The sequence below is a fragment of the Lutimonas halocynthiae genome (genome assembly GCF_030409835.1).
Classification (GTDB): Bacteria; Bacteroidota; Bacteroidia; order Flavobacteriales; family Flavobacteriaceae; genus Lutimonas; species Lutimonas halocynthiae.
Window position 1 is genome coordinate 115,343 of sequence record NZ_JAUFQO010000003.1, and the last position, 57,671, is coordinate 173,013.

Annotated in this window: 45 protein-coding genes (2 of these 45 running past the window's edge); 25 read left to right on the forward strand and 20 right to left on the reverse strand. The window is 36.5% G+C overall.

Annotated elements, in window-relative coordinates; genetic code table 11:
• On the forward strand, window positions 1-189 hold the 3' portion of the coding sequence (locus tag QWY87_RS05050; RefSeq protein ID WP_290289020.1) for a DUF937 domain-containing protein. 450 nt of this gene lie to the left of the window's left edge; the window shows 189 of its 639 coding nt (coding positions 451-639); the start codon falls outside the window, past its left edge; the stop codon is at window positions 187-189.
• Between the two features lie 139 nt (window positions 190-328).
• On the opposite strand, the gene QWY87_RS05055 is transcribed toward QWY87_RS05050, so the two are convergent.
• Window positions 329-3,685 carry a VCBS repeat-containing protein gene (locus tag QWY87_RS05055; protein ID WP_290289023.1) on the reverse strand — a complete coding sequence of 1,119 codons (3,357 nt, stop codon included), beginning with the start codon at window positions 3,683-3,685 and terminating at the stop codon, window positions 329-331.
• 334 nt (window positions 3,686-4,019) lie between these two features.
• Between QWY87_RS05055 and QWY87_RS05060 the strand changes: the two genes are divergently transcribed.
• The 11 genes from QWY87_RS05060 (at window position 4,020) to QWY87_RS05110 (ending at window position 21,138) form a co-directional block, all read left to right on the forward strand.
• Entirely contained in the window at window positions 4,020-5,726 is a 1,707-nt protein-coding gene (locus tag QWY87_RS05060) for a CRTAC1 family protein (protein WP_290289024.1), read from the forward strand.
• A gap of 11 nt (window positions 5,727-5,737) precedes the next feature.
• Complete coding sequence (locus QWY87_RS05065) at window positions 5,738-7,153, forward strand: HzsA-related protein (protein ID WP_290289027.1); 1,416 nt, start codon at window positions 5,738-5,740, stop codon at window positions 7,151-7,153.
• 5 nt (window positions 7,154-7,158) lie between these two features.
• Entirely contained in the window at window positions 7,159-9,192 is a 2,034-nt protein-coding gene (locus QWY87_RS05070) for a YVTN family beta-propeller repeat protein (RefSeq protein ID WP_290289028.1), read from the forward strand.
• A gap of 7 nt (window positions 9,193-9,199) precedes the next feature.
• Complete coding sequence (locus QWY87_RS05075) at window positions 9,200-10,417, forward strand: ligand-binding sensor domain-containing protein (RefSeq protein ID WP_290289030.1); 1,218 nt, start codon at window positions 9,200-9,202, stop codon at window positions 10,415-10,417.
• 38 nt (window positions 10,418-10,455) lie between these two features.
• Window positions 10,456-11,049 carry a Rid family hydrolase gene (locus tag QWY87_RS05080; RefSeq protein WP_290289032.1) on the forward strand — a complete coding sequence of 198 codons (594 nt, stop codon included), beginning with the start codon at window positions 10,456-10,458 and terminating at the stop codon, window positions 11,047-11,049.
• A gap of 12 nt (window positions 11,050-11,061) precedes the next feature.
• The gene (locus tag QWY87_RS05085; RefSeq protein WP_290289034.1) at window positions 11,062-12,372 is read left to right on the forward strand and encodes an ABC transporter substrate-binding protein; all 1,311 of its coding nucleotides are present in this window, start codon (window positions 11,062-11,064) and stop codon (window positions 12,370-12,372) included.
• A 37-nt stretch (window positions 12,373-12,409) separates the two neighbouring features.
• Window positions 12,410-13,468 carry an ABC transporter substrate-binding protein gene (locus QWY87_RS05090; RefSeq protein ID WP_290289038.1) on the forward strand — a complete coding sequence of 353 codons (1,059 nt, stop codon included), beginning with the start codon at window positions 12,410-12,412 and terminating at the stop codon, window positions 13,466-13,468.
• Window positions 13,469-13,549: 81 nt separating this feature from the next.
• Window positions 13,550-17,110: a CRTAC1 family protein gene (locus QWY87_RS05095; protein ID WP_290289040.1), complete on the forward strand. Its 3,561-nt coding sequence runs from the start codon at window positions 13,550-13,552 to the stop codon at window positions 17,108-17,110.
• Complete coding sequence (locus QWY87_RS05100) at window positions 17,100-18,755, forward strand: CRTAC1 family protein (RefSeq protein ID WP_290289041.1); 1,656 nt, start codon at window positions 17,100-17,102, stop codon at window positions 18,753-18,755. Before QWY87_RS05095 ends, QWY87_RS05100 begins: the two co-directional genes overlap by 11 nt.
• Window positions 18,756-18,844: 89 nt before the next feature.
• Complete coding sequence (locus tag QWY87_RS05105) at window positions 18,845-20,176, forward strand: asparagine synthase-related protein (RefSeq protein ID WP_290289043.1); 1,332 nt, start codon at window positions 18,845-18,847, stop codon at window positions 20,174-20,176.
• 5 nt (window positions 20,177-20,181) lie between these two features.
• Window positions 20,182-21,138 (forward strand): hypothetical protein, encoded by a 957-nt coding sequence (locus QWY87_RS05110; RefSeq protein WP_290289045.1) that lies wholly within the window; start codon window positions 20,182-20,184, stop codon window positions 21,136-21,138.
• 30 nt (window positions 21,139-21,168) lie between these two features.
• Here the strand turns inward: QWY87_RS05110 and QWY87_RS05115 are convergent, their stop codons facing one another.
• Window positions 21,169-21,555 (reverse strand): hypothetical protein, encoded by a 387-nt coding sequence (locus QWY87_RS05115; RefSeq protein ID WP_290289047.1) that lies wholly within the window; start codon window positions 21,553-21,555, stop codon window positions 21,169-21,171.
• A 107-nt stretch (window positions 21,556-21,662) separates the two neighbouring features.
• Window positions 21,663-22,700 (reverse strand): DUF481 domain-containing protein, encoded by a 1,038-nt coding sequence (locus QWY87_RS05120; RefSeq protein ID WP_290289049.1) that lies wholly within the window; start codon window positions 22,698-22,700, stop codon window positions 21,663-21,665.
• 193 nt (window positions 22,701-22,893) lie between these two features.
• Between QWY87_RS05120 and QWY87_RS05125 the strand changes: the two genes are divergently transcribed.
• Window positions 22,894-24,708, forward strand: coding sequence for a serine hydrolase (locus QWY87_RS05125; protein WP_290289051.1), 1,815 nt, complete (start codon window positions 22,894-22,896; stop codon window positions 24,706-24,708).
• A gap of 35 nt (window positions 24,709-24,743) precedes the next feature.
• On the opposite strand, the gene QWY87_RS05130 is transcribed toward QWY87_RS05125, so the two are convergent.
• The 3 genes from QWY87_RS05130 to QWY87_RS05140 form a co-directional block, all read right to left on the reverse strand.
• Window positions 24,744-25,502, reverse strand: coding sequence for a ThuA domain-containing protein (locus QWY87_RS05130; RefSeq protein WP_290289053.1), 759 nt, complete (start codon window positions 25,500-25,502; stop codon window positions 24,744-24,746).
• A 76-nt stretch (window positions 25,503-25,578) separates the two neighbouring features.
• The gene (locus tag QWY87_RS05135; protein WP_290289420.1) at window positions 25,579-28,077 is read right to left on the reverse strand and encodes an ABC transporter permease; all 2,499 of its coding nucleotides are present in this window, start codon (window positions 28,075-28,077) and stop codon (window positions 25,579-25,581) included.
• A gap of 50 nt (window positions 28,078-28,127) precedes the next feature.
• The gene (locus QWY87_RS05140; protein WP_290289054.1) at window positions 28,128-28,811 is read right to left on the reverse strand and encodes an ABC transporter ATP-binding protein; all 684 of its coding nucleotides are present in this window, start codon (window positions 28,809-28,811) and stop codon (window positions 28,128-28,130) included.
• A gap of 68 nt (window positions 28,812-28,879) precedes the next feature.
• On the opposite strand from QWY87_RS05140, the gene QWY87_RS05145 reads away from it, so the two are divergent.
• Window positions 28,880-29,563: an arylesterase gene (locus QWY87_RS05145; RefSeq protein WP_290289056.1), complete on the forward strand. Its 684-nt coding sequence runs from the start codon at window positions 28,880-28,882 to the stop codon at window positions 29,561-29,563.
• Between the two features lie 37 nt (window positions 29,564-29,600).
• Here QWY87_RS05145 and QWY87_RS05150 read toward each other — a convergent pair whose 3' ends face one another.
• Together QWY87_RS05150 and QWY87_RS05155 are read right to left on the reverse strand one after the other, a co-directional pair.
• Window positions 29,601-30,659, reverse strand: a complete 1,059-nt coding sequence (locus tag QWY87_RS05150) for a hypothetical protein (protein ID WP_290289059.1) — start codon at window positions 30,657-30,659, stop codon at window positions 29,601-29,603.
• 167 nt (window positions 30,660-30,826) lie between these two features.
• Window positions 30,827-31,585 (reverse strand): hypothetical protein, encoded by a 759-nt coding sequence (locus QWY87_RS05155; RefSeq protein WP_290289060.1) that lies wholly within the window; start codon window positions 31,583-31,585, stop codon window positions 30,827-30,829.
• Between the two features lie 231 nt (window positions 31,586-31,816).
• Between QWY87_RS05155 and QWY87_RS05160 the strand changes: the two genes are divergently transcribed.
• From QWY87_RS05160 to QWY87_RS05170, 3 genes are all read left to right on the forward strand, one after another.
• Entirely contained in the window at window positions 31,817-32,587 is a 771-nt protein-coding gene (locus QWY87_RS05160; RefSeq protein WP_290289062.1) for a hypothetical protein, read from the forward strand.
• 57 nt (window positions 32,588-32,644) lie between these two features.
• Window positions 32,645-33,631 (forward strand): NAD-dependent epimerase/dehydratase family protein, encoded by a 987-nt coding sequence (locus tag QWY87_RS05165; protein ID WP_290289064.1) that lies wholly within the window; start codon window positions 32,645-32,647, stop codon window positions 33,629-33,631.
• A 111-nt stretch (window positions 33,632-33,742) separates the two neighbouring features.
• On the forward strand, window positions 33,743-36,064 hold the full coding sequence (locus tag QWY87_RS05170) for a patatin-like phospholipase family protein (RefSeq protein ID WP_290289065.1): 2,322 nt from the start codon (window positions 33,743-33,745) through the stop codon (window positions 36,062-36,064).
• A gap of 119 nt (window positions 36,065-36,183) precedes the next feature.
• Here QWY87_RS05170 and QWY87_RS05175 read toward each other — a convergent pair whose 3' ends face one another.
• The gene (locus tag QWY87_RS05175; RefSeq protein WP_290289067.1) at window positions 36,184-36,702 is read right to left on the reverse strand and encodes a lipid-binding SYLF domain-containing protein; all 519 of its coding nucleotides are present in this window, start codon (window positions 36,700-36,702) and stop codon (window positions 36,184-36,186) included.
• Between the two features lie 292 nt (window positions 36,703-36,994).
• Between QWY87_RS05175 and QWY87_RS05180 the strand changes: the two genes are divergently transcribed.
• Together QWY87_RS05180 and QWY87_RS05185 are read left to right on the forward strand one after the other, a co-directional pair.
• Window positions 36,995-38,392: a hypothetical protein gene (locus tag QWY87_RS05180; protein ID WP_290289068.1), complete on the forward strand. Its 1,398-nt coding sequence runs from the start codon at window positions 36,995-36,997 to the stop codon at window positions 38,390-38,392.
• 113 nt (window positions 38,393-38,505) lie between these two features.
• The gene (locus tag QWY87_RS05185; RefSeq protein ID WP_290289071.1) at window positions 38,506-38,886 is read left to right on the forward strand and encodes a hypothetical protein; all 381 of its coding nucleotides are present in this window, start codon (window positions 38,506-38,508) and stop codon (window positions 38,884-38,886) included.
• A 148-nt stretch (window positions 38,887-39,034) separates the two neighbouring features.
• Here the strand turns inward: QWY87_RS05185 and QWY87_RS05190 are convergent, their stop codons facing one another.
• Together QWY87_RS05190 and QWY87_RS05195 are read right to left on the reverse strand one after the other, a co-directional pair.
• Entirely contained in the window at window positions 39,035-39,388 is a 354-nt protein-coding gene (locus QWY87_RS05190) for a hypothetical protein (RefSeq protein ID WP_290289075.1), read from the reverse strand.
• A gap of 13 nt (window positions 39,389-39,401) precedes the next feature.
• Window positions 39,402-39,821, reverse strand: a complete 420-nt coding sequence (locus QWY87_RS05195; protein ID WP_290289079.1) for a hypothetical protein — start codon at window positions 39,819-39,821, stop codon at window positions 39,402-39,404.
• Window positions 39,822-40,001: 180 nt separating this feature from the next.
• Between QWY87_RS05195 and QWY87_RS05200 the strand changes: the two genes are divergently transcribed.
• On the forward strand, window positions 40,002-40,976 hold the full coding sequence (locus tag QWY87_RS05200; RefSeq protein WP_290289082.1) for a hypothetical protein: 975 nt from the start codon (window positions 40,002-40,004) through the stop codon (window positions 40,974-40,976).
• A gap of 267 nt (window positions 40,977-41,243) precedes the next feature.
• On the opposite strand, the gene QWY87_RS05205 is transcribed toward QWY87_RS05200, so the two are convergent.
• The 3 genes from QWY87_RS05205 to QWY87_RS05215 form a co-directional block, all read right to left on the reverse strand.
• On the reverse strand, window positions 41,244-41,372 hold the full coding sequence (locus QWY87_RS05205) for a hypothetical protein (RefSeq protein WP_290289086.1): 129 nt from the start codon (window positions 41,370-41,372) through the stop codon (window positions 41,244-41,246).
• Window positions 41,373-41,494: 122 nt separating this feature from the next.
• The gene (locus tag QWY87_RS05210) at window positions 41,495-41,836 is read right to left on the reverse strand and encodes a hypothetical protein (protein WP_290289088.1); all 342 of its coding nucleotides are present in this window, start codon (window positions 41,834-41,836) and stop codon (window positions 41,495-41,497) included.
• A 169-nt stretch (window positions 41,837-42,005) separates the two neighbouring features.
• A complete protein-coding gene (locus tag QWY87_RS05215) occupies window positions 42,006-42,737 on the reverse strand; it encodes an energy transducer TonB (protein WP_290289092.1) in 732 nt (243 codons plus the stop codon).
• Window positions 42,738-43,130: 393 nt separating this feature from the next.
• Between QWY87_RS05215 and QWY87_RS05220 the strand changes: the two genes are divergently transcribed.
• Genes QWY87_RS05220 through QWY87_RS05230 form a run of 3 tightly spaced genes read left to right on the forward strand, consistent with a single transcriptional unit; the run spans window position 43,131 to window position 46,776 of the window.
• Window positions 43,131-44,381: an ABC transporter permease gene (locus QWY87_RS05220; RefSeq protein ID WP_290289096.1), complete on the forward strand. Its 1,251-nt coding sequence runs from the start codon at window positions 43,131-43,133 to the stop codon at window positions 44,379-44,381.
• An 11-nt stretch (window positions 44,382-44,392) separates the two neighbouring features.
• On the forward strand, window positions 44,393-45,652 hold the full coding sequence (locus tag QWY87_RS05225; RefSeq protein WP_290289099.1) for an ABC transporter permease: 1,260 nt from the start codon (window positions 44,393-44,395) through the stop codon (window positions 45,650-45,652).
• 23 nt (window positions 45,653-45,675) lie between these two features.
• Window positions 45,676-46,776 carry an efflux RND transporter periplasmic adaptor subunit gene (locus QWY87_RS05230; RefSeq protein ID WP_290289100.1) on the forward strand — a complete coding sequence of 367 codons (1,101 nt, stop codon included), beginning with the start codon at window positions 45,676-45,678 and terminating at the stop codon, window positions 46,774-46,776.
• A gap of 73 nt (window positions 46,777-46,849) precedes the next feature.
• On the opposite strand, the gene QWY87_RS05235 is transcribed toward QWY87_RS05230, so the two are convergent.
• The gene (locus tag QWY87_RS05235) at window positions 46,850-47,617 is read right to left on the reverse strand and encodes a hypothetical protein (RefSeq protein WP_290289102.1); all 768 of its coding nucleotides are present in this window, start codon (window positions 47,615-47,617) and stop codon (window positions 46,850-46,852) included.
• A 681-nt stretch (window positions 47,618-48,298) separates the two neighbouring features.
• Between QWY87_RS05235 and QWY87_RS05240 the strand changes: the two genes are divergently transcribed.
• Together QWY87_RS05240 and odhB are read left to right on the forward strand one after the other, a co-directional pair.
• Complete coding sequence (locus QWY87_RS05240) at window positions 48,299-51,040, forward strand: 2-oxoglutarate dehydrogenase E1 component (RefSeq protein ID WP_290289104.1); 2,742 nt, start codon at window positions 48,299-48,301, stop codon at window positions 51,038-51,040.
• Between the two features lie 23 nt (window positions 51,041-51,063).
• Entirely contained in the window at window positions 51,064-52,281 is a 1,218-nt protein-coding gene (gene odhB, locus QWY87_RS05245; RefSeq protein ID WP_290289107.1) for a 2-oxoglutarate dehydrogenase complex dihydrolipoyllysine-residue succinyltransferase, read from the forward strand.
• Window positions 52,282-52,286: 5 nt separating this feature from the next.
• Here odhB and QWY87_RS05250 read toward each other — a convergent pair whose 3' ends face one another.
• From QWY87_RS05250 to QWY87_RS05270, 5 genes are all read right to left on the reverse strand, one after another.
• Complete coding sequence (locus QWY87_RS05250) at window positions 52,287-53,468, reverse strand: ABC transporter permease (RefSeq protein WP_290289110.1); 1,182 nt, start codon at window positions 53,466-53,468, stop codon at window positions 52,287-52,289.
• Window positions 53,465-54,625 carry an ABC transporter permease gene (locus tag QWY87_RS05255; RefSeq protein ID WP_290289113.1) on the reverse strand — a complete coding sequence of 387 codons (1,161 nt, stop codon included), beginning with the start codon at window positions 54,623-54,625 and terminating at the stop codon, window positions 53,465-53,467. The genes QWY87_RS05250 and QWY87_RS05255 overlap by 4 nt, the downstream gene beginning before the upstream one ends.
• Entirely contained in the window at window positions 54,622-55,605 is a 984-nt protein-coding gene (locus QWY87_RS05260) for an HlyD family secretion protein (protein ID WP_290289115.1), read from the reverse strand. Before QWY87_RS05260 ends, QWY87_RS05255 begins: the two co-directional genes overlap by 4 nt.
• Window positions 55,606-55,610: 5 nt before the next feature.
• The gene (locus QWY87_RS05265; protein WP_290289118.1) at window positions 55,611-56,996 is read right to left on the reverse strand and encodes a TolC family protein; all 1,386 of its coding nucleotides are present in this window, start codon (window positions 56,994-56,996) and stop codon (window positions 55,611-55,613) included.
• A gap of 69 nt (window positions 56,997-57,065) precedes the next feature.
• Window positions 57,066-57,671: the 3' portion of a hypothetical protein gene (locus QWY87_RS05270; RefSeq protein ID WP_290289121.1), read on the reverse strand. The gene runs 33 nt beyond the window's last position; only the last 606 of its 639 coding nucleotides appear in the window; the start codon falls outside the window, past its right edge; it ends in the stop codon at window positions 57,066-57,068.

The following is a 57,671-nucleotide window of genomic DNA, read 5'->3' on the forward strand; positions in this document are numbered from 1 at the left end:
TCAAATGGTCTGGCAGATATGTTAGGTGGTCTTCTTGGTAGCCAGGGAGGTGATATGGCATCTATGGCTTCATTAATTCAAGGTTTTGATTCGAATGACACATCAATTGATGACATTGCCGGGATGCTTGGTGGTGGATCAAAATCATCAGGAGGTATCGGAGACCTGCTTGGTGGTTTCTTAAAATAGAAAACAAAAAGCATATAAAAATAGCTCTGAGAATCAGTATTCTCAGAGCTATTTTGAATTTAGCTATTTTTTTGAAAGTAAATTACGAGCTCATATTCCTGATTTTAAAAGGATCCATGACAAAATAATACGCGCTGAATCACTTTATTTCAAAGACTTTTACAGGCTCATCATTTTGGGTAGCAATGATAAGATTTCTTCCCTTAGCGTCTGTGATTTTAATCATGTGGTGAGACTGGCCTTGCACGTTGAAACCTGAAGTCCTACTCGGTATAACTTCGAATTGTTTTCCATCGGTTTTCACTAATAAGCCTGTTAAGGCATCAAATTGCCCATAATTAGATTCTGCGGTAAAATCGTTACCAACAGCAAGAAATTCAGATTGGCCGTTTTGATCAAAATCGTAGACCAGCAAGTCATTGATAGGAGACACCTGCAGGCTCTTAGGTAAGCCTCTGATTTTAAAATTTCCTTCCCCTAGATTCTCAATATAAGAGCTTTCAAAAGTCGTTGCTTTCAGCGTTTCCGATTCGAGGTCTTTGATGTTCAGCAAAGTTTCAAAATCCTTTTTGACAAAATCTTCGTAAGAATAAAAATCAACCATAGATTCAGGAAATTGCATTTTGATATCTTCTCGGCCATGAATAGGGTATAGAATCTGATCTCCTTCGTGTTCAAAATATTGGCCTAGAAGTGGGTCGTATATTTCGTTGCCGTTATAGTCTCCATTATAAACATAAACAGGATAATTATCTTTTGGTCTTACAAAACCATTTAATCCCTGATTTCCAACAATAAAATCTATATCTCCGTCCTGATCAAAATCGGATGATTCAATGCAGTTCCACCATCCTTCAGTGCTGCTATTTTTATTATTTCCATCAAACCATTTGATTGATAGATGCTGTAATTTCCCTTCGTAATTTTTGTAAATACTGATAGGCATAAATTCACCAACAACGATGAGATCATCCCAGGAGTCATTGTCTATATCTCTCCATATGGCATCTGTAACCATTCCAATCTCAGAGATGCCTGAATGATTTTGCTCTGTAAAAATCCCATTATTATTGATAAGAATTGAACTATGAGGTGTTTTTGGATAGTTAAACGCAGTTATTCGAGCGCCAATGAATAAATCCAGATCATTATCTTGATCAATATCTACTGGTCTAACACAACCAGTACTTTGAAACAATTCAGGTAAAGATTTTTCAGATTTTATAAAATGACCATCTCCGTTATTCAAGTATAATCGATCTAAAAAGTTTGGAGAATTATTATAAAATTCATTTCCTCCACTTGCCACATACAGATCGAGATCATTGTCATTGTCTGCATCAAAAAAGACGGCATCGGTGTCTTCATAAATCGAGTCGAGAACCTGTTTAGGATAATAAACTCCATTCTCATTTTGAAACCAAATGGTTCCTGGTTTCTTATGACTGCCACCGATAAATATTTCATCACCTTTTATACCATCAATGTCAGCGGCCGCGATGCATGGCCCGGATTGTGAATATTGACGCATCAATAAGGGTTGATCCTTGAATTCGTTATGCCTGTTCTCTTGATGTGTAAATTTCAATAAACTATCCCTTGATGTGAACTGGAATTCCGCTTGGTTAGTGGGTTTTTTATAGTTCACTCCGCTAACTTGCTCAATTTCCAATACCTGATCTGGCTTTGGATTGAGCAGGGTGGTTTTAGTTCCATCAGGCCAAATAACATGTAAGGAGTCAATAATGCTTGTTTTTAAACCAAAGTGTATAATAGGATCTATCGATGATAAATAGCCTCTGATCACTGAATGGAACTGGTGTTGTTGCTGGCCTTCATGCCAAAGAACAATTTTCGACCCAATGGCATGTGTGTTCAGATCGTTGCCTTTTAATTTAAGCCTCAGATAATGATTTTCGAGTTTTTCAGAAGTCTTGTTTTCAAGTAGGAAAGCCTTACTATTGATATTGTTAATCACCATGTCAAGATCTCCATCCAAATCAAAATCAGCATAGGCCACTCCATTTGACAAAGAAGGCCTGGATTCAGTCCAGATACTGGATACGTCTTCAAATTGATCACCATCTTTTTGTTCATAAAAGAAGTTGGGTTCTATGATGGCAGGAAGGTCTTGTGCATAGGTTTTTAATTTATCCTTTTTAGGTGTAAATAAATTGGTTTTCTGTGTTGTAAAATCAATATAGTCAAGGTCAATAACATCTTTGATATAACCGTTGGTGACAAAAATGTCTTTGTCTCCGTCATTGTCAAAATCAACCATTAATGAAGCCCAACTCCAGTCAGTGCCTGAAATTCCGTGCATAAACCCTACTTCACTACTTCTAATAGGCTGACCGTCTAGATGTCCATTGCCCAGCTGCAGCGTATTCCTCATATATTGCAGCGTATAGTTATTATCCTTGACTACCATATAGGCTGAATAATTCATGCCACCCAACACTCGTTTTTGGCGATTATAACTGTTTGGAAACATGTCCATTACCAGAATGTCCCAAAGACCATCATTGTTAATGTCACTGATATCCATTCCCATCCCATTGCTGGTCATATGACCAACATACTTTTTGTTGGATTCCTCGAAAAAAGGGTTCAGGCTATCATGATGCGCTTTGTTTATGTATAAGAGATCTTCAGTAATAAAATCATTGGAAACATACACGTCAACCAGTTGGTCATCATTGAAATCAGCTATGCCAACTCCAAGACCGAAACCGGAATGTGTTACATTTAATTCTTTTGAAACATTTGTGAAAACAGGATGATCAATTCCTTCAATAGCATCATTTCGGAGTAAATAATCACTGAGGTATTCTGGCCAGAATTGTTTGGGCCTCGCTATATTCCTATTGTAATTTGTATTGTTTTTATTATGAACGATATACACGTCAAGATCTCCGTCTTGGTCATAGTCAAAAAACACAGATTGCGTGGCATAATTTCCATCATCAAGACCATATGCCTTAGCCTGTTCGGTAAAGGTTGGAATACCTTCTTCGTTAAGCCCTTGATTCACAAAAAGCAGGTTAAAACAATTGTCGTCGCAGGCAAGACCGGCAACATTTAAATAGATGTCATCCCAACCATCTGCGTTGATATCTACTATAGAGACACCAGTTACCCAGCTTTTGGTGATAAATTGAGCCTTTTCAGAAACATTTTCAAATTTCAGGTTTCCTTTATTGAGATATAAAGCAGACGAAACCTGATTTCCCGTAAAAACAACATCTGAGAGACCATCATTATTAAAATCACCGATACCCACACCAGCACCGTTAAAACAATTTAAGCAGTCAATGGGGTTGATACTATCATTCTCCGTTATGGTATTGACAAAATCAAGTTGAGATTTGTCGGGATCCACAAATTCAAATAGATTTTTTTTGGGATTGGAATTGCACCCTGAGAATAAGATCATTAGTCCAAATACTGATAGCAGTATGCGATTTTCAAGTCTATAATTGTATAATCTTTTCAAGCTAAAATTTTTCAAATTCTGACATTTTGAAGGGATAGTCAATTATTTATTTTGTTGCTTTCAATCTGTTGTGGATAAGATTGTAAAACACCCGTAAAGAAAAAGGAAAACAACATTTTAATTAATGATTTATGTCATTCTTTTTATGGCAAAACTGAGCCAACTTTGGAAGCGTAAAAAGAATTGTCGCCTATACCTGTCAGCTGACCAAATATTAGCTCAAATCTGTTTGTTTTTTGATTAAAGCGATTCAAATAATATAAGGATAAAAAGCTGTTAAAGAGTGCTATATGTAAGTTTTTTTTAGGAAGGTGAGTTATAAAGTTAATGGAACATGAAACAAAGCTACCAAAAGCAATCATTATATATTTCTGATATCATAAAGAAAGTATTTGTTTACTTGCTTATCCTGATACTCTTTAATTTTTGTAACTCAGAAGACAAAAAGCAGTTGCCTAAAACCGAACATAAGATTGAAAATCCTGACGCTAATGAGGAATATTTTCAGGAAATCGCAGCTGATATAGGACTTGACTTTGTCCATAGTATTGGTGCCGCAGAAATGGAAAATATTATAGAGTCAGTGGGGGGTGGAGCAGCCTTTCTTGATTTTGATCAAGATGGTTTTATGGATATTTATACTTGTAGTGGAACCTGGGTAGAGGGATTTAGTAAAACTAAACCGCCCGTCTCTGATCATTACAATCGATTATACAGGAATTTAACGGATGGAACTTTTCAGGAGGTGAGTATAAAGGCTGGCGTGGCAGGCCCATGGTATAGTATGGGTATTACGGTGGGTGATGTGAACAATGATGGGTATCCTGATATTTATTTAAGTAATTATGGAGACAATACACTATACCTTAATAAAGGGGATGGAACCTTTGAAGATATTACTGAACAAGCCGGCGTTGGGGGAGGTACAAATTGCAGTGTGGGTGCAGTATGGTTAGATTTTGATAATGACGGACTACTCGATCTTTATGTCGGAAATTATCTCAATTATGACCCTGATTATTCCTATTATTACGCACCTGATGGTTTTCCCGGTCCGCTGGCATATGACAGCCAAAAAGATATTTTATACAAAAATCTTGGGAATAATAAATTCGAGGATGTTACAACCCCAATGGGCATCATTGATATAGATGGAAGAGCAATGGGTGTAGGAGCGGCAGACTATGATGATGACGGATTTGTTGATATTTATGTGGCCAATGACCATACGGCCAATTTTTTATGGCACAATGACGGTGGGAAAGGGTTTACAGATATGGGAACTTTGTCTGGTACTGGCTTCAGTCAGGCAGGCGAAGCTACGGTAAGCATGTCTGTTGATTTTGCTGATTATAATCATGACGAGTTGCTTGATATATTTATTTCGGATGATAATTATTGCTCGTTATATGAAAACATTGGCAACGGTGTTTTCAAAGATAATTCATATGCTTCCGGAATTTCGATGGCCTCAGGTCAATTTGTTGGCTGGTCTTCTTCCTTTTTGGACTATGACAATGACGGTAACCCGGATATTTTTAAAGCCAACGGTGAATTAAAGCATTTATACGGGCAAGAAGACCAAATGTTTAAGAATGTTGGCGAAGGTAAGTTCAACGATACTTCACTTGATTTGAGTGCTTATTTTAGAGAAGAACATGTAGGCAGAGGTGCTTGTATAGGAGATTATGACAATGATGGAGACCTTGATATTTATATTGTCAATTTAAACGGATCAGGAAAATTCTTAAGGAATAATAAAGGGAATGCATCTAATTGGATCATTTTAGATCTGGCAGGTACCAAGAGTAACAGAGACGCGATAGGTTGCCGTATTAAGATTGTAAGTGATTCAGCTGTTCAAACCTCACAAAAAAAGAGTACTACCGGTTATCTTTCTCAGAACGATTCAAGGATACATTTTGGGCTTGGAGAATCAAACATTGTAGATCAAATTGAGATCAGGTGGCCATCAGGGACCCATCAGGTTTTGAAACAGGTCCCCTCAAATCAGATCTTAAAAATCACAGAACCCAAATAGAAAAATCAAGCATGAATAAAAGAACGACATCTTTTTTTATCAGTATTAGCCTAATTGTAATTGTGGCAGGGCTTTCGTTTTCATGTGAGAAAAGTGTCAAGGAAGGAGAGATTCTTATTACAGCTATTAATCCTCAATTAGATATTGTAGCATCAGAATTAAACAAGAGCGTTGCATTTTTAGAGGGCGCTGAAATTGTCATGTTCGATCCGGCGCATCCTAATAATGCCCTCTTGTCAGTTAGCAAAGAATTTTATTCGGCTGCCGGCCCATCAATTTCCTTTGATGCTCAAAAAATGTTGTTTTCAGCTCAAAAATTAAAAGGTGACTCTTGGCAGATCTATGAGATGAAACTTACAGATTTAAAATATAAACAATTGAGCGATTCTAAAACTAATTGTTATGAGCCAGCCTATCTTCCGGGTAACCGAATAGTTTACAGTAAGGAAACAATGTTGCAAAACGGAGATATAGGGCACGCTTTATTTGTTATTGATAATGAGAATTCAACAGAGGAGAGAATAACCTTTAGTCCGGGGTCTTACTTATCTTCAAAAATACTACATGATGGCAGGCTTATAACGGTAAGTCAACAAGAGTTTTTGGATGAGGGAAGGCCTAATTTAATGGTCATGAGGCCTGATGGTTCCAAAGAGATGAGGTTTTATAATAGCACAAAAACCGAAACTAAAATTCTCTCCGCAAATCAAGCGATAAATGGTGATATATACTTGATAGAGTCCAATAATAATGATAAAGCTTTGTTGAGCAGTATCACTTATGCCAATCCTTTGGCAAGCCGAAAAGACCTAACAAAGAATATCCGGGGTGATATCATTTCTGCTCACCCTATGGCAGAAGGAAGTTTACTGCTTTGCTACAAAAAACTAAACGATGAACATATTGGTTTATATGAATTTGATCCTGTGCAACAACAATTGGTGAGAACAATATATAAAAACAAAGAATACACATTTGTAGAAGCAGTTCAGGTCAGCGCAAGAACGAGACCAAAAAAAATACCAAGTGAAGTCAATATTGAAGAAAAAACGGCCTTGTTATTATGCCAGGATATCAATTTTTCGGGTCACCCAAAAAAAGACGATTTAGCACTTATTGAAAAGGCAGTTAGCATTGAACTTTTAGGCCTAGAGCAGTCTATGGGAATTGTAGATGTTGAGCAGGATGGTTCGGTTTATTTAGAAGTGAAAGCAGATACTCCTTTTAAAATACAAACACTTGATAAGAATGGGAATATCCTTTATGGACCAAGTAGCTGGATAAATTTAAGGCCAAATGAAAGAAGGGCCTGCGTAGGTTGTCATCTAGGAAATGAAATTGTTCCGGAAAATCGACAACCACTTGCGGTAACAAAAGATCCGATTCAAATTCCTAAAGTCGAAACACTATTGGCCAAAACAGAATAAACTAAATGAACAAGCTAAAGACATACCTGATTATCGGATCCGCATTGGTTCTTGGGCTGCTTGTTTTTTATCCGGGAAGACAACTGGCAAGGGCTCATGTGAATGAAAGAACCGCAGTTACTGATCATCCTCTATTATGTACCTCTTGCCATATCAGTATTTCTAAGAATAAATTGATTACCAAAATGATCAATTCAGATTATTATTCGCCTTTTAATCTTGCTGTGGATGATGCTGAAAGCAGAATGTATGTTATAGCCCAGGATACTGACGAATTACTTGTGGTAAACCTTGAAACAAGGGTGGTCATTTCAAAAATTAAAGTAGGGAAACATCCTCATAGTGTTATTTTGGATAAGACAGCTAAGAAGGCATATGTCAGTAATCAATGGTCTGATAATGTTAATATTATTGATTTGGAAAGTTTAAAGATTATCGCATCGCTCCAAACAGGTAATGGCCCGTCGGGGCTAATGCTTGATGCAGAAGAGAAATTCCTTTATGTTGTCAATACCTTTGCTTCAGACGTTTCAATTTTCGATTTAGCCAGCAAGCAAGAAATAAGGAGATTACAAACAGGAAATGATCCTACCGGGATTACGCTCTCCCCCTCTGGAGATCAATGCATGATCACTGCCAGAAGAGCAAATTTATCCGAATACAACGAAACCTTGATCACCGAATTAACCTTCATCGATACTAAAAATCAGCGCGCAGTGAAACAAAATGTTGAAAGCGCTTATTTAATGGAAAATGCTGCCTATACGCCTCAAGGTGATCTTGTTTTATTCACTTTGATAAGACCAAAAAATCAGTTACCATCCGTTCAAGTAGAGGGAGGTTGGATGATGACGCATGGATTTGGGGTCATGGAAACAAATGGAGGGAATATCACACAGTTTCTTCTTGACGAACCCAATGCCTATTATCCTGACCCTTTTGATATTGAAATTGATGCGGATGGGAGAAGAGCATTTATTTCGAGCTCAGGAGTAGATCGGATTTCTGTTATAGCATTGGATACAATTAGAGCCTTACTGAAAGATGCTGATGATAAAACCCGCAAGAGTTATGCGAATAATTTAAACTTGAGTAGCAGGTTTATTGTGAAGAGAATTCCAACGGGTGCCAGCCCGAAAGGAATAAGCCTGTCTGCTGACGGTGAAAAACTTTACGTGACTGAACAGCTCAATGATAGGATAGCCATTATAGACACAGAAAAACTTATCAAAACGAATGAAATAGATCTTGGAGGTCCGGTAAGAGTGACGGTTGCAAGACAAGGAAGACGCCTGTTCAGTAACGCTGGGCATACTTTTCAAAATCAATATTCCTGTTATACTTGCCATCCTGATCATCATGAAGACGGATTGATTTATAATATGGCCGGAAAACATATGGGACGTAATTTGACCAATACCCAATCTTTGCGAGAAATTGGGGATACTGCTCCCTTTAAATGGAATGGAAAAAACCAAACGGTTTATAAGCAGGATGGTATGCGTTTTTCTACTGTCTTGACAAGAACTGAACAATTCAACTATGATGACCTGGATGCTATTTCTGCCTATATCATGCGCGGAATTAAACAGCCTCCAAATTTAATGTATAATCCAAGTGGTGAATTGACGGCATCTCAGCTCAGAGGAAAGTCACTATATGAAAGAGATCATGACAAGCTGGGCAACCCGATACCTGAGAATAACCGATGTGTCACTTGCCATCCGGCTCCCTTATATTCAGATTTGAATCTGGCAGACGTGAGTACTTTGGCAACATCTGATGATCCAATTTTATTCGATACCCCTCACTTATCCAATATTTTTGCCTCAGCACCCTATTTACACGATGGTCGTGCGAAAACGCTTGAAGAAATCTGGACCCTCTATGGTACAGATGATAAGCATGGCTATGTTAACGATATGAGTAAAAGTGAACTCAATGATCTGGTAAATTATTTAAAATCTTTAAGGAGTCCTACATACGACAATCCCGGTCAGGAAACACAGCATGCAGGGCTATCCTTCTCACATAAATGACAGGTATATGAAATATATGAAGCAACATAAAAAATCACCTACAGCCATAATCATAGCTGGACTTTTCATTTTTATTTCGGTCAGTTTTATCAAAATAAATCTCGGTGCTGATGAGCCTGTATCTTCAGGTTTTTTAGCAGATGAAAATAACTTGGATGTAACTTCAATATCGAACGAATCGACTCTTTCCGAATCAGATAACGTGATGCCGATTTACGGTAATTGGGAACATTTTACATCGAAAAATGGCTTGCCTTCAGATAAAACATATTGCGTTCGAATTGATGAAGGCCGGGTTTTAGTTGGCACGCATGATGGATTATCCGTATTTGAAAAGGGCGCATGGACTACCTATACTACTGAAGATGGCTTGGCCCATAACGGCGTATTGGCTATAGACGTTAGCGAACAAACAGGAGATGTTTGGGTCGCCACAATGGGTGGCTTGTCTCGTTTTACCGCGGGCAAATTCGAAAATTTTAACCAAATGAACAGCGGTATGCCCAATGATCTTATCTATGCAGTAACCTGCGATGGCAAAGATGTTTGGGTTGCTACAGGTGGAGGTGCAGGTAAATACAACACGTTTAATAAAGAATGGGAGATCTTCACTGAAGAAAATGCACCTATGCATGAACCTTGGACCTATGGAATTTGTAGCGGGGATAATAAAATTTATATAGCTGCCTGGGGAGGAGGTATCGTAGAATACAACAAGAAAAACGGACAATTCAGAGATTATACTGATCCGGATGGTAATATGGAAATCGATCTCTTCCCGGATGACGGTCTGGTTCATGACATCACAACTGGTGCTTCCTGGGCTGATGGTATGCTATGGGTGGGAACTTATTTTGGGCTCAGCCGATATGATGGAACACGATGGAAAGGATATTTTGATCACGATAGCGGACTGGCCAGTAATTTTATCAATTATATCAAGGCTTCCGGAAAGTATGTTTATATCTGTACAGACAAAGGGTTAAGTATCAGTGATGGTGAAAACTGGGTGACGTATACCCGCAACAAGGAAAATTTTTCAGGAAGCGCTGAGATCTTGATGGGAACTCAAAAGACTGAAATCCCATTAAATCCTTCTTTGTCTCATAACTATGTTTTAGGCGTGGATATGAAGGATGACATGATCTGGGTAGCCACCTCAAAAGGCTTGAGCCGAGGTGAAATAATTAACAAAGAAGATATGGGTCTGGCTACGTCAGACTAAAACCAATATAGATTATAAAATAATAAAAAGCAGGAATTATGAGCAATACATTAGACATTCAGGAAAGAAAATTATTGATAGACCTTAATAAACTCACCGACGGTGAAAAATTAGAAATGCGCAAACTGGGAATTTTATCTGATGATAATATGATAAGCCCATCTGTTTATCCAGAGGTTCACGCAGACAGGCCTCCAATTGAAAAACATGTGGTTCATGCGCCACAAACTATCAACGAAGCATATGACTATCAAAAACCTTCTTCTTTTTCAAGAGCATTAAGACTAGATTTTGGAGGTCATAAAGTGCTTTTGATATCAGGTACAGCAAGTGTTAATGAAGAAGGTAAGCCAGAGCATATCGGTGATTTTAAAGCCCAATTGTGGAGAACTTATGTGAATATTACAAACTTACTTGAGGCTGAAGGTATGAGCTGGCATGATGTTGTAAGAACCAGTAATTATTTGAGAGACATCGAAAGAGATTATGAAGAATTTAATAAAATAAGAACCTCTTTTTACCAATGGATGAATCTAGACCCACTTCCTGCAAGTACAGGGATTCAGGCAAGATTATGCTGGGAGACATTATTGGTTGAAATTGAAGTTTACGCTATTTGTAAGTCAAACTAAAATAACTGTTTTATGAGGGTTAATTGTGGTTTGTTCATTTCTATTTTAGTACTGATAGTGTTTCAGTTCGGGGATACCTATGGGCAAAATAAGGAACTAAAGTATGGGAAAACCCCAGACAAGTTATTTCCGTATCAGAATTTTCAAGAGGCATATAAGTATCATTTTGTTGAACCTGTACAGTTTTACGGGGCCGGACGTGAAAAAGCGGAACCCACAGATATTGAAGAGGTAAGGATTGGTTTTCTTGGTCCACTTGAAGGGTCTCCACTTGTGCCTCTCGGTGAACAAATGCTCAATGGTGCAACACTAGCCATGGAGGAGGCAAATGCCAGGGGAGGATACAAAGACTTGCCTTATACTTTAATGACGCATAACGACGTAGGACTTTGGGGTGCAGCCGCTAACGAAGTGGTTAAAATGGATGAAGAAGGCGTCTGGGCATGGTTGGGCTCTATTGATGATATTGTATCTCATGTGGCACTACGTGCGACTTTGAAAATGGAAATCATGATGGTCAATACAGGGGATCCTGATCCTACCTTTACTGAGACAAATATTCCATGGGCCATTAGAGTGATCAGTGATGACAGACAAAGTGGTTATGCCTTAGCGACTCATATTTTTGAAGAAAAAAATCATGAACGTGTTGCCGTGATTAGGGCGAATTCACGATATGGCCGGGTTGGTATTATGGAGTATTCTGGAGCTGCAGTGCGTTTGGGCCACCCTATGATGATCGAAGAAAGATTTAATGAAGGAGAAACAGATTTTTCCATGCAGTTGGAAAATATAAAAAGAGTGACTCCTGATGCCATTTTAATCTGGGCAAATGCAAAAGAGTCGGCGCTTGTTTTGAAACAGATTCGTGAAATGGGTATGCAGCAGCCGGTTTATGCTTCAGACCGTGCAGTTTCTAATGAATTTCTATCCATTGCAGGTGAATTTGCAGAAGGGATAGTAAGCACAAGTCCGTACAACCCGAATGCTGACAGTAAAAAACTAAAGACCTTTCAGCTGGCCTATAAGAAAAGGTTCAATCTTGAAGCAGATGTTTATGCGGCCCATGCCTACGATGGAATGAATCTCATTTTAGCTGCAATAGAGAAAGTTGGTTTAAACAGGGTTTTAATTAGAGACGTGCTGACTGATCTGCATAGCTTTCAGAACTATAGTGGTGTTACCGGAGAAATTGTTTTTGATGAAAGTTGGAATGATATTGGTGAGATTTGGATGGCTGAAGTAAAAAATGGAAAATTTGTTTTCAGCCCGAGCCCTGAATTGGGTGAAAGAGCACATTCCGGAAAAATGGTGGGGTATTGAATCAATAATCGTTGAAAATAATTATGAATAACCTGGTTTGAAAAACCTAAAGACTATTGCTACATTTATTTGTTTGTTTTCTTTTTTACTTTGTTTTCAGGTTGAAGGCAGAGGACAGCAAAAAGAAGGCAGCCAAGCCTATATTTCAATTGGATTGTTGGTTGATAAAAGCAATGAAACTGAAGCTTCGATAGCGGCCCTGAATGCCATAGAGTTAATCAATAATAAAGGCGGCGTAAAAGGGAAAAGATTAAACTTGATTATTCGCTCTGTCGAAGGGACCTGGGGGGCAGGGTCAAGTAAAATTGTGGAGCTGGTATTTGAGGAGAAGGTCATCGCGATAATAGGTTCTTTAGATGCGAGAAACACCCATTTAGCAGAACAGGTCATCGCTAAAACTCAAGTACCGTTTTTATCTGCATGGGCGAGTGAATCTAGTTTGACCAATGCTTATGTATCCTGGTTTTTTTCAATTGTTCCGAACGACGAACAGCAGGCCCAAATTCTTCTGAACGAGACCTGTAAAAATAAAAACTTAAAGGAGTTAATGGTTGTTTTCGATGCTTCCTATGATAGTGAGCAAGCTTATAAGAGTTTGTTGGAGAAGGCTGCGAAATTACCTCAATTAAAAATACATCCACTTCGATTTCAAGCACAATCAGACGCTTCCAGTGTCGTTGCTGAAATGAGAAAGAATAATACCGATGGCTTGATCCTTCTCGGGAGGGAATTACCGCTGAAAACGATTCAAGAGCAAATGCTAAAAACAAAGATCAATATCCCTGTTTTTGGTAATGTAGCGGCAAATGGGTCTCAAGACATTCTCGATAATGAAGATTTCATTATGCCTTTTAGAAATTCCTGGATCAATGGAAATAAAGCACTGTGTGAAGAAGCGTATTTTAGAACAAAAGAAAAAAAATGCAACATTATTGGTGCTTTAGCCTTTGATGCTGTTATGACGCTTACATCAGCGCTAGAACATTCAGCAGATAATCAAAATGACTTAAAAACGGGCTTGGATCAAATTAATTATCAAGGTATTACGGGGCCAGTTGAATTCGATTCACTGGGAAGAATAAAGACTTCTGAATAGTAGCCTTTGGATCGATTATTTGTTGCATTCGAAGAGAAAAAATTTCAATCAAATAGCTTTAGATTACTTAACTTTGATCGTATGAAAAATTTGGTGCTTTTAATTTTTTTTATCTTATTCGGAATTTTACAAGGATGTAAGGAATCAGCAGAGGAAAGACGCAAAAAATCGATTGAAATGATGACCACCCAAACCTTGGGTCTCGCGTATTTGGAAGAGTTTAAATTGGAAGAGGCTGAAATTCAATTCATTAAATTAATAGAGTTGTCTCCTGATGATAAAACCGGGTATGCAAATCTTGGTCTGGTCTATCTTCGCATGGCTAAATACGAAGATGCTGAAGAACAAATTTTAGAGGCAGAGCGTCTTGATCCAGACGATGCTAATATCAGTCTGCTTTTATCGACTGTTTATCAAATGGATGGAAGAAGGCCAGAGGCTATCGAAGTTTTGAAAACGGCCCTTACAAAGGAGTCTGATCACAGTAAAATATTATATGATCTGTCTGAATTGTACTCAGCCGATCCAGGGAAGGAAGCAGCAGGGATCAGAAAGAATTATCTCCAGCAGCTTGTAATAGAAGCACCTGAAAATATTGTTCCCCAATTGCAATTCATAGAATTACTTATAAAAGAGGGTGAGTCAGATCAGGCAATTGAAAGATTGGAAATTATTAAAAAGCAATTTCCTGAATTCCCTAAAGAATCTATAGCATATTATGCACAAACCATAGAAATGCTTAGAGAGCCAAACCTCGAAAAAGCCCTTATCAGTTTCACCATTTTTCATAATTATCTGAAGGTTTCTTTTCCTTACCAAGCGGGTATAAATGAACTTAAAGGACCAGGAGGATCATTAATTGGATTTCCACTCATAAGCTATAACAGACAGGTTATTGATGAGACCATAGCTGATAAGTCTGTTCTGGAGGTTATTAAATTTAAAGACATAAGTGATGAGGCTGGTTTGTCAGCTATTAAATCCTATCCCGAAGCAGCCAAGAATTTTAAGAATACGACTCACATTAGCACTGCTGATTTTAATGGTGACGGGAACATTGATGTTTACATAGGGAGTTATAATGATCAGGGAAAAACATACGAGCATTATATGATGGAGAACAAAAGGGTTTCTTATCAGGATGTGACAAAGAATCTGGGAATAGCTCATCAGGGTGTGGAGTATGGAGCAGTATTCGCTGATTATGATAATGATGGGTTTCTTGATCTATATGTTCATATGGAAACTGGTAACATTCTTTATAGAAATGCTGATCAGGGAATTTTGGAAGACAAAACAGCAGCGTCTAAAATTATTGGGAATGCAGTTGAGAAGGCTTTGTTTTTTGACATGGATCAAGATGGTGACCTCGACTTATTTCAAGCTTCTCTTAATGGCGACAATGTATTCAGGAATAACGGGGACGGATCTTTTGTGAACATGACAGGAGAAATGGGTTTATCCTCTGAACAGAGAAAGGGTACTATGGATGCCGCTTTTGGTGACTTTGATGATGATGGTGATGTTGACTTGATTACGACAGGAAAAACAGGAACTTATCTATATTCTAATGAACGGCAGGGGAAGTACGAATTAGCTCAAAATTCAGGGCTGAAGGCAGATTCAGAAGGAAATTCTATTGTTGTTGTAGATGTGAATAACGACGGGTTTCTCGATGTGCTTATTGGTTCTTCAAAGTTGACGAACAGCAAGCTATATCTGAATTCGGGAAATGGAACTTTTGAGGAGATGGCCGAATTGGGGCCATTGCTTAGTTCATCTGACGAACTAACTGTTCTGGATGTGGCAAGTATTGATTTTGATAATGATGGGTTTCAGGACTTATTACTCACTGGAGAACCAGCAAAGTCTGATGGAACAGGTTTGATATTGTTTCACAATGACGGAGCAGGTGGATTTATAAATACATCGTCTCTTATCAAAACCCCGGGATTAAGTGGTTGTCAACTTCAGGTATATGACCATGATAGTGATGGCGACAGAGATATTTTGGTAGCGCTTTCAGATGGGGGCGTCAAATTGTTCAGGAATGATGGCGGAAATATGAATCATTATGTCAATATGAAACTTGTTGGTTTAAGAACAGGAAGTGCTAAAAACAATTACTTTGGGATTGGATCGAAAGTCGAATTGCGTGCGGGAGATCTTTATCAGAGCATGGTTGTTACCGATCCGAATATTTATTTCGGACTTGGGCACAGAGAGAAAGCAGATATCATAAGAATTACCTGGACCAACGGCGTACCGCAGAATATACTATTACCTAATGCCGATCAAGCCTTGATAGAATCTCAAACCTTAAAAGGCTCTTGTCCGTTTTTATATACTTGGAACGGCAAGGAGTACGAGTTTGTAAAGGATATTACCTGGAGAAGCGCTTTGGGCATGCCATTAGGTATTATGGGTGGAACCACCAAATATGCTTTTGCGGATGCTTCAGATGATTATATCAAAATTGAAAATACACAACTTGCAGCAATAGATGGGAAATATAAGATTCAGATTACATCTGAATTGTGGGAAACCATTTATATGGACCAGCTTGAATTAATTGCTGTTGACCACCCGGCAGATTTTGACCTCTTCGTTCCAGAACAATTTTCCCCACCACCGTTTCCTGGATTAAAATTGTACCAGGTGGATAAGAAAATATCCCCTTCATCTGCTAAAGATGAATTAGGGAGAGATGTTTTGCCAATGATCTTGCAAAAAGATGATCGTTATATTGATAATTTGACTGCGGATACCTATCAGGGAGTTACAAAGATGCATGATCTGATCCTTGATCCCGGAGAAGCAGGAAGATTGGATGGTCTTCATTTATTTTTAAGAGGATGGATCTTTCCTACTGATGCGAGTATCAATGTGGCGCTATCTCAGTCAGAAATACTAAAGGTACAAGCTCCAATAATTCAGGTTATAAATAAAAAGGGCTCATGGCAAACAGTACAAACTGATATGAGTTTCCCAATGGGAAAGGACAAAACAGTGATTGTCAATCTAGAAGATAAATTTCTTTCGGCTGACCATCGTATACGAATCCAAACGAATATGGAGATATATTGGGATGAAATTTTCTTTGCTGCTGTTCAAAATTCAGAAAAAATAGCTCCTTATGTTTTAAAGGCAGAAAAAGCAGATCTTCATTACCGTGGATTTTCGCAAAGTTATAGAAAAGGAGGCCGGTATGGGCCGCATTGGTTTGATTATGACAAAGTAGATTCATTACCTAAATGGCGTGATTTAACAGGAGCATATACAAGATATGGAGAAGTTTTGCCTCTATTGGCTGACGCTGATAACCAATATGTTATTTCAAATGCCGGTGATGAAATTTCGCTAACTTTTGATGAGGCCTCTTTGCCTGAATTACCGAAAGGCTGGGTAAGAGACTTTTTTATTCACAGTGTAGGTTGGGTAAAAGACGGAGATCTAAATACGGCAGCAGGACAAACTGTTTCACCCTTGCCTTTTCATAGTATGAAGGCTTATCCTCCCTCAGAAACCGATATTTACCCTAAAGACACGAAACTTTCTGATTACAATAAAAACTATAATACAAGAATCGTAAGTCAAAGTACATTTCAGAACTCAATTAAACCAATTTTAAATGAAGAATAAATTGCATATGTTTTTATGCCTCCTTTTTCTAGGGCTCCCAGTCTCATTGATTGCACAAGAAAAAGTAACTTTTGTAGATGTGGCGAAAACCTCAGGAATTGACTTTAAATATAATTTTGGCGATTATAATTATGAGAACATCTTAGAGAGCAGCGGTTCTGGCATTACAGTATTTGATTATAATAATGACGGGCTGATGGATCTTTTTATGATGAGTGGAACCTATTTGCCAGAAATATCAGATGAAGGAGGAAGGGGCTTTGCCAATAGCAGGGATAAGCTATATATGAATAACGGGGATGGTACTTTCACAGAAACCGGGAAAACAGCAGGAATCAATGATTTGCAATGGAGTATGGCAGCCGGAGCGATCGACCTCGACCTGGATGGCTTTGAAGATTTATTCCTGCTCAATTATGGTAGTAATGTTTTTTACCACAATAATGGGGATGGAACTTTTAAGGATATCACTCAGGAACTTGGCTTAGCTGGCCCGGATAAATTAAATGGCTTCACTAAGTGGAGTATAGGCGTATCCTTTTGGGATTATAACCTGGATGGTAGATTGGATGCTATGGTAGGTAATTTTTTAGCTTTTGATCCTGCTTATATTTCAACCCAGACTCCTGGTATGATGCCACACCCATCAGAGTATAAAGGCCAAGCCTCTTTACTGTATGAGCAACAGCCTGACGGAAGTTTTATGGAAGTGACTAAAAAAGCCGGTTTGTTTTATCCGGATTCCAAATGTATGGGGCTTACAGTTGTTGATTATGATCACGATGGCGATCTTGATATTTTTCAGGCCAATGACCATCATTACAATTTTTTGTTTAGAAATGACAAAGGAAGTTATACAGAAGTTGGTGTTGCAAGTGGTGTTGCTGCAAACAGCAAAGGGCAGGAAACTGGCTCTATGCATGCTACGCTAGGTGATGTTAACGGAGATGGTTTAATTGACATTTTTGTGTCTGATTTGAAATATGGGGCACTTTATCTGAATAAAGGGAACGGGTTGTTTGATGACATGACAGAGGAAAGTGGTATTGCTGCTGCTATGGCAGGAAAAGGAGGTTGGGGAGCTGCTTTTTTCGATTTTGATAATGACGGTGATCTTGATCTGATTACAGCAAATGGGACTGCAGAAGAGTTGATATTGCAATATCCTTTACTTATGGAAAACGACGGATCAGCTAATTTTACCGATGTGGGTAAAGAGCACGGACCCTACTTTTCTAAAAAAAGATCGGGTAGAGGCCTAGTCGTCTGGGACTATGATAATGACGGAGATCTGGATGTAAGCATTTCACACGTCGATTTGATGGCAAGCGCTTCACTTCTAAGAAACGATGGAGGAAATGCCAATAACTGGCTGGGTTTAACCTTAAAAGGTGAGCTGGGTCTGGCTTCAGGAATTGGAGCCGTAGTAAGTGTCACATCAGGTAATAAAAAACAAGTCTTGGTCAATCAATGGACAAATGGTTATTTGTCAAACAAAGATTCTCGGGTTCATATCGGATTAGGAAGTAACAAAACAATTGAAGAGCTAAAAATTAATTGGCCAGATGGACAAGAAGAAATCTTTAAACAAGTACCCGTAAACACGTATCTTGAAATATATAAGGGAAAGGGAATTCAAAAATAACAGCGCATCTAAATTATAGGGGGCCCCGGCTTAGGTATTTGGATTTCCTTAATTTAGCAATTCGCACAGCATCAATTTAAAGCACAAGTATGATGAATCATCAATATATAAGTAAAGTAGTAGATCTTACCGATCAGAAGAAGAACATGATCTATAATATGAGTCATGAAGAAGCTGTAGAAGTTGTTCGCTCAGGTGACCTTGAGGAGGTTAGAAAAATTGACGGACAGTTTTGCCTGATTTCTGTTGATGGAAAAACTATACGTATGGCCAGGTCAATCGGCAGACCGATACGGTATTTTATTGCTAAACAAGCCATAGGCCCGCAATTGATTGTTGCTGAACGTATTGACGTTATTTATGAGCACCTCAAAAAGGAAGGTCTTGACGATCAGTTTCACCCCTCATACACCAGAATGGCTCCGGCACATTATGTAACGAGAATTGAGTTATTAGGCTGTCCTGATCCAAATCCAATATATGAAAGGTTTTTTACACCCAAACGAAACGTATATCAACCCACACAAATTGAACAAATTGGCAAAGATTATATTGGTGCAGTCTATGAAGAAATCAAAAAATGGCTTCAATTCAGAGCAACGCAGGGGCCTATAGGAGTGACTTTTTCTGCAGGAATTGACAGTGGATCTGTTTTTATTTTGATGTACCATGCTTTAAGGGAGCTAGGAGAAAGCCCTTCGCGTTTAAAAGCTTTTACCTTATCGGTTGAAGGGGAAGGGGCTGATCTTATGCAAGCAAGAAAATTTTTAAGCGCTCTGGATCTTGAGTTGTTTCTCGAACCCATTGAATTAGATTATCAATCACTAAACTGGAAAGAGGCCATTAATGTAGTTGAAGACTATAAACCTTTGGATATACAATCAGCTACTATGAATCTGTCTTTGCTAAAAAGTATCAGGTCTAAGTATCCGGATTGGAAATATATTATCGATGGAGATGGGGGAGATGAGAATCTAAAAGACTATCCCATAGAAGACAACCCTGAATTGACAATCAAAAGTGTTTTAAATAACCTGATGTTATATCATGAAGGATGGGGTGTAGAATCGATCAAGCATTCCTTAACTTATTCAGGAGGATTAAGCAGGGGCTATATGCGTACTTTTTCACCTGCGGATCTATTAGGTTTTGATGGGTTTAGCCCTTATACGCTGCCGAATGTAATCGAGATTTCAGAAGGAATTCCATATATAGATCTAACTGATTGGGATCATCAAAAATTATATGATCTTAAAGGGCAAATCGTAGCTGCCGGAGTGAAAGCCATTACAGGAATAGATATGCCAGTTTTTGAAAAGCGAAGATTTCAACACGGTGCCACTTCCAGTAATAACTTTAAAAAACATTTTCCGGAAAAAGACATCACCTATAGAAAGGAGTTCATGTCTAGATATGAATAATCAGCATGGAAAGTTTTGACAGTCATTGGATTACTAAGAACAGGCCAGCAAGAAATGAGGTTGATAAATTTGAACCTTATGCCTGCTTAGTTGAAAAAGAGAGATCGAATTCTGGTTTGGTAGAGGATACAGGTATTATTTTCTTGACCAATAAGGAATGTTCTTTCACCTGTTTGATGTGTGATCTATGGAAAAATACAACCCTGACTTCTGTTCCTATAGGAGCTATTCCTGAACAAATTCGATTAGGCTTGAAACATATGCCTGATGTAAGTCGGTTAAAACTTTACAACAGTGGAAGCTTTTTTGATGTCAAATCTATTCCAGAAGAAGACTATAAACCGATAGCAGGTTTAGTAAAACATGTTGATAGGCTTATCGTTGAAGGGCATCCGAAATTGATAGGACAAAATTGCTTGGATTTTAGAGACATGCTGCAACCTGAGCTTGAAGTGGCTATTGGCTTGGAAACAGTAGAACCCAATGTTTTGAAAAAACTGAACAAGAAAATGGAGGTTCGAGACTTTGTTAGGGCCGTAAAATTTTTAAAAGCGCATCAAATTGACAGCAGGGCATTTATATTGGTCAGGCCGCCGTTTATGAGTGAAAAGGAGGGTGTTTTCTGGGCAAAGAGATCGATTGAATTGGCTTTTGAAGCAGGTGTGTCATCTTGCACAGTTATTCCGGTTAGAGCCGGTAATGGAGCTATGGATCTTTTAGAAGAACAAGGTCTGTTTCAAAAACCTTCTCTGGATTCTTTGGAAGAAGTACTTGAATATGGAATTTCTTTAGGAGCAGGACATGTCTTTGCCGACACCTGGGACCTGGAACAATTCTCAAAGTGTCCTGCATGTTTTGATCAAAGATCAAATCGTCTGATTAAAATCAACCATAGTCAATCAGCAACTCCTAAAGTAACGTGTACATGTGACCCAAAGAAAAAGGGATATGCCATCGATTAATCAGTTTAACTAATTTGACCAATCATAAACTCACATATATTTAGTCATAAATCGGAAAAAATCTTTTTTCAGCTTGTCATAAAGATTTCTCTCTGTTTCCATTACTTCTCTGAATGAAAGATGTTGGCTAACAAACATTTTATTTAAAACATCTTCATTTTTTTCATAATGTGAAGCCATATTTTTTTCATGCATTTCGATTTGATCCTTCAAAGCATCAAATTCTTTTTGCTGGATCATAAATTGATTTTGAAATTTTTCGATTTCGGCTAAAACCTTATGATCAGTCCATCGTTTAACCAGCTCCTCAAGTCGTAAATGAAAGGATTTTAATTCATCTTCCCAAAAGTCGAGTTCTCGTTGCCAATTTTCGTGCTCAAAATGTAAATCGATATTGTATATTATTTCTTTTTCCATAATTATATTAATTTATACCAATATAAAATTAGATCGAAGAAATGACATGTACATTAACCAAAATCAATGAATTCATTAACCGTGATCAATGGATTGTTGAGAAAACATTAATTTAAAGTATACGTAAATTGGAGATTTAGGCCGTAATCATCGTTTGAAGCATCCGCGGTTTGAGGCCTACTATCATAGGTATAGTAAAGATTTAATCCTATTTTGAAATTATCACTAAAAATGCTAACCTTTGGATTCAAATTAAACGTAAACCTGTACCTGTCATCTGTTAAATATGGCAGATAAATGATGTCTGAATCAACCCATACTTTAGGGCTCCATAATTTATACACTTTCCATTTTAATTGAAAAAGACCGGCGACATCATCTTGTGTTTGCCCGTCACCAAATGGTATTTCTCGAGATAAATTAACACCCGCTGCCGCATATAATCGATTCCATTCATTATAGGCCAAGTCTTTAATACCTGCAAGATTTAAACTCCATCTCTTATCGGTTCCTAATTGAAGATTCTGACTCACCCCGATAGCAACATCTGCATACCACCCTTTATTTAATGTTCGTTGCCAGGATAGCGAGACGTCTGATTTGCTTGCACTCAAGGTGTCTGCCTGATACGTATCATTCGTATCCCATTTAAAACTGAATTCACTATTCCTTTTCCGATAATCAAGATTGCCTGAAAACACGAGTGTAGCAACATTACTTCCTTTGGAATAACTGGCTCCTAAATTGAAATTACCGCTCAAGCGAGTTTTAAAACTCTTTTTAATAGGATATGCCTCTACGATATCCTCAATTTTGACCAACACGTTCTCATTTACTAAAACAAGGTTTACTTCTCTTTCCTTTTCGGCCGCCTCAAAAGAACCAAAATAGATGCGACCACTTTCCATTTTGATTTCAAAAATTTTACTCGAAATTATTGTCGATATTTTAGGCTCTTCTAAGCTAATAGTGCCCATTCCATCCATTTTCCAGGTGACTACACCATAATTGAGTTTTTTAAAATCACCTGTTAAGATGTTTCCATTTACATGAACAATAGTATCTATTTTTTGCCCGTAGCTCTCAAATGAAGATAAAACGGCAAAGAAAAAAAACAGTATGGTATAGGCAGTTGAACGATTCAATCAGATGGTGTTTGTAATATAAAAATACATTTTTTATATAATGTAGGGGAAGAAAGGATTAAAAGAAGTTAAAAATAAATATTATCTTGTTTTTTGCTTCATGCTCTTTTTTAATTGAGTTTCATCTGAAACAATTTCCAAACGTTGAGGTCTTTTGAATAGAATTAACTGCTATCAACATAATATTATAAATATGAAATTTAAAATCTCTTTATTAAGCTTTCTCTTACTAGCATTCGTCTCATGTAGCGATACATACGAAAAACCTGAAGTCAAGACAAAGGAACAATTGATTGAAACGAATTTGGTTCCGCCAGTTTCTATTGAGAATGACCAGCGCTGGACCATAGAAGAGCGGATGGAACATTATGGCATTCCAGGTGTGAGTATCGCTGTAATACATAATCATGAGATTGTATGGTCAAAAGCGTACGGTGTCATGGACAAAGAAAGCAAAGAGCCAGTAACATTGAATACCTTATTTCAAGCCGGATCTATCAGTAAACCTGTGGCGTCATATGGCGCTTTAAGTTTGGTTGATAAAAAGGAGATTGACATGGAAGAAAATGTAAATACCTATCTCATATCCTGGAAATTACCCGATAATGATTTTACGGATAAAAAGAAGGTTGGTTTAAAACATTTAGTTAGTCACACTGGCGGGTTGACGGTACATGGATTTTTAGGATACAGTCCTGACCTTGCTGTTCCTTCTTTAGTAGAAGTTTTGAATGGGGCACCACCTGCAAATTCTCCTGCCATTTTTGTAGATAAATTACCAGAAGAGAGTTTTAGATATTCGGGAGGAGGTTATACGGTAATGCAGCAAATGATGATTGACGTACAGGGGAAATCATATCCTGAATTGATGGATGATCTTGTTTTGAGCCCTTTAGAAATGAGAAACAGTACGTATGAACAACCCTTAAGTGTAGATAAGCTTGGCTTGGCAGCCACTGGTTATTTACCCGATGGATCTATGACTAAGGGTAAAAGACATACCTATCCTGAAATGGCAGCTGCCGGACTCTGGACGACTTCAGAAGATCTTGCACGTTTTGCAATTGACGTTCAGGACACCTATAAAGGGACATCTGAGAAGGTACTTTCAAAAGAGATGGCACATCAAATGTTAACACCTTTTGTGGAAGAATTTGTTGGCCTGGGTTTGTTTCTTAATAAGAAAGGAGATGCTATCTATTTTGGGCATGGAGGATGGGATGAAGGATTTTCAAGTGAACTGATTGCTCATAAAACCAAAGGATATGGAGTTGTAGTTTTGACCAATTCGAACCATCCTGATTTTATATCAGAACTCATTCGATCTGTAGCATTAACCTATGACTGGGAAAGTTTTGTTCCTACTTATGAAAGGCTTGACTTGAGCGGTGAAGTTGTTTCTGAAATCTCAGGACGCTATAAAATTCATAACGATGACCTATTAGAGATATATGGAGAAGCGGATAAATTATATGTAAAACGCCTAGGACAACAACCTGATGAGTTGATTCGAATCAGCGATTCAACGTATATCAGTAGAGAAAATAATGAACCAATTCAATTTCAGACTGATTCAGAAACTAAGAATTTAAAAATGGTTCATTGGAACACATCAGACAAACAGATTATTTCTTCCTTTGAAATGATGTCAACGGATGAAAAAATACCTCTTGAAATGATAGCGTCTGGTGATTTTGAAAAAGGATTATCCGCCTACATAGATCTCCAAAGTGCAGATAAGAATGATGAAGCTATAAGTGAAAACAGCTTAAATCGAAAAGGTTATAATTTAATTGCTGAAAACAATATAGAACTGGCTAAGGCTATTTTTAAAGTGAACATGAAATTATATCCCGAAAGTGCCAATGTCTATGACAGTTATGCGGAAGCTTGTATGCTAAATAAGGAATATGAGCCTGCTATCAAAAACTATCAAAAATCCCTTGAGTTAAATCCGCAAAACCAAAATGCCCAAAACATGATTGACAAAATGCAAGGAGATATTTAGATACAAAAGATTGGAGTATTTAGCTTTAAAAGATTCTAATCTTTTCCCCCGGTAATGGCCCAGTCAATGCCTCTCGTGAGCATTGTCCATACCGCAGGGTGGTCGAAATCTTCTGGATTGTGACCAATAGAGATGTAAAAAACAGGGCCTTTGTCATGATGCTTTTTCCATACAACCGGCATGCTGTTTCCTTCTATCCATGCATCGTGATCAGCGTTGAATGTTGTGGTAGCTAAGACGCGAACATTAGGATCAACATGCATATAGTATTGCTCTGTATTTTGAATTTCAAAATCTTGGAGGCCTTCTGTTACCGGATCTCCTGTATTGCTTATTTGAACGGTATAATTAATTTTCCCACCAGGATGAGTCACCCATTGTCCTCCAACCATGTATTGATAGTCTGTATTGTTTCTAAAAGAATCGCCAATACCACCGTGACAACCTACAAGCCCTGTTCCTTTTTTCACAGCCTCAATTAAGCCTTCGCTTTGTTCTTTGCTGATTTCACCCATAGTCCAATATTGAATAATAAGGTCTTGTTTGTCCATCAGGTCTTTGTTTGAATAAACTCCTAAAGAATCTGAAACAATAACATGAGCTCCCATTTGTTTAGCCCATTTTGAAATTTTCTTGGCAAAAACTTCGGGTTGATGACCATCCCATCCACCCCATACGACTAATATATTTTTGTTTGCTAAAGAAATCGCTTCGTCAGTATTTTTAGACTGTCCTATCATTATGCTGCTAAAGCAGATAAAAAACAATAGCGACATTAATTTTTGAGTTTTCATTACATGAAATATTTAGGGTGATGTAAGATAAAATTCTTTTTTGAGATGTGAAAAATAATAACAGGTCTCAACTTGATCAGCCAACGGCTTCTTTTCTTAAAACTTGTAATGGAGGACTATTCAAAACACTCCTGCTATTCATTAATCCAATGATTAATACCAACAAACTGATTCCTGGAAATAAAACCAGAAAAGGAAATGAAGAGGGGACAAATGCCAAATCAAATATAAAATAAGCAAGAGTTTGAGCACTCAAAAGCGATAATAAAATACCACTTAGACTCCCTAAAACTCCTAAATAAAGGTATTCTAATGCGGTGATTTTTAATATTTGCCTGCTAGTACCTCCCAGTGTTCTCAATAAGACATTTTCTCGTATCCTTTGAAACTTACTGGTTCTCACAGCACCTATCAGTACTATGATACCTGTAAATATGCTAAATACGGCCATAAAATTAATTACCCAGGAGATTTTATTAAGGACGCTTTCAATAAGAACAAGAACTTGACGAAAATCGATTATAGAGATGTTCGGGAATTTCTTAATCAGTTCACTTTGAAGTTTAGCGGAAGATGCTTCATCAGGTGCATGGGTAGAAAGAACATTAAATTGCGGCGCAGATTCAAGTATTCCAGCCGGAAATACGATAGAGAAATTGAGTTGCATTCTTCCCCAGTCAACTTTTCTGATGTTAGCGACTTTCGTTGTCATCAATACCCCTTGAACATTAAATACAATAGTGTCTCCCACTTTGACTATAGCATCTCTTTCAATGCTTTCTGCAATTGATATGGAGACAGGAGTTTGTGGGTCATATTCTTGACTTGCGACCCAATCTCCACTGGCTAGTGATTCTGAAGCAATAAGTGAGTCTCTATAGGTTACTCTGAATTCATGATTAAGCATCCAGTCATTTATTTTACTGGTTGTATCCTTACGTATCTCGTTGACTGTTTTTCCTTTAATACTGTGCACCCTCATGGTTACGATGGGGATGTTGTCAATGACATTACCCAGCGTTTTTGCCACTTCATCTTTTTGGTCATTTTGCACATCCATCAAAATGATATTGGGTGTATTTTCTCCACTCTGAAATGATAATTTTGCCAATAACATGTCTTTCGTGAAGTACAAAGTACTGATCAAAAAAGTGCCAACTCCAATGGCAAGAATTAAGGTCATGGTCTGATTTTGTGGCCTAAATAAGTTGAGAAGACTTTGTCTAGATATAAAACCCCATGAGCTTGGAAAGAACTTTTGTATCAAGGTCATAAAAAGTTTTGTGATGCCAATAAGGATCAAAAATGTTACTAGAATACCAATAATAAAATAGAGCGCATATTTCCAATTGTTTAGCAGCCAAAATGAAAAAGCATACATAAATACTAAGATGATTACGATAACAACCAGGTTGGCTTTTCTTGATTTTTCATTTGTAGATTCTTCTATTCTTAAAACTCTCAAGGGGGATGCATACCATGTGCTCAATAAGGGAATTAAGGCGAACATGACTGACATGAACATGCCTAAAACAATTCCAATTAGTACTGACTCAGGATAAATAGTGGTTTCTATTGCAAAAGGAAGCATGTCACTCAATATATAAGGGAAAAGTTCTTGAAGAAAAATGCCTAGAACAGCGCCGAGTATACCACCAATGAGGCCCATGCCCATAATCTGAATGAGAAAAATGAAAAAACTTTGTCTTCTGGTAGCGCCTAAACACTTTAATATCGCTACGGAACGCAACTTTTCTTTAACGTATATATTTACAGAGCTTGCAATACCAACACATCCTAAAAGAAGGGCTATAAAAGCCACAAGGTTTAAAAATACACCGAAGTTTTGATAGCGTTGGCCCAATTGCTGACTCGAATCTATATGGGTATCCATATCAGCCTCTTCAGCATCCAATATGGGGTCTAGTTTTTTATTCAGCGCTATGAGATCTGTTTCTTCTGAAGCAAGGAAATAATATTGGTATTCCAATCGACTCCCTACCTGAATCAATCCTGTTTTTTCTACAAATCGTAATGGGATGTATACAGGCGGAGCTATTCCGCTCGAAAAACCTCCATTTCCGGGTGCAGCATCTAATGATCCTGTAATAGGAAGCGTAATATTACCAATCTTAATGCTATCTCCAGGTTTTATATCATACTGCAACATTAGTGTAGCATCTACCAAGGCTCCTCCCGTTTCTTGATAACTATCTCCGGCTGAGGCTGGCGTTGTTTTAAACTCGCCATAAAAGGGAAATCCTCCCTCTAAACCTTTTACGCCAACCAGTTTAGTTCCGCCATTTTTAGGGAATAATCCCATTGAGACAAAGTTTATTTCTTTGGCGTCAGCGCCGCCTAAAGAATCAATAATACTCTGTACTTTTTCATTAGGGGCATGTCGGCTGTCGATAATAAAGTCAGCACCCATCAATGCTTTCGATTGCAGCTCGATATTTGATTTAAGGTTTTCTCCAAAAGATTGTATTGAAACAACTGCCCCGATTCCCAGCACTATGGATGCCATAAAAAGAGACAATCTCTTGTAGCTGGCTTTGGCATCTCTCCAGGCCATTTTGAACAACCATCCAGTACTTGCGTTTGATTTTCTTTTATTTCCCACCCTTATAATACACTTTGTTCTTTCATGATTTTCCCTCTTTGAAGTCTTAGGATACGTTGAGTCATTTTGGCCAGGTCCATATCATGGGTTACAATCACCAGGGTAGTGCCAGCTTCTTTATTTAGTTCAAAAAGTAATTGCACCACTTTTTCACTAGTTTCAGCATCGAGATTTCCAGTGGGCTCATCTGCGAATAAAATTCTAGGTTTGTTAGAAAATGCTCTTGCCAATGCAACTCTTTGTTGTTCTCCTCCTGATAATTGAGAAGGGTAGTGGTCATACCTATCGGCTAAACCAACTTTTTCTAAAAGATCTTTTGCAATTTTCTCAGGCTTTTTGGTTCCTCTTAATTCCAATGGAACTGTTACATTCTCAAGAGCAGTTAGCGTTGGGAGTAGCTGGAAGTCTTGAAATATAAAACCAACCTCTCTATTTCTTAGAAGCGCTCTTTCATCTTCGTTTAATGAATTGATCTTCGTGCCACAAAGCTCTATCTCTCCATGATCTGACTGGTCTAAGCCAGCACATAGACCTAGTAAAGTGGTTTTGCCACTTCCAGAAGGTCCGACAATTGCAAAAGTGTCACCGGTCTGAATACTAAATGAAATATCGTCGAGAACCTTTAATTCTTTTTCTCCACTTTTATAAGTCTTCTCTAGATTCGTTACATTTAATATATTTGTCATTCTTTATCGTATCTTTTTATAGGGTGCAGAAAGATAAGGAAAAGGATTAAATTTAAATTTGGCTACCAATGGGTGATGTGTTAAAGTTTTGTTATTTGTCTATTTGTTTTTTAGTGATGTCTTGTGCTGGAAATGATGCAAAAAAAATCGACAAACAAGAGAAGAAGGAATCAATAAATATTGAAACCCAAAGTGAGACGAGTCAAAAGATCATTTTGTTTTTTGGAAATAGCTTAACGGCTGGCATGGGCCTTGAAGTTGAGGAAGCTTTTCCTGCGTTGATTCAAAAGAAGTTGGATTCAGCATTGCTACCATATAATGTAATTAATGCGGGCTTGAGCGGCGAGACTACGGCCAGTGGCAAAAACAGGTTGTCTTGGTTATTGAAACAAAAAGTTGACGTTTTTGTGCTAGAATTAGGTGCAAACGATGGATTGCGTGGAATTCCATTGGATGAGACTAAGAAGAACCTTCAAAATATGATTGATGAGGTTAAGAAGCACAACCCTGAAGTGGTAATAGTGCTGGCAGGGATGCAGATTCCACCAAATATGGGCATTGATTATACCAAAGATTTCCAGGCTATTTTTCCTGATTTGGCTGCAGAGAATAACCTTGCATTAATTCCTTTTTTACTGAAGGATGTTGCCGGTAGGTCAGATTTAAATCAGCAAGATGGTATTCACCCTACGGCAGAAGGCCAAAAAATTCTGGCGAATAATGTTTGGGAGATATTGGAGGAAACACTTTAATCTTTAGATTTAAATATGGTTGACGACGTTTAGCATGTCAATCTGGTTTGCTTCGGGTTCTTTTTATTATACTATTTTGGAATTTTTTATCATCTTTCATGACTTTGTAAAAACCTTCGAGATAGTTCCTAAGTTCCTTAAATTCTCGGGGATCCTTAAAATAAGTTTGATAATTGTCAACCATTGTAAAAACCTCATTTTCCTTGTCTATATATTCTTTTCTTATTTCTTGAATAACAGCTTCTTCTCTGTCAAAACCCCTATACAATCTTGTGGTCACTTTTGAAATAGGTAATGTTTTGTTTTTAATGGCAGAAACCACCGCATAGCTGGCATTAACAAGACCAGACATGTCAAAATCATATGGAATTGGAACTATTTTATCATCAATGTAGAACAGTTTTTCATTATGCCGGTAGGTTATTGAATAATCTGTATTGCCAATCATATATTGAAATAATGCATTTCGAACAGCACTTGCAGGGTCCTGACCATTCGGATCCATGTGTCTTTTGATGATTTTTCCATTATATGCCGCTGCGAGTTTTTTAGTATCTTGAATAAGAATTGCTAAGAGATCATGATCCTTACTTTTGCCGTCCTTTTCTTCTGCTAAAGTTATGTGAATCAGCTTCGTGTCGAAATGATAAGGTGACATGACCTCATATATTTTGTAAGCGAGAAATTCTTTGACAACGTGGTCGTTTGCCGTTGAAGATTTTAAACAAGGCAGTACAACTTTTAATTTTTTGTCTTCCTCAAAAATGCTTCCCTTTGACTCGTTTTTGTCAATTTTAAACCAGAGCGGAAGATAATAACAATATAAGCGTCTATAGTTACCCCTGGCTCTCAGCCCAACTTTGAGTTCTTTTTGTATATCATCAGATGCCGTGAAACTAAGACTAGATTCCAAATAAGTGGAATCATTACTGAAAGTAAGAATATCTTTTTTTGAATAATTCAATGTCACTTTTAAATCCTTTTCGTCCATAAATAAAGGAGAAATATCATGAGCATCCGCTGTTTGCTCATAATGTTGTGCATAACTGAAAAGCCCAGTTGAGAAAATGAGAAAGAAAAAGAAAATCAGTTTCATAAGTCATTAATAATCAATTAAATATATAAATTATTAATGGAAAAAACAAGTAATAGTATGACAATCATTGATCTTAGCAGTTGAAAGATGTTATTTTGATTTGCCAGCGACTAAAGCTAGTATAGGTGAAAAATGGATGAACTTAGTCTGATTGATTATTTCAAGTGCTAATTTTTGGCTCCAAAGTAATAGGCAAGACCAAAATTAAGTGATAACAAATCAATGGTAAAATTGACATTGTGAGAATCTGAAACAAATTCATTTCCTTCTTCGTCAATAGAGGAAGATCTTTCGTATTCATAGCCTAACACGTCAAGTTGGATTTCAAAGGCGAAGCTTTCTAAGGCGAAAAAAGTAATTCCAGGGCTTATACCGAGTCCAAATAAAAAATCTTTTGTATCCTCTTGTTCCGTTTGTTCTCCATTCTCAAAACTTTTAGTTACAGAATCACCAAAGCCAAAATCCATTTTTATTTCATTAAAAAAACTAAAACGTTGGTTTTTTGATAAGGGATAGTAGGTTCTGATAAAAGGTGAAATAACATTTCGATTTGCAACAGATTCGCTACTGATTGTATCGGTTAGAATGATTCCCAGTCCTTCAGATGTATCCCTTCCATGGGTTATTCCTAGTCCTATAAAATTGTAATTACCAATAGAATACCCTCCTTTTACTTTAATGTCATAGTTGAATTCTTCACCCTTTATAATGTTGTCAAACCCAATATATTTATTATCACTTTTTAAATTTGAATCTTCAATGTTAAAAGTTAATGCCGTAAACCATTTACCTTTGTTAAAAGGTTTGAACTCATCATCATAATACTCAAACATGAGTTCAACAGGAGTAAGTTTTTCTTTTTTTTGGGCGGATACTGAACTAAAAGCGAAAACGCATAAAATTAATAAAATGATATTTTTTTTCATGATAGATTAGAATAATTGATAAGTAAATATATAAATTAACTGTAGTTATGAGGAATTATTTTGAATTTCAAGCTCGAGAACCTGTGTCGCTCATAAAATTCTGTTAATAATTTGAATTCAGAAATTAGAATATCAAAGGTTTTTGGTATTATTGTTATGAATTCTCTGACACCTGTCTTGTCTTTGTTTTGAAATGCTTGATGATGTATGATTAGTAATAAAAATTCAATTTTGGTAAAAAACATAAAAACGCTTTTATTGCTCCTATTTTTTGCTGTTTCTGGAAATATGCTGGCTCAAGAACCGGTTTTGGTTGCTGGAATTGTTCAAAGTGATTCAGTTAAGTTAGCGGATATCCATATTCTAAATCTAAGTACAAGAAAAGGAACCGTAAGTAATGCAGTAGGAGAATTTGGTATTACTGTTTCACCAAATGATACCTTGATATTTTCTGGAATACAATTTCACACTTTAGGATTGATCGTGGATAAAAAGGTTATCGACAGAAGAATACTTAAGATTGAGCTTGTTTCTCGCGTAGAAGAGTTAGGCGAAATCGAGTTAAAAGGCCACGACCTTGATGGACTATTTTATGTTGACACAAAAAGGATGAGAGATTCATTGCCGATAATGGGAGAAGAGGCTGTGAATTTTTCAAATCAAGGATATGATGACCCTACAAGTAGTAATTATGTGGTTCCTTCCGCCAATATTTTAAACCTCGTTTCTTTAATTGGAAAAAAAAGAAGAGAAGAAAATCGCCAGGAGGCAACGTTGTTGGAGCGAAAAAGAGCCGCCGCAGGAGATATGAGAAGGGAGATTGGAGAGGACGTGTTTTTAGAGCAATTGGGTATTCCAAGAGTTCATATTGAGCCATTTATTCGTTATTGTCAAAAGAAGGATATCATCAACCTTTACGTTGATGGAAGAATCATGGAAGTAATTGATATCCTAATTAAAGAAAAGGATAATTATATCAGGGAAAGAATAAATATCGACTAGTCTATTTTTTATTTTTAAACGCCTGTTTGAAACTTAAACTATAATCTCACTCATTAAATGAAGGTTTTATTCATAGGAGGTACCGGAAATATTTCAATGTCAAGTACGAAGCTGGCACTTGAACGCGGAATTGATATTTTCTTATTAACAAGAGGGAAATCTCAGGCAATTCCGAAAGGGGTTAAAAGCCTCATATTAGATATCAATGATGAAGCAAAGGTGAAAGAATTAATCAAAGACCACCATTTCGATGCGGTTGTTAACTGGATTGCTTTTAGTCCAGAAGATATCAAAAGAGACTTTGCACTTTTTCGTGGTAAAACCAATCAATATATTTTTATTAGTTCAGCTTCTTGTTATCAGAAGCCCTTATCACATCCTATTATTACTGAATCTACTCCCTTGGCAAATCCGTTTTGGGATTATTCAAGACAAAAGATTGCTTGCGAAGATGCTTTAATGGGCTTGTACCGAAATGAAGGTTTTCCTATTACAATTGTGCGCCCTTCACTGACTTATGATACGGTTATTCCTGTTCCAATTGGAGGTTGGACTGAATACACTATTGTTGATCGAATTAAAAAAGGAAAGAAAATCATCATTCATGGTGATGGAACTTCTTTATGGACCATAACCCATGCTAAAGATTTTGCCGTTGGTTTTATGGGGCTAATAGGTCATCAACAAGCTATCGGGCAAAGTTTTCATATTACTTCAGATGAAATCCTTACCTGGAATCAAATCTATGAAGCAGTCGCTATGGCTGCAGGAAGAGATGCTGATATTGTTCATATTTCATCTGACTATCTTGGAACTTTCGATCAGCAATTAAAAGGAAGCTTGCTAGGTGATAAAGCGGTAAGTACTATATTTGATAATAGTAAAATACATCGGTTCGTTCCTGAATTTAATCCATGTATAAGATTTAAAGACGGGATTCTTAATACCATAAAATGGTTTGAAGAAACGCCAGAAAGAATGATTGTAAAAGACGAAACCAATGAATTTATGGATCGTATTATTAAAACCTACTTAAGACCTTAGAATCAGAATTTTATTAGTCAATATTTGGCTAATAAAGTTTCCAATAGAAATAAATAAATAATTAGGTCGAAAGTATTAGTTTTGAGCTATCATTTTTACCAAGCCATGCCCATGAAAAAGTTAGCGTTTATTATCCTTGTCTTAGCCTTCTCAATTTTTTCTCAAGAATTAATTGCGCAAGAAGAAAAACCAAAGGTTGCACTTGTATTGAGTGGAGGTGGCGCTAAAGGTATCGCTCATATACCATTGTTGCAGGCGCTTGACTCTTTAGGGATTGTTCCGGATATTATAATGGGAACCAGTATGGGAAGTATTGTCGGAGGATTTTATGCTGCTGGTTATTCTGGAGATAGTATAGCCGTTATGGCGAATAATGCCAATTGGACGGAGCTATTAGGTGGAGATGTCAATCTGGTAGATGTGAGCATGGAAGAGAAAAGTGAATTTAAAAGGCATTTAGTAGATTTTGATATTATAGAGGGTAAGCCAAAGGTGAGTGCAGGGTTCCTAAGGGATCAAAAATTACGTGAATTTATCTCCTCTTATACCTACCCCGTATTTAACATAGATGATTTTGATAAATTACCTATCCCATTTAGGGCAATGACGACGGATATTGTAAATGGAAAGGAAGTATTTCTTGACAGAGGTTCACTAGGCTTTGCTATGAGAGCGAGTATGTCTATACCAGGAGTCTTTCAAGCAGTTCCATATGAAAACACCTTATTGGTAGATGGGGGAGTGTTGAATAACTTTCCGGTTGACAGAGCTCGAGAGATGGGTTACGATATTGTTATTGGGAGTGATGTTGGTGGAGGAATGCAGACTAAGGATAAGCTAAGCTCAATTCCGGCATTACTTTTTCAAACAGGAATGTTGACCAGTAATCTTAAAAACCCAGCAAATAGGGATGCATGTGATATTTTAATTGACCACATGCCTTACCTGACTTATTCAACAGGTGATTTTGATAAGGCGGAGGAAATCTTTGAGGAAGGGAAAATTGCAACCGATGTGAATCTTCAGGCTCTGGCCGACCTTGCCTTTGTTTTAAAGAAATTTAAACAAAGAGAACATAGTATACCAAAAGTTGAAAATGAATTCTTAATTGACAAGGTTATCTATTCGGGAGTGAGTGAAGCTAATATGGATTTGGTTAAAGGAAGGGCGAAAATCAAAGAGGGTGAAAGATATTCAACCCAAGAATTAATTGACGGTGTTGACAGGGCTATGGGTACCAATTTGTTTAGCCAAATAACCTATGATGGTGGTCTGAATAATGGGATGCTAGAACTTCGCTTAAAAGGACATGAGCGTTCTCAAAGCGTAATAAAAGGCTCTCTTCATTATGATTCTTATAGAGGTGTCGGGCTTATGGTAAATTATACGGGTAGAAATATTATTGGTAAATCGTCACGATTTCTTGTGACTGCCGATATTGCGGAGCAACCCAGGTTTCGGGTACAATATCAAAAGCAATTTGGACCTGAGAAAACCTGGTGGTGGCGTTCAGAAGTTCTGGGAGAGTTTTTAGATCAAAAATTTTACCTATCAGGTGAAGTTGCAGATGATATGAATTCAGATTTCTTTCAGTTTGACAACCAGTTCAATAAAAATCTAAACTCATTGCATAGTTATGTCGGACTTGATTTAAGTTACGAATTCACTAAACTAAAACCTAAAATTGATCCGAGTATTAACAATAATATTCTCAATTTGAGGCATTATGAGTTCAAGAATTTTGAGGTTGGAATCCATTATCTTTATAATGTGATGGACAAGGTTTTTTATGCTACTTCTGGTACAATTGTAGGTGCTAAAGTTTCTCGTTCTATACATAATGAAGTGGATATTGAATATGCTGAGGGTGATGAGCGTTTTGTTAAAGGATCAACAAACGATTTCACAAAATTCAATTTTGATATTGAACACAGAAAAGCTTTTTCTAAAAAAGTATCTGGAATCGTTGGGGGTAATTTGGCTTTCATTGTTGAAGATCCAATGTCGTCTGGAGACCTGTCATTTAGTACCTATGGTTATTCAGCAAGGTATGCTTTAGGGGGTACTGTTGTATCACCTAGGAAAGGGACCTATCTATACCCAGGGATGCATGAAGACGAAATATTTGTGAGTCAAATGATGAAAATAAATCTAGGTGTCCAAATAAACCCTTTTTCAAAATTTTATTTTACGCCTCACCTTAACTTGGCAAGTGTTGGCTTTGGTGATTTTGATGACTATATTGAAGATGCTTTTTCTCCAGAGGGAAATTGGTCAGAGGCCTTTGAGACAAGCAGTATCGTCTCAGCTGGTGTTAATTTTGCTTTCCACTCTTTTTTAGGCCCGGTTAATTTTGACGTATCTTATATAAACGATGTTAATAAAGTGAGGGTTTTCTTTAGCGTAGGTTTATTGTTTAACAGATCAAATTAATACTTTCCCCGGACAATATTCTTGTTAATTATACCATGACCTGGTTTTGTAATTAATTGCATAAAAAAACCTGCCAATTTTCAAATTGGCAGGTTTTTAATATAATATAAAAGATTATTTTATCTCATTTCAGTTTTGAATTTCTGTCCTCCAACTGATGCTTCATACATCAATCCTCCTTTTGCATGAGTGAAAACAAGAATTCCGTCTCTGTAATCAACATCGAATGATGCCCCGGCAGTAACTGCTACAGCTGAGGTTTGTGCGGCGAATTCAAATTTATCACCAACGAAGCGGTTATAAGCTTCCGCATTTTTAAAAAAGATTACTTCAGAATAAGCTTGTCCACCAGCTTGGAAACCAATTGTTACTTGAGACATTTTACAATCTCCAACAATTGCTCCTCCTTTGTAAATAGTTCCATTACCGGCTGCACCTCCAACGCCTAGGCCACCTTTTCCAATAGAAGGAAAGACTGCATATGCGTAAGCAGAATTAAAGTAAGGAGAAATTTTGTCATTTGTGTGTTTGAATTCAGCAATTGCTTCTTTCGATTTCTCAGACACATCTTTTTGTGCGTAAGAATTAAATGAGAATGCAATTAAGAATAAAGTGATAATTGTAAGTTTAGATTTCATTGTTGAGTGTTTTAATGTTGATATATTTTTCTTTTTAAATTCCTTAATACTAAGGTCTAAGGATCCTCTAAAGGTAATGATTTTATTGAGTTCTTTAAAATAGAAAAAAATATTTTTGAATAATACTTAATTCCGTGAAAATGAACATGTTTTACTAGAGCAATTTATCGTCTTTTTTTTTAAAAAAGTATCAAAATAAAAATTGAATAATCATCTTATTCTAGGTCGTTTTAAGATTTTAATTCTTAATTTTATTTTAAATTGAATGACTTATTATTCATATTTTCCCATTATGAAGAAGATCATATTATTAATTATTTCTGTCACTTTCTTTAGCCCTTTTTGGCTTGTTGGGCAAGGCTACTACAACCAGGAAAACTTTGGGAATAGATCTATTTTATTAAGTGGAAATGTGACAGGAAGTGTTGATGACTTGGGCTTGACCTATTATAATCCTGCAAGACTTGCATTGATTGAAAACCCTGTTTTTACTATCAATGCCAAGGCATTCCAAGTCAAAACTGCCAATGTAGAGAATGTCTTTGGTAGGAATAATAAATTAAGCGACTCGAGATTCGAAGGAGTGCCCAGTCTAATAGCGGGAACTTTTAAAATTGAAAAATGGAAGAATCACCATTTTGCATATGCCTTTCTTTCTAAACAAAGAACCCGGTTGAATTTGAATTTCTCTAAAGAAATGGATGAAGATGACGTAGCTGATGGTCTGGGTGAAGTCAATCGATTTGTTGGCGATTTTAAACTTGATAATAAAGAAACGGATGAATGGTTTGGCATATCATGGGGAACAAAGCTCAGGGATAATTTAAGTATAGGCGTATCAACCTTCGTTTCGATATATAATTACACGGCCACATATGATCTTCGGTTTGCTACTGAAGGTGATGTTTTAGGAGTAGATCTATTTAATAATGAAATAAATTTTGGACAGTCATCCTATGGTGTTTTTTGGAAACTTGGTTTAGCATGGAAGTTGGAAAAAGTTGATTTGGGATTGAACGTGGATCTTCCATATTTGGAAGTTTTTAATGACGGTAGATTTAGGTATCAAAGATTTTTGTCTGGTCTTAATCCTGAAGATGAAGATTTTCAGTATTACGATTTTGAAAATTTGGAAACAAAGAGAAAAGAACCTATGGGAATTTCGATTGGTATGGGCGTGCCTATTAAAAAGCATAAATTACATTTTAAAGCTGACTGGCATGCTGGATTGTCGGAATATAGTAGGATTCTAATACCACCAGTAGAGGAAGGTGGAGAGGGTTTTGCATTTAAGGAAGAATTGAATTCAGTAATTAATTTTGGCCTAGGTGTTGAGATCTATTTGAATGAGGGCTTGAATTTATACGGTAGTATATCGACTGATTTTTCTCCAGTAGAATCAAGTGCCAATATTTTTGATCTTGTTGAAGGCGATGATAGAGATGCGAATTTTGACGCTGATTATATGCATTATGGTTTAGGAGTAGACATCAAATTGAAAAAAGTAAAACTTGTTGTAGGAACCACTTATTCTACTGGCAGTGGAGATTTTGGTGAACCAATTGAATTTCCTAACCCAGGTGTAGAAGTACCGATTAATGATGATCTTTCTCAGGTAACAGTGACACGTTGGCGCTTTATTTTAGGGCTTGAGATTCCAATTTTCGGTTATGATCTGGAAGTGAAATAAGAATTTCTGATTAATACATTGACCTTTGTATGGTTTATTTTCTATTCCCTATGAGGAATATCATAAGCAAGACCATTTAGTTGTACTAAATTTGAATTGAAAAATGGACCTATATGACTAAGAAATCATTGTTGTTTATTGGAATATTTCTACTGATTATTGGTATACTGATTAGGAAGTTAACTGATTTTGAAAGTATAGGCTTGGTATTGATTATAGGTGGAGTAGCTTGCAAGACCATTTATATTTTTGGAAAGATTAAAACCGGTGAATACAAACCAGGAAGGGAATTATACTTCTTGTTTATTGGGCTAATCCTTTTTTTAGGAGGAATTTACATGAGGAAACATGATCTTGACTTCTTCATTCCGGCTTTAGTGTTAATAATTGTTGGGTTGAGTTTGAAAATTATATTTATAATTTGGTTTATTAAGAAGCTTAAAGACGCGAGAATAAAGGATGTTGAAAATAATAATACAAATCTAAGTTCGTAAATAATAATTGAATGATAATAGAAAGGCCTTATAGTCTTGCGTCACCTATTCAAACATCGGTTGAATGCCCCTCAACATTTGCAAAGCACTATAAGACCTTAATATTTAATTTTTTTGTATTCAGTTTTCTGACTCCCGTCTGAAATTTTTAAGATCCTGCAATTTCAGTATCTGTCTCGTCAGGTTTAGAAGTTGAAGTGTCGCGGTCTATGAATGATACACCTGTATTCAAATATCTATGCGCTTTCCCAGTAACTTGCATTGAGAAATCGTCATTGATGTCTAAATAATGATTTGGTTCACTATCAGTCGTAAGACTTGTGCTATGATTACTGCAAGTTGTATTTAAGGAGATTTTATGAGAATCGGGATTGTCTTTTAGTAACTGCCCTTGAATTATACTAGATTTTTCTTCCAGGTTCTTTTGGTGCTCCATTTTTACTGCAAGACTGTAAAAAACACCTAGGGTTAAGCAAATAAGAATAAAGCTGTAGATTTTCATAATTGTATGGGTTTTATATATAATAGTCTTTTGTAAAAATGACTTTTAAATTCAACATTTTTTTTATAAACTCCTTGTTACCTTTTAAGAACCGATCATTTCTAAAATGTAGAAATTCACCTTGGCCATGAATGCTGAGTCCACTGGTCATGTAGGTATAGAGCTGATAATACGGAATAATCCAGGTAAAATTATCTAGTCTGCGAGTGATTCTAACTAGGATACCTTTAGGTCTGAGTTCAATGTTAGCATAATTAATGTCAGGTCCGTTAAGTAAAGCGCGTTCTAATTTAGGGCTGACTTTGTCAATAATCATTCTGCCAGAACCTATTCCTCTCATTTGTAACTGTTTCAAAAAACTAAATGGTCTGCCTACCAATTGAATAATCTGGGCATCATTATCTTTATTATTGTATGTAGTGTTTAGAACCATTTTTCTTTAAATACTTGGTAAAGATACACTTTGTTCAACTAATATCAAAATAAGTTAAACAAAAGTTTTGATAAATAAATCAGGCCCTTCGGTAAAAGAATCATGCCTTTTGTCCAAATACGTTTGTAGGTTTGGATGTTTTTTGATTAATTCATTCCGTAAATCTTAAACTTGATTGAAATGTTATTACTTTTTAAGCTCCGATTCAAAATTGAAAAAAGCATTATACCTTTTTTAGTGACTATAGTTTATATGGGCACATTTTTCGCTTGTAACAAGCAGGCCAAAGTAACTGAGAAAGTGGATGTAAACGTTCAAACAAAAACCATAATAAATATTGTCACTAACAACATGGATTTCCAGATTCAAGATAGCATAGAAGCTGGTTGGAATACTTTTAAGTATGATAATAGATCGGAAGAAACACATTTTTTCCTTATTGATAAATACCCTGAAGGGAAAACTATTGAGGATATGGAGAAGGAAGTTGGTCCTGTTTTTGAAAAAGGAATGGACCTGATCAATGAAGGTAAGCAACAGGAAGGATTTGATGCATTTAATGAATTGCCAAAATGGTTTTATGAAGTCGTTTTTGTTGGGGGTTCAGGTCTTTTATCTCCAAAACAAAGCAGTATTACAACACTTCAACTTGTACCGGGAAATTATATCATAGAATGTTATGTGAAAATGCCAAATGGCAAGTTTCATTCTAGTATGGGTATGGTCAAGTCACTTGTTGTCACAAAAAAGGTGAATAAGAACTCAGCTCCCATTGAAAGTGTAAAAATTAAACTATCTAGTTCAAACGGTATCATTTTACAAGACAGTATTAAATCAGGCAGGCAGGTTTTTATGATTGAATTTGAAGATCAAAAGGTGTATGAAAATTTTGTGGGACACGATATAAACTTGGTCATGATTTCAGATCATTCAGACTTGAACCAATTGGAGGCTTGGATGAATTGGGCAGATCCAAAAGGCTTGGTTACTCCTGCGCCTGAAGGATTTACTTTTTTGGGAGGGGTTAATGATTTACCTGCTGGATCAAAGGGGTATTTTGAAGTTGATCTTTTGCCAGGTAATTATGCCTTCATTTCAGAGGTGCCATCTGCCCGTGAGAAGAATCTATTAATGACTTTTACTATAGCAGAGTAAATCACCGTGATTTTATTTAGATTTCATGCTGAACCTGATAAATGTTATCAATTTTACCTTGATGCAATAGAAGCCTGGGATTTAAGATCAAGCGACATAAGGATACCTTAAAAATAAAGCTTAGATTAAAGATAAAACCTCATTAAACTGTTGCTTAATGAGGCTTGTCAAAATACTTTTACTCAAAATAAATTATATTGACTCGATTATAGCCCGGGAATTAGCCGTTCTGTTTTTAAGACTTTGAAAGTCTTTGATTTTAAAGGCCTAGTTGATAGATTTTTCTTTGCAAACACCACAATTTTTTAGGTATTCTTCTTGGGTATTACTCAATTTATCTATTTTTTTCAATTCAGCAAACCTGACCTGTTCTATAAGTTCTATTATTTTTTGCATAATGCTTAGTTTTGTTTTTACTATGTAAAAGTAGTAATGAACTAAGATTTAGAATACGACAGATAATGTCGTTATGTGTTAAACAATTGTTAAGGTTAAAAGGATAGGAAATAAATTCTTTTTCAATAAAATTTATTAAGGTCATCTATTAGTTCTGCCTCTTCAAGAAGTTTGGTTCTCTTCTTGTTCAAAATGACTTTTTCTGCTTCTAAAGATGATTTCAAAATGTCGTCTGTTTCTGTTTGAATTCTCTCATCCAATTGAGAAAGATCATTATCCAATTTTCTTAAGGCAATCTGATAATCTTCTGTATATAAAGTGTAGTTATGATCATCAAAAACTTCAGTTTGATTGTATACTGCAATATGGCTTTCACTAAGGTCAGGGAATGGGATGATTTCCTGGCTGTAGGAAGAAGACGCAGCTCCAATACTAAAGATGAATAAAATAAATAGTCTCTTCATTTGTTCTAATAAAGTGCAAATTTAAGGCATTTATTTGAATTGTGTACGACAGGCAATGTCTAGAATTCATATAATAAACCGGTTTTGAATAGAGAAAAAAAAGAGGCTACCCTTAGGTAGCCTCTCAATTGCTAAACTTAAAATTTAGCGCTCTTAACATTAAATGGAATTAGATTTGCACATGAAGTGTAATTGGTAATGTATATGATACTCCCACAGGCATTCCTCTTTGTTTTCCTGGGGTTAGATTAGGAAGCATATTAACAACACGTAAAGCTTCTTTTTCTAATCTTGCATGGGGGCCTCTGGCTCTTGCATCTGAGATTTTTCCTGTTTTATCAATCTTAAAAATGACATAGACTTTCTTTTTTCCAGGAGATAGTCCTAAATCTTGTGATAAGCCTGTGTTATAATTTTTGCTAACGTGTTGTGTTATTTTCTCTTGTAAACACTTTTTTTTCTGTTCTTTAGTTCCTTTGCAACCTGGATAAACTGGTGGATCTTCAATAATAGAGAACGGAATATCTTGTTCTATTTGTTCTTCCTCAACTACCTCATCGATGTCATCCATTTGAACTACTTCAACGTACTCAGATTCATCAGTTTCAGTAGATTCTAAAATTGTTTCCTCAATTTCTTGCTCATCTGCTACGATTTCAATTACCTCGGGAGCAGGAGGTGGAGGTGGTGGTGGTTTTACTTCAAGAATCCTTTCAGTTATTGGGATTTCGAATATTTCCTCTTCCTGGATATTCATTGCGCTTAATTCGCTGACAGTTCGATCAAAAGTTTTCCATTCTATAGCGATGTAGATGATAACTAATGACAATAATAAGCCTAGCTGAAAAAATATTTTGCTGTAGGCTCCAATTTGGGCTTTTTGTGATTTTTTAGCTAACATGACGGTTAAATTTAATGTTAGGATAAAATTAGTATCAATTGAAGTGTCAAATCATGATAATTGTCACTTTAATAATTTTTCCGTGTATTTATTGTAATATTCATATTCAATATCGTTTTCGTAATAAAAGAATCATTTATATGATAATTAGGGAGGTAATTTTCGGAATATTATAACTTTTGATAACACCTTATTATTGACTAAGAACTGATTGCTTTTATGCTCCGGATAAAGAAGGCTGATCTGCTGTTTTAAAAAGATATTTTTAACAGTTTCAGGCAATATTCATGAGAAGATAATTGCAGAATTAACAAAATAAACTGTAACAAATGAATTGGTTTTGTCGTCTATAATTGAAAGAGCCTCTTTAACTCCAAAAGATTAATTTGACCCATGTTTGATATAGATCGCTGGCAAGAAATTTTTGATACCATTGCTAAGAATAAGCTTCGAACTTTTCTTACTGGTCTGTCTGTGGCTTCAGGTATTTTTATACTTGTCATTCTTTTAGGTTTTGGTAGGGGGATGGAAAATGGAATAAGAAAAGAATTTGAAGGAGATGCTACGAATCTCTTATATATATGGACGCAAACCACTACTAAAGAATATAAAGGCTTAAATCCTGGCAGGAGAATACATTTGAATAATGAAAACTACGAGCATATTATTGCTGCCAATGGAGATAAAATTGAATACAGATCAGGTGTATTTCGCGTTCCATTTGGTACTACAGTAAATTATAAAAATGAATCAGTAAGTTATGGTGTGTGGGGTGTTCATCCCGATTACCAGCAAATTGAGAATGAAAGTATGGTTTCTGGCAGGTTTATAGATCAGATGGACCTTGATCAAAACACGAAGGTTGTTGTGATTAGTAACAAGATTAAGCGTGAGCTATTAAATAAAGTTGAAGATCCATTGACAGAATACCTGCAAATTTCTGGGATTAATTTTAAAATTATTGGTGTTTACAGTGATGCCGCAGGAGAGAGAGAAGAAGACAGGGTCTTTGTTCCTTTTACTACAGCTCAGGGTGTTTTTAATGGTGCAGACCGCATCAATAATCTTGCTTTCACGATGAAACCTGAGAAGGATTTTGAAACAGCTGTGAAAGAATCTTTGCGCTTTGCTGAAGAAATAAAGCAATATTTAAAAGAGACGCATAAAATATCTCCTGATGATGATGCTGCAGTTCACGTAAACAATGTAATTGAAGACACAAAGCGGTTTTATACCTTGACAAGTAGTATAGCATTCTTTTTCTGGTTTGTGGGTATTTGTACAATTATAGCAGGTGTTGTTGGTGTTAGTAATATAATGATGATCATTGTGAAAGATAGAACCAGAGAAATTGGTATAAGAAAAGCACTGGGAGCTAAACCTTGGTCAATTATCGGTATGATTTTGCAGGAATCTATTTTTGTAACGGCAGTTTCAGGATTTGCCGGTTTAATATTTAGTATGGGACTACTTGAAATTGTAGGTCCAAACATTGAAGTGGATTATGTGTTGAATCCGTCAGTGGATTTTTCTATTGCGATGACCATGGTTGTTGTATTGATTGTTGCGGGCGCTTTGGCTGGGTTTATTCCTGCTTGGAGAGCCGCTAATATACAGCCGATAGAGGCATTAAGAGATGAATAAAGACAAGCGTTATGTTTAATAGAGATAAATGGAATGAAATTCTTGAAGTACTGACCACCAACTGGTGGAGGACGCTATTGACTGCGTTTGGGGTTTTCTGGGGGATTTTCATTTTGATTCTTTTACTAGCTGCCGGGAAAGGTCTTGAAAACGGGATTAGGCAAGACTTTGGGGATATAGCGACTAATACTATGTTTATGTGGACCCAACCTGTAAGTAAATCATATCAGGGTATGCCTAAAGGGAGAAATTTCAGTTACGATCTTGATGATGTTCGCGATATTAGAAACAATGTAGATAATCTGCGATTTGTTTCTCCACGAAACCAGCTTGGCGGTTTTAGAGGAGGAGGTAACGTGATTAGAGGCTTGAATTCTGGAGCTTTCGATATTTATGGAGATTATCCGGAAATTATCAAACAAGAACCAATGAATATCGTTGAAGGACGATTTATTAATTATAATGACATAGACGATAAAAGAAAAGTAGCCATTATTGGTCGAGGGGTGGAAACTAGTTTATATGAAGACGGCGAAGAAGTATTGGGTAGTTATATCAAGATCAATGGCGTAAATTTTATGGTTATTGGAGTGTACACCAAGAAAAGTGGAGGAGGAGATAGCGAGCGACAACAGAAACAAATTTTTGTTCCCTTTACAGCCTTTTCACAGGCTTTTAATCGTGGAGATAAAGTTGGTTGGATGGCCATAACAGCAATGGATGGCACACCCATAACTGATATAAAACAAAGTATTTTTGACATCGTTAAAAATAATCATAAGATTCATCCGGAAGACGAGAGAGCAGTTGGTCATTTTGATCTTTTTGCGCAGTTCAATAGAGTGGAAAGCCTGTTTATGGCTTTGAAAGTTATCGCATATTTTGTTGGAATACTTGTTTTGCTTTCCGGAGTAATTGGTGTAAGTAATATTATGCTGATTGTGGTCAAGGAACGAACAAATGAAATCGGAATAAGAAGGGCCTTAGGTGCTTCGCCAGGAAAAATAAGGAATCAGATTTTGACGGAATCTGTTTTTCTTACGATCATTTCGGGTATGGCTGGAATCGTTTTTGGAGCCACCCTCATCTTTGGGTTGAATTATGCTTTAGATATGATGGATCCAATTGATATGTTCGCCAATCCAAGTGTGAATTTAGGGGTAGTGACTATTGCATTAACTATTTTGATCATTTCTGGATTATTTGCTGGATTGATCCCAGCACAAACAGCTATTAAATTAAGGCCTATTGAGGCTCTTAGAACTGAATAAAACAACATTGAAATAATAAAAACATGAAGAAGTCAGTAACCATTTTTATCTTAGTATTTATCCTATTTACTTTTGGAGGTGCTATGTATTATTTGTATTCCAAAAATCAAGAAGACCCGGTGGTTTACAATACTGAAAAACCAACGAATCAAACTATTGTAAAGAAAACTGTTGCTACGGGAAGTATTTTACCGCTTGAGGAAGTGATCATCAAGCCCAATATTTCAGGAATTATTGAAGAAATATATGTAGAAGGGGGAGATTTGGTAAAAGCAAATGATTTGATCGCCAAAATAAAGGTTGTACCTAATCTGGCCGCTTTAAATCAGGCACAGAATTCAATAGAAACGGCACAAATCGCCCTGAATGATGAGAAAAGACGGTATGAAAGACAAGTTGGGTTGTTTGACAAAGGTGTGATTTCTAAGGAGGAAATGGAAAGAGCAGAAGTGAGTTATAAACAATCTCAACAGTCATATTCTGCTGCAATGAAGAATTATGATATTGTTAAAACCGGATCTACTAAAGGTTTGGGTAATTCGGCTAATACACTTATAAGATCTACAGTTTCCGGAATGGTCTTGGAAATGCCTGTTGAGGTTGGAAACCAGGTTATTTTGAGTAATAATTTTAATGAAGGTACAACAATTGCCACGCTGGCGGATGTTAACAGGATGATATTTGAAGGAAAAGTTGACGAATCTGAAGTAGGAAAAATTAAAGAAGGATACCCTTTAGAAATAACGGTAGGGGCGATAGAGAATAACACCTTTGATGCCGTACTTGATTATATAGCTCCAAAAGGAAAGCTTGAGAATGGTGCGATTCAGTTTGAAATAAAAGGGACGCTTCACAAATCGGATACTACATTTATAAGAGCGGGATTAAGTGCCAATGCTTCAATAATATTGGCAAGAGCTGACAGTGTTTTATCAATTAAGGAAGCTTTGGTTCAATTTGATGAAGAATCGAAAAAACCTTTTGTTGAGGTGAAAACAGGTGAAAAGGAATTTGAAAGAAGAGATATTACTCTTGGGATAAGTGATGGATTGAATGTTGAAGTAAAAGAAGGTCTTACAGAGGAAGATGAGATTAAAGTTTGGAATAAGATCAAAGATTTATAAAATCGGGTTATAAATAATAAAGCTGGAACCTTGAGGGTAAGTTCCAGCTTTATAGCGCTATTTTAATTGGTTGTTAGTTTCCGCTCATAAAAGCGTTATATTCTTGAATTTCGTCCCAGCTGTTCGAAAATGTTTCAGACATCCCTTTATCAAAGGCATACCAAGAATCTTCTCCGTTTACTTTTAGGAAATGTTCCTTGAAGTTGTCTTTTTTATCATATTCTGCCCAGTTTTTCATAAATCCAACAGTGGCCATATGTCTGCCTACTTTATATCCCTGTCTGAATTCATTGTAATAAAGGCCCCATGGATTATCACCATCCATGTCTTTGACTGCATTACTAATTTGTTTAAACAGGTGATCAATTTGATAACCTTGCCCTTTATGTACTTCAAAAACTCTGATATGGAGAATCTGATATGGTGGCGTTTCAGGCGTTATCATGCTTACGTTGGATACTTTTTCATCTTGTTTCCAGTATTCGCCCATGCTAATTTTTTTGATATTTGGCATTACATTATCTCGCCAGTCTTCGTCATGTCCGCCGTCAGAAGGTCTGTTATCAAAATGTGAATAGTTCAAAGGACCCATTCGCCAAACCAGCTTTCCGGTATTTGGTCCTGAGACTACATTATACACATTTGCTGTATACGGCCCTTCATTGTGATACTTTTTATTGTGTTTAGACATGGCTTCGCCCAAAGCCTTTAATTTGGTGTTGTCAGGAGTTAGATAAAAACTCTCCCACATGGCATAACTTTCTTCTTGAGCCTGAATCGCGGCAACTGGACCTAATAAGAATAGGGTCATCAAGAAAAACATAAGTACTTTTTTGTTCATGATAATTTGGTTTTAGTTAAATTGAAAATACAATAGGAAGTAATAGATAAAAGGTTTGGATAGTTGTTACCGATTAATTCCAGTAATTTCTTGCTAAATAAAAGAAGATATAGGTATTTTGAAAATGATTTGGGACGAAACGACCAAAATATAGTCCGCAGACCTATATTTATTTACCGAGCGGATATATAAGCAATGTTAGCGTTGGGAGTATTAAACCAGAAAAGGTCAAATATCACTTAGAGTTTTGGGCAATTTCCACAATTGAATTTCCCTTTCTTCTTATATTTTTTACAACATTTTGTCTTCTTTTGAGCTATATCCATGTCGATATAGTTATAATCAAAAACAGTATAAAGCAGTGTTGAGGCCATTTTAATTCCTTATTCTTATTTAAACTAATTCTAAATAAAGAGCAAATGTAAATAATAAATTGGTCATTCAAACTGATTAAAGTCATTTTTATGTTTTTTTAACAATCAAAATTGACTTGATTTTCTGCTTGAGAATTGAAGTAAATAATACTTAGATGTTTCAAAGATACTAGTGTCTTATCAGGCAATGTTACATCTCTTTACGAGCAATGCAATGAAATATGATATTTATCATTTTTTTTAGAGGTATTTTATCAAAACATCTTATTTTTGTCAATCATTCCTTACAAATTGAAAGAATTTATAAATGGATAGGTTTTCGTTTTTGAATACTGTACACACAGGTTTTATTGAAGAATTGTACCAACAATATCTTAAGAATCCTGATACTGTTGAACCAAGTTGGAAGAGTTTTTTTCAAGGTTATGACCTTGCAAATTCTGATTATTCGCTGGAACCAGATGAAGAAGATATAGAGATACCACAGCAGGTATATAAAGAGTTTAAAGTCATTGAATTGATTAATGGCTATAGGACCAGGGGCCATTTGTTTACAAAAACCAATCCTGTTCGTAACAGACGTCAATACAGCCCTACATTGGCGCTTGAGAATTTTGGTTTAGGAAAGGATGACCTGAATACGATTTTTAATGCAGGTAGTATCTTAGGCTTACAGCCGTCTAAATTAAGTGAAATTGTAAATCATTTAGAGCGTATATATTGTGATTCAATTGGGATAGAATACATGTTTATTAGAAATCCTGAAGAGATTCAGTGGTGGCAGGATAAACTGAATGCAAATGATAACCATCCAAATTACGAAGCCAGTACTAAAAAGTATATACTTTCGAAATTAAATCAGGCTGTTACTTTTGAGCAATTTCTTCAGACCAAATATGTAGGGCAAAAGAGATTTTCGCTTGAAGGAGGTGAAACATTGATTCCTGCTTTAGGAGGTCTCTTTAGAATCGCGGCTGAAAAATTTGACGTAGACGAGTTTGTTTTGGGTATGGCACATCGAGGTAGGTTAAACACCTTGGTTAATATTTTTAGAAAGCCAATTCGAGAATTGTTTAATGAGTTCGACGGAAAGGATTATGCCGAAGATGATTTTGATGGGGATGTTAAATACCACCTGGGCTCTACAATTAAGAAAACGCTTAAAAGCAATAAGCAAATTACAATGAATCTGGTTCCTAACCCGTCTCACTTAGAAACAGTGGGTGCAGTGGCTGAAGGAATTGCCAGAGCAAAAATAGAAGAAGATTATAATGGAGATTCCTCCAAAATACTTCCGGTAGTAGTGCATGGAGATGCGGCTGTTGCTGGTCAGGGAATTGTTTATGAACTTATCCAAATGAGTAAATTAAAAGGTTACTCAACCGGCGGGACCGTTCACATTGTGGTGAATAATCAAATTGGATTTACAACCAATTATTTGGATGCAAGGTCAAGTACTTATTGTACTGATGTTGCAAAAGTTACTTTATCTCCTGTTTTACACGTTAATGCTGATGATGTAGAGGCGGTTACACATGCGGTTTTGATGGCATTGGATTTCCGAATGAAATTTAAAAGGGATATATTCATCGATCTTCTAGGTTATAGAAAATATGGCCATAATGAAGGTGATGAGCCAAGATTTACACAGCCACTTCTCTATAAGGCCATCTCGAAACAGCCTAATCCAAGAGATATTTATAATGACAAACTGATAAAAGAAGGAGTCATTGATCAGGAATACTTACCAAATTTGATCCAGGAGTATAAAGATTTATTGGAAAAAGAATTTAACAGGTCTAAAGATGATTCAGCAACCAAGGTAAACCCATTCATGGCTAACGTTTGGAGCGGATTCATGCATCAGGATTTAGATGGCTTGTTGTTAAGTGTAGGGACGAAATATCCTAAATCACGACTTGAAAAAATTGCAAAAATAGTTTCAACCGTTCCTGAAGGGGTAAAACTTTTAAGGAAAGCAGAGCGGATTTTAAAAGATCGCTCTAAAATGGTTTTTGAAACCAATAAGATGGATTGGAGTATGGGCGAGATTTTCGCCTTTGGTAGTTTGTTGGAAGAAGGGTTTAATGTTAGAATTTCAGGTCAGGATGTAGAGAGAGGAACTTTTTCTCACAGGCATGCTATCTTAAGGGATGAAATTTCATCTGAAAAAGTGAATTTGTTAAATACCAATCCAAAGAATAAAGGTGTGATGAGTATTTATAACTCCTCATTATCTGAATATGGTGTACTAGGATTTGACTATGGTTATGCTATGGCTGCCCCAAATACTTTAACAATATGGGAAGCTCAGTTTGGAGATTTTGGTAACGGTGCGCAAATCATGTTCGATCAGTACATTTCGGCTGCAGAAGATAAATGGAAGCAGCAAAACGGAATCGTGATTCTTTTACCTCATGGATATGAGGGGCAAGGATCTGAACATTCATCTGCAAGAATTGAACGCTTTCTTCAGCTTTGTGCCAATGATAATATGACGGTGGCAAATTGCACAAACCCGGCTAACTTTTTTCATTTGTTAAGAAGGCAAATGAAAAGAAATTTCAGGAAGCCATTAGTGGTTTTTACACCTAAAAGTTTACTAAGACATGCACAAGCCGTTTCAGAATTGAAAGATTTCACTGAAGGTGAATTCCAGGAAGTAATCGATGATACGGTATCTGCTAAGGAGGTAAAACGTGTGGTGTTTTGTAGTGGTAAGTTTTATTATGACCTTTTGGAAGAAAGAAAGCAAAATGGTCGCAATGATGTTGCCTTGGTAAGACTGGAACAGTTATTTCCGCTTCATGAAGAAAAAATTGAAAAAGTAATTGCCAGATATGAGAATGCTGAAGATCATGTATGGGCCCAGGAAGAACCTCGAAATATGGGTGCTTGGAGTTTTATGCTTCAACGTTTTGAAATGAAGCGTCTTATAGTGAGATCTCGAAAATATTATTCGGTGCCGGCAGCTGGCTCATCCACTCGTTTTAAAAAGAGACATCGAAGAGTCATTGAAAGTGTATTTGATAATAAAACAACAATATAATATCATTATAAATAAGAAATAAAATGATTTTAGAAATGAAAGTTCCCTCTCCAGGGGAGTCTATTACTGAAGTAGAAGTTGCAAGTTGGTTGGTTGAAGACGGTGACTATGTAGAAAAAGACCAAGCTATTGCTGAGGTTGATTCTGACAAAGCTACCCTTGAATTACCAGCTGAAGAAAGCGGGATTATTACTTTGAAGGCAGAAGAAGGTGATGCGGTAGATGTAGGAGCGGTTATATGTTTGATTGATATGAGTGCGGCTAAAACTTCTGGGACGAAAAAGAAAGAGGCTGCCAAGGATACAACGATTGGAGAGCCGGCTAAAGTGGTTGAAACAGCAGCAGCTGAGAATGCAACATATGCCACAGGATCTGCTTCTCCGGCGGCAAAAAAAATACTTGCAGAAAAGAACATCGAAGCAGCAAGTATCAAAGGTACCGGAAAGGATGGGAGAATAACCAAAGAAGATGCGATTAATGCTGTGCCTTCAATGGGAGAAGCCCTTAATGAGGAGAATAGAAAAAGTGACAGAAAGAAGCTATCAATGCTTCGACGCAAGGTGGCCGAACGTCTTGTTTCTGTAAAAAATGAAACAGCAATGCTCACTACTTTTAACGAAGTAGATATGAAACCAATTTTTGATTTAAGATCAAAGTATAAAGAGAATTTTAAGACAAAGCATGAGGTTGGTCTTGGCTTTATGAGCTTTTTTACCCTTGCGGTTGTAAGAGCCTTGAAATTATTTCCGGATGTAAATTCAATGATCGATGGAGATTTCAAAATTTCTTATGACTTTGCCGATATTTCGATAGCAGTTTCGGGTCCAAAAGGTTTAATGGTACCGGTAATCAGAAATGCTCAAGATTTGAGCTTCAGAGGTGTGGAAAGTGAAGTGAAACGTTTAGCGATTAGAGCCAGAGACGGTCAGATAACAGTTGATGAAATGACTGGAGGCACATTCACTATAACCAATGGAGGTGTGTTTGGATCAATGTTATCAACTCCTATTCTCAATCCACCCCAAAGTGCCATACTAGGTATGCATAATATCGTTGAAAGACCAGTGGCAATAGATGGGAAGGTTGAAATAAGACCAATCATGTATGTGGCATTGTCTTATGACCATAGAATCATTGATGGAAAAGAATCTGTAGGTTTTTTAGTAGCCGTTAAAGAGGCGCTTGAAAACCCAGTTGAATTATTAATGGAAGGTAATGAAAAAAAGGCCTTAGAGCTTTAATTTCTTTAGACAGACTCTGAAACTTCTAATGCTGCAGTCCGTTTCTTATGTAGATATTTAAATCTGACAAATAACAATAGGAAACCCAATAATAAAAGCAGTAAAAGGTGAATGACTTCACCTTTGATATTTACCAATACAGCTCCCTGTGACGCTAGTTTATTAAAAACAGTAAAATAGGGAGTTGAAGGTAAAAGATTAGCAACTACTTGTAATGCTTTGGGCATGGCTTCAATGGGCCAAGAATAACCTGATACTAAAAATAGTGGGTAGGTTGAAAATGCCATTATTTCTGTCCAGCCAATAGCTGATTTAAAAAAGGTACCTAAAAAGGTTGTATAGACCATTACAGCGATAATGAATATTGAACTCAAAAGAAAGTGAAGGAATTCGGATCCTTTGAAGTCAAGGTGGTAATATGGAAAAATCACCTTGTAAAAAAGGAAGAAAAGCGAAGCATATAAGACAAAATAGTAGAGCCCCTTTGCAGTAAATATTTTTACAAATTCAAAGAAATTTACTTTTGGATCTGACAAGGTTTTAAAATGCGTTAATTCATGAAGAACACTTTGTCCAAATCCAATTATTAAAGTTTGTTGGATAATAAGAACCAATAATATGGGCAGGAGATAATCTCCATAATTATTGGTAGCATTAAAAATTGATTTTACAACTGGCATAATGGGCTGCGTCTGTTGCATAGCCAATTCTGATGGCACTTTACTGCTAATCAAGTAACTGTAGCGAACACCACCTGAAATAGTAAGCATTACTTGCTGAACCCCTTTGTTTATATCATTTGAGGTTAAAAACTTGGTATTGTTCAACACTAATTCAACGGTAGAACCCTCCAGGTTTATTGTATTCTTTTCAAAATCATTGGGAATGATGAGAATACCTTGAATATCCAAAGAATTAAATAAAAACAAGGCATCATTAAGGTTAGAATACGACCCCATGACCTGTATTTTCTCATTTGAATCAATCAGCCTGCCAACTGTTCTAGACAAACTGCTATGGTCATGATCTACAATAGCGATCGGAATATTGACTACGTCTTTTTCCTTATAAATGGATCCCACAAAAAAAGCATAAAAAATAGGAGCTAATAAGCATGTTAGAAGGATGCTTTTATCCTCAATGATCAACGCCAATTCTTCTTTTATAATATGGAAAAAGCTTCTCATGATTCAATTTTTTTAACATGAAACATAAGGCCAATAACACTTACTACATAGGCAAACAGGGTAAATAGCAATAATGCGATTACCTGCGGGATAAGAAAACTAAACGGACTACTCATTTCAATTCCCTTGATATATGCTTTGAGGAAATGTGTATAAGGTATCAAGTTTGCATACCAACTATTAAAGGCTGGCATGGCAATGATAGGAAACGTAAAGCCACTAAACACAAATGCTGGAGAATTATAAACAAAAGCAACATCCATGGCTATCGCCTGATCTTTAAACAGAATGGAAATCATTAATCCAAGTGTTGCATTGGTGATGACAAAGATTAAAATTACCCACATAAAAGAAAGGGTATTTGCACCTGATGGAATGCCTAGAATGGGATGGATAAAAGCGAATATCAACATGGCAATCATCATTCCAATTACTGTATAAGTCAAGAGTTTGGCGAATATTATTTTGAAAATACTACCTCCAGACAGATCCCATAGTTCTTGAAAACTATTGCTCTTAAACTCAGAATTGATGGATCTCGTTGCCAAAAAAAACACAATCATTTGCAACAATACGGTTGTAAGACCGGGGACTAAATAATATAAATAATTATAATGTGGATTAAATAATGCTCTGGTTTGTGTTTTTACTGGCATCACCATCTTGATCGCTTTTTCGTATGGAATTCCCTTTATGGTTAGTGCACTAAGTGTTATTTTGGCTGAAAGTGTATTGATAAATGTGGCGGCTTCTTTATATAAAAGATTCCCATAAATAATATTTGATGAATTGGTATAAACAATAAGCTTCTGTTGTTTGCCCTGCATGATGTTCATGGAAAAATTCTCAGGAATATAATACACTCCTTTAATTTCAGGATGAGACACAAAAATGTCTTCAAGCCTGTCTTCTGATGAGAAGACCTTGACGAGTTCAATTTTAGGTGAAGCCTGAATATTATCAACTACTTGTTGGCTAAATGGTGACTTGTCATTATCGAGAACACCCACTTCCACAACTTGAACGGCACCCTCTTCATAGATTGCCCCTAGATATAGAAATATGATCACTGGGATAAAAATGATCAACACCCATGCTGATGACCTAGACTTAAGCCTTAGAATTTCTCTTACAAATATGTTCTTTATGTGCTTCAAAGGCTAATATTGATACTCATTCCAGGTCGTAAATCAGTATTCGGTTCAACTGGATAAAGGTGAATTTCAAAAGTTTTCATATCCATTCTGCCTTTGTCAGCTGTTGGGATCCAATCCGCAAAATCTGCCATTGGAGCTATATAGGACACTTTGAAATTTCTTGTTTCATTATCGAATGCTGGAAGATTCCCTTCAATTTCAGTACCTAATTTGAAATTTGCCAGCAAATCTTCTCTGACATGAATCACTGCATGTATTTCTTCTAGCTTCTGAATGGTGAAAATAGGATACCCGGCTGGCATGACTTCACTTTCTTGAGCCATTTTGGCCGAAACTTCACCAGATACAGGGGCGTAAATTTTTAATTGTTTATAATATGCTTTCGCCTCATTAACTTGGCCTTGAACAGCATCTAACTGCCCTTTTGCTGCTTGTTTGTCTTCATCTCTGGCACCTTTTTGAGCCATTAGGTACATAGATTCAGCCGCTTTCATTTGTTCTTCAGCTGCATTCTTTTTAAAAGTCATTTCATCCATCTGTTGGGCCGAAATAAGACTGTCTTGATACATGTTAAATAATCTATTATAAGATTTATCGGCATAAGTAAATTGACTTTTTGCCATTTCGTATTGATTCTTTGCCGCAATGATTTCCTCTTCTCGAGCACCTTTGTTTGCTTTTTCGTTTACAGAGGCTGCTGCAGAATATACGCCTTCCGCCTGCTGGATCTTTGCATCTAATATTTCACTGTCTATCGATGCCAGTAATTGCCCTTTTTCAACTGATTCACCAAGGGTGACAAAGATGCTGTCTATCCTTCCGGGCACTTCAGAGGAAACCCTTATCTGTGTGGTTTCAAATAGTCCAACAAATACTCGATTCTTATTGGCATTGGGTTTAAGGACCATTAAAATAATGATACCGGTTAAGATGATGAGTACCGGGACCAATAGGATGATTAATTGTGTCTTTTTTTTCATATCAATTAATTATTGAGGTTATTCATGGTTAGGCTGCCTGTTGCAGTTAATAATTCTAAAGCTGTCTGTCTTTGCATAGCGACCATTTTATAATAGTCTAACATGGCTTCTTGGTAGTCTGATTCAGCTTCGAGTCTTTCAGAGATATTGATAAGCCCTTCACGATAGCTAGCGATGGCAAGATTTAGAGTGTTGGAAGCAACTTTCACTTCTTTCTCTTTTAAAAGAATCTGTTGATTTTTTACATCAAATTCAATTTTGACTTTTTGTTCAAAAAGTTTTAATTTTTCTTCGGCGTCCATTTTTTTATTCTCTGCCATATCTTTCTCAATGGAAGTTTTTTGAATTTCATTGTTGCTTTTAAGCCCGTTAAAGATTTCCCATTCAAAGCCTATACCTACAAGATAAGCTGGGAATCCTTCAAAATAATTGAGATCTAAATTTATCGGCTGTTCTGTTATAGGGGTTTCATATGGTGTCTTAATTTCTGAGTTGAACAAATTAAAATAACTCAAAGTGGCAAAAGCAGCAACTTTAGGTAAAAAATGATTCTTATTCATTTTTAGTTTATATTCATAAGCCTCAATACCGGCTCGTAAAGCTTCTAATTCAGGTCTGTCTGAATATGTCTGATCGTTTTGTGTAAAAAGCCAGGGTTTCAAATTAAACTCATACTTCTCAATTATACCTATGTCTTGACCTGTAAGTACTGAAAGTTTCAGATGCAGTAGGCGAAGATTCCCTTCGAGTTCCATTCTTTTAGAAGCTAAATTGAGTTCGGCTGCTGAAATCTTTTCTCTTTCGAATGGAGTGGCCAAACCATTTTCAATAGCGGCTTTTACTTTGGTTTTTTCTTTTGATAGACGATTTTCACTTTCGACCAGAACAATTCTTGATCTTTCGAGAAGTTCGATCTTATCAAAGGTGTCTATGACATCTTTTATGATCTTCACTTTTTCGGTTTCTAAAAGAAAATTTTTGGCTTTGATCTTTTCCTTTCCAGCTTTTGATCCATAATTAACCTGAAGGCCTGAGAATAGTAGTGCTTTTGCAGTTAAATTCGCATTGAGAAAATGACCCTTTGCATCAAACTGAGATTCGCCATCAAATAATTCGGTACCGGAAATTGGCAGTGTAAATGTTGGGATATCGGCGTTAATACTTGCAGCCCCATAGGCATATCCTCCATTCATAGTCAGCGTGGGGATAAAATTCTGCTTTATGGCTTTGGTTTCTATGCTATCGATTGTCAGGTCATTGTTGGCATTCTTTAAAGAATAGCTTTTTTGCAGGCTAAGTTGTATTAACTCAAGTTCTATATCGGATAGATTTTCCTGACTCAGCATAGCTGTTGACACGAATAGGAAGTATAGTAAAAATGATTTTTTCATAATGCAATTTTTATGCAAAGGCTAAATAATATTGTAGAGAAAGTTGGTATAAACCATAAACTTTTGTGATTAGTTTTCAATTTCTAATTTCCATGTGGCCTCTCCGGCTTTTAGTTGATAGCTCACAGTCTTGTCTCCACCGGTTGGGCAACAATTTGCATCCCCTTCTTTATAAACAGGATACTTTCGGTACATTCTATTGTCTGTGAAATAGATAGAATCGTGTCCCATAAACCCATGAAAAGGTCCATCCACCTGTACATCATTTTCTGAAATATCCGGAAAATAAATTGTTGTAAGGCTGAGATCCTGGTTTGAAGCAAAGCCAAAAACTGAGGAATAAGAACCAGATCCAACAGAGTTAGTGATAAGATAGAGCTCGTCATAACCATTGGCATCTAAATCTTTGATGGCCACCGCCTGCAAAGGATCACTATCGTTAATTCTAAGACTATCTGTACTATTTTGAAAATCAACAGCCACGATTGTAAAGTCACTAAGGCTATTGTTTTTTTTGTTGATAATAAGTTCTATGCTTTTGCCGCTGGTAGTTTTATAAACAATATTTTCAACCTGTTTTGAATCATCTTGAGGCGCATCGATGGTTTTATCGGGTTCATTAGCTTTATCTGATTTTGACGATGCTTGATCTTGTTTACATGCGTAAGTGAGGAT

What these genes read in the sequence shown, in the direction of transcription:
- QWY87_RS05060 (WP_290289024.1), top strand. Translation starts at nt 4,020, where the DNA reads ATGAAACAAAGCTACCAAAAGCAATCATTATATATTTCTGATATCATA.
- QWY87_RS05065 (WP_290289027.1), top strand. Translation starts at nt 5,738, where the DNA reads ATGAATAAAAGAACGACATCTTTTTTTATCAGTATTAGCCTAATTGTA.
- QWY87_RS05070 (WP_290289028.1), top strand. Translation starts at nt 7,159, where the DNA reads ATGAACAAGCTAAAGACATACCTGATTATCGGATCCGCATTGGTTCTT.
- QWY87_RS05075 (WP_290289030.1), top strand. Translation starts at nt 9,200, where the DNA reads ATGAAATATATGAAGCAACATAAAAAATCACCTACAGCCATAATCATA.
- QWY87_RS05080 (WP_290289032.1), top strand. Translation starts at nt 10,456, where the DNA reads ATGAGCAATACATTAGACATTCAGGAAAGAAAATTATTGATAGACCTT.
- QWY87_RS05085 (WP_290289034.1), top strand. Translation starts at nt 11,062, where the DNA reads ATGAGGGTTAATTGTGGTTTGTTCATTTCTATTTTAGTACTGATAGTG.
- QWY87_RS05095 (WP_290289040.1), top strand. Translation starts at nt 13,550, where the DNA reads ATGAAAAATTTGGTGCTTTTAATTTTTTTTATCTTATTCGGAATTTTA.
- QWY87_RS05100 (WP_290289041.1), top strand. Translation starts at nt 17,100, where the DNA reads ATGAAGAATAAATTGCATATGTTTTTATGCCTCCTTTTTCTAGGGCTC.
- QWY87_RS05105 (WP_290289043.1), top strand. Translation starts at nt 18,845, where the DNA reads ATGATGAATCATCAATATATAAGTAAAGTAGTAGATCTTACCGATCAG.
- QWY87_RS05110 (WP_290289045.1), top strand. Translation starts at nt 20,182, where the DNA reads ATGGAAAGTTTTGACAGTCATTGGATTACTAAGAACAGGCCAGCAAGA.
- QWY87_RS05115 (WP_290289047.1), bottom strand. Translation starts at nt 21,555, where the DNA reads ATGGAAAAAGAAATAATATACAATATCGATTTACATTTTGAGCACGAA.
- QWY87_RS05125 (WP_290289051.1), top strand. Translation starts at nt 22,894, where the DNA reads ATGAAATTTAAAATCTCTTTATTAAGCTTTCTCTTACTAGCATTCGTC.
- QWY87_RS05130 (WP_290289053.1), bottom strand. Translation starts at nt 25,502, where the DNA reads ATGAAAACTCAAAAATTAATGTCGCTATTGTTTTTTATCTGCTTTAGC.
- QWY87_RS05135 (WP_290289420.1), bottom strand. Translation starts at nt 28,077, where the DNA reads ATGGCCTGGAGAGATGCCAAAGCCAGCTACAAGAGATTGTCTCTTTTT.
- QWY87_RS05140 (WP_290289054.1), bottom strand. Translation starts at nt 28,811, where the DNA reads ATGACAAATATATTAAATGTAACGAATCTAGAGAAGACTTATAAAAGT.
- QWY87_RS05145 (WP_290289056.1), top strand. Translation starts at nt 28,880, where the DNA reads ATGGGTGATGTGTTAAAGTTTTGTTATTTGTCTATTTGTTTTTTAGTG.
- QWY87_RS05150 (WP_290289059.1), bottom strand. Translation starts at nt 30,659, where the DNA reads ATGAAACTGATTTTCTTTTTCTTTCTCATTTTCTCAACTGGGCTTTTC.
- QWY87_RS05155 (WP_290289060.1), bottom strand. Translation starts at nt 31,585, where the DNA reads ATGAAAAAAAATATCATTTTATTAATTTTATGCGTTTTCGCTTTTAGT.
- QWY87_RS05165 (WP_290289064.1), top strand. Translation starts at nt 32,645, where the DNA reads ATGAAGGTTTTATTCATAGGAGGTACCGGAAATATTTCAATGTCAAGT.
- QWY87_RS05170 (WP_290289065.1), top strand. Translation starts at nt 33,743, where the DNA reads ATGAAAAAGTTAGCGTTTATTATCCTTGTCTTAGCCTTCTCAATTTTT.
- QWY87_RS05175 (WP_290289067.1), bottom strand. Translation starts at nt 36,702, where the DNA reads ATGAAATCTAAACTTACAATTATCACTTTATTCTTAATTGCATTCTCA.
- QWY87_RS05180 (WP_290289068.1), top strand. Translation starts at nt 36,995, where the DNA reads ATGAAGAAGATCATATTATTAATTATTTCTGTCACTTTCTTTAGCCCT.
- QWY87_RS05185 (WP_290289071.1), top strand. Translation starts at nt 38,506, where the DNA reads ATGACTAAGAAATCATTGTTGTTTATTGGAATATTTCTACTGATTATT.
- QWY87_RS05190 (WP_290289075.1), bottom strand. Translation starts at nt 39,388, where the DNA reads ATGAAAATCTACAGCTTTATTCTTATTTGCTTAACCCTAGGTGTTTTT.
- QWY87_RS05195 (WP_290289079.1), bottom strand. Translation starts at nt 39,821, where the DNA reads ATGGTTCTAAACACTACATACAATAATAAAGATAATGATGCCCAGATT.
- QWY87_RS05200 (WP_290289082.1), top strand. Translation starts at nt 40,002, where the DNA reads ATGTTATTACTTTTTAAGCTCCGATTCAAAATTGAAAAAAGCATTATA.
- QWY87_RS05205 (WP_290289086.1), bottom strand. Translation starts at nt 41,372, where the DNA reads ATGCAAAAAATAATAGAACTTATAGAACAGGTCAGGTTTGCTGAATTG.
- QWY87_RS05210 (WP_290289088.1), bottom strand. Translation starts at nt 41,836, where the DNA reads ATGAAGAGACTATTTATTTTATTCATCTTTAGTATTGGAGCTGCGTCT.
- QWY87_RS05215 (WP_290289092.1), bottom strand. Translation starts at nt 42,737, where the DNA reads ATGTTAGCTAAAAAATCACAAAAAGCCCAAATTGGAGCCTACAGCAAA.
- QWY87_RS05220 (WP_290289096.1), top strand. Translation starts at nt 43,131, where the DNA reads ATGTTTGATATAGATCGCTGGCAAGAAATTTTTGATACCATTGCTAAG.
- QWY87_RS05225 (WP_290289099.1), top strand. Translation starts at nt 44,393, where the DNA reads ATGTTTAATAGAGATAAATGGAATGAAATTCTTGAAGTACTGACCACC.
- QWY87_RS05230 (WP_290289100.1), top strand. Translation starts at nt 45,676, where the DNA reads ATGAAGAAGTCAGTAACCATTTTTATCTTAGTATTTATCCTATTTACT.
- QWY87_RS05235 (WP_290289102.1), bottom strand. Translation starts at nt 47,617, where the DNA reads ATGAACAAAAAAGTACTTATGTTTTTCTTGATGACCCTATTCTTATTA.
- QWY87_RS05240 (WP_290289104.1), top strand. Translation starts at nt 48,299, where the DNA reads ATGGATAGGTTTTCGTTTTTGAATACTGTACACACAGGTTTTATTGAA.
- odhB (WP_290289107.1), top strand. Translation starts at nt 51,064, where the DNA reads ATGATTTTAGAAATGAAAGTTCCCTCTCCAGGGGAGTCTATTACTGAA.
- QWY87_RS05250 (WP_290289110.1), bottom strand. Translation starts at nt 53,468, where the DNA reads ATGAGAAGCTTTTTCCATATTATAAAAGAAGAATTGGCGTTGATCATT.
- QWY87_RS05260 (WP_290289115.1), bottom strand. Translation starts at nt 55,605, where the DNA reads ATGAAAAAAAAGACACAATTAATCATCCTATTGGTCCCGGTACTCATC.
- QWY87_RS05265 (WP_290289118.1), bottom strand. Translation starts at nt 56,996, where the DNA reads ATGAAAAAATCATTTTTACTATACTTCCTATTCGTGTCAACAGCTATG.